Source organism: Kitasatospora sp. NPDC057542 (assembly GCF_042801945.1).
Classification (GTDB): Bacteria; Actinomycetota; Actinomycetes; order Streptomycetales; family Streptomycetaceae; genus Kitasatospora.
This window is the reverse complement of record NZ_JBHVFE010000021.1, coordinates 1-40,602: the sequence shown is the minus strand read 5'-3', so window position 1 is coordinate 40,602 and position 40,602 is coordinate 1. Positions and strand designations below refer to the sequence as shown.

Annotated in this window: 22 protein-coding genes; 10 read left to right on the top strand and 12 right to left on the bottom strand. The window is 73.2% G+C overall.

Translation table 11 applies throughout. The features are described 5' to 3' along the window. From ACFU7Y_RS05150 to ACFU7Y_RS05135, 4 genes are all read right to left on the bottom strand, one after another. Positions 1–14,643 (bottom strand): amino acid adenylation domain-containing protein (locus ACFU7Y_RS05150; RefSeq protein ID WP_380766517.1); only part of this gene is annotated, 14,643 nt, incomplete at its 3' end. Between the two features lie 103 nt (positions 14,644–14,746). Next, complete coding sequence (locus ACFU7Y_RS05145) at positions 14,747–16,993, bottom strand: ATP-binding cassette domain-containing protein (protein ID WP_380766516.1); 2,247 nt, start codon at positions 16,991–16,993, stop codon at positions 14,747–14,749. A gap of 244 nt (positions 16,994–17,237) precedes the next feature. Beyond that, positions 17,238–17,573, bottom strand: coding sequence for a DUF5132 domain-containing protein (locus ACFU7Y_RS05140; protein ID WP_224284646.1), 336 nt, complete (start codon positions 17,571–17,573; stop codon positions 17,238–17,240). Between the two features lie 323 nt (positions 17,574–17,896). Then, positions 17,897–19,585, bottom strand: a complete 1,689-nt coding sequence (locus tag ACFU7Y_RS05135) for a DUF885 domain-containing protein (RefSeq protein ID WP_380766515.1) — start codon at positions 19,583–19,585, stop codon at positions 17,897–17,899. A gap of 219 nt (positions 19,586–19,804) precedes the next feature. Here ACFU7Y_RS05135 and ACFU7Y_RS05130 point away from each other — a divergent pair, with 219 nt between their 5' ends. The 5 genes from ACFU7Y_RS05130 to ACFU7Y_RS05110 are packed head-to-tail and all read left to right on the top strand — an operon-like array spanning position 19,805 to position 26,316. After that, positions 19,805–21,388 (top strand): ABC transporter substrate-binding protein, encoded by a 1,584-nt coding sequence (locus ACFU7Y_RS05130; protein WP_380766514.1) that lies wholly within the window; start codon positions 19,805–19,807, stop codon positions 21,386–21,388. Positions 21,389–21,399: 11 nt separating this feature from the next. Next, positions 21,400–22,368: an ABC transporter permease gene (locus ACFU7Y_RS05125; RefSeq protein ID WP_380766513.1), complete on the top strand. Its 969-nt coding sequence runs from the start codon at positions 21,400–21,402 to the stop codon at positions 22,366–22,368. A gap of 35 nt (positions 22,369–22,403) precedes the next feature. Then, a complete protein-coding gene (locus ACFU7Y_RS05120; RefSeq protein ID WP_380766518.1) occupies positions 22,404–24,227 on the top strand; it encodes a dipeptide/oligopeptide/nickel ABC transporter permease/ATP-binding protein in 1,824 nt (607 codons plus the stop codon). Further along, positions 24,224–25,015: an ABC transporter ATP-binding protein gene (locus ACFU7Y_RS05115; protein ID WP_224282821.1), complete on the top strand. Its 792-nt coding sequence runs from the start codon at positions 24,224–24,226 to the stop codon at positions 25,013–25,015. Before ACFU7Y_RS05120 ends, ACFU7Y_RS05115 begins: the two co-directional genes overlap by 4 nt. Continuing rightward, entirely contained in the window at positions 25,012–26,316 is a 1,305-nt protein-coding gene (locus ACFU7Y_RS05110) for an FAD-binding oxidoreductase (protein ID WP_224282822.1), read from the top strand. The genes ACFU7Y_RS05115 and ACFU7Y_RS05110 overlap by 4 nt, the downstream gene beginning before the upstream one ends. On the opposite strand, the gene ACFU7Y_RS05105 is transcribed toward ACFU7Y_RS05110, so the two are convergent. Next, positions 26,306–27,370: an alpha/beta fold hydrolase gene (locus ACFU7Y_RS05105; RefSeq protein ID WP_224282823.1), complete on the bottom strand. Its 1,065-nt coding sequence runs from the start codon at positions 27,368–27,370 to the stop codon at positions 26,306–26,308. The two genes, ACFU7Y_RS05110 and ACFU7Y_RS05105, sit on opposite strands and share 11 nt — an antisense overlap. Before the next feature lie 266 nt (positions 27,371–27,636). Here ACFU7Y_RS05105 and ACFU7Y_RS05100 point away from each other — a divergent pair, with 266 nt between their 5' ends. Beyond that, positions 27,637–28,977, top strand: a complete 1,341-nt coding sequence (locus tag ACFU7Y_RS05100; RefSeq protein ID WP_224282824.1) for a glutamine synthetase family protein — start codon at positions 27,637–27,639, stop codon at positions 28,975–28,977. A gap of 144 nt (positions 28,978–29,121) precedes the next feature. Here the strand turns inward: ACFU7Y_RS05100 and ACFU7Y_RS05095 are convergent, their stop codons facing one another. The 3 genes from ACFU7Y_RS05095 to ACFU7Y_RS05085 all read right to left on the bottom strand — a co-directional run bounded on the left by ACFU7Y_RS05095 (position 29,122) and on the right by ACFU7Y_RS05085 (position 31,350). Next, the gene (locus ACFU7Y_RS05095) at positions 29,122–29,679 is read right to left on the bottom strand and encodes a GNAT family N-acetyltransferase (protein WP_224282825.1); all 558 of its coding nucleotides are present in this window, start codon (positions 29,677–29,679) and stop codon (positions 29,122–29,124) included. Beyond that, on the bottom strand, positions 29,676–30,971 hold the full coding sequence (locus ACFU7Y_RS05090) for a type III PLP-dependent enzyme (protein ID WP_380766512.1): 1,296 nt from the start codon (positions 30,969–30,971) through the stop codon (positions 29,676–29,678). The genes ACFU7Y_RS05095 and ACFU7Y_RS05090 overlap by 4 nt, the downstream gene beginning before the upstream one ends. 178 nt (positions 30,972–31,149) lie before the next feature. Next, positions 31,150–31,350, bottom strand: a complete 201-nt coding sequence (locus ACFU7Y_RS05085) for a hypothetical protein (protein WP_380766511.1) — start codon at positions 31,348–31,350, stop codon at positions 31,150–31,152. A 162-nt stretch (positions 31,351–31,512) separates the two neighbouring features. On the opposite strand from ACFU7Y_RS05085, the gene ACFU7Y_RS05080 reads away from it, so the two are divergent. Beyond that, complete coding sequence (locus tag ACFU7Y_RS05080) at positions 31,513–32,796, top strand: amidohydrolase family protein (protein ID WP_224283038.1); 1,284 nt, start codon at positions 31,513–31,515, stop codon at positions 32,794–32,796. 195 nt (positions 32,797–32,991) lie between these two features. Here ACFU7Y_RS05080 and ACFU7Y_RS05075 read toward each other — a convergent pair whose 3' ends face one another. From ACFU7Y_RS05075 to ACFU7Y_RS05065, 3 genes are all read right to left on the bottom strand, one after another. Then, positions 32,992–34,134, bottom strand: a complete 1,143-nt coding sequence (locus tag ACFU7Y_RS05075; RefSeq protein ID WP_380766510.1) for a catalase family protein — start codon at positions 34,132–34,134, stop codon at positions 32,992–32,994. 57 nt (positions 34,135–34,191) lie between these two features. Continuing rightward, positions 34,192–35,511, bottom strand: a complete 1,320-nt coding sequence (locus ACFU7Y_RS05070) for a Dyp-type peroxidase (RefSeq protein WP_224283036.1) — start codon at positions 35,509–35,511, stop codon at positions 34,192–34,194. 148 nt (positions 35,512–35,659) lie between these two features. Beyond that, the gene (locus ACFU7Y_RS05065) at positions 35,660–36,250 is read right to left on the bottom strand and encodes a hypothetical protein (RefSeq protein ID WP_224283035.1); all 591 of its coding nucleotides are present in this window, start codon (positions 36,248–36,250) and stop codon (positions 35,660–35,662) included. Between the two features lie 426 nt (positions 36,251–36,676). Here ACFU7Y_RS05065 and ACFU7Y_RS05060 point away from each other — a divergent pair, with 426 nt between their 5' ends. Continuing rightward, entirely contained in the window at positions 36,677–37,354 is a 678-nt protein-coding gene (locus ACFU7Y_RS05060) for a GAP family protein (RefSeq protein WP_224283034.1), read from the top strand. A 209-nt stretch (positions 37,355–37,563) separates the two neighbouring features. Continuing rightward, positions 37,564–38,688 (top strand): site-2 protease family protein, encoded by a 1,125-nt coding sequence (locus ACFU7Y_RS05055; protein WP_380766509.1) that lies wholly within the window; start codon positions 37,564–37,566, stop codon positions 38,686–38,688. Between the two features lie 52 nt (positions 38,689–38,740). Here ACFU7Y_RS05055 and ACFU7Y_RS05050 read toward each other — a convergent pair whose 3' ends face one another. After that, positions 38,741–39,724: a CapA family protein gene (locus ACFU7Y_RS05050; protein WP_224283797.1), complete on the bottom strand. Its 984-nt coding sequence runs from the start codon at positions 39,722–39,724 to the stop codon at positions 38,741–38,743. 271 nt (positions 39,725–39,995) lie between these two features. Here ACFU7Y_RS05050 and ACFU7Y_RS05045 point away from each other — a divergent pair, with 271 nt between their 5' ends. Further along, on the top strand, positions 39,996–40,490 hold the full coding sequence (locus tag ACFU7Y_RS05045) for a universal stress protein (RefSeq protein ID WP_224283798.1): 495 nt from the start codon (positions 39,996–39,998) through the stop codon (positions 40,488–40,490). Positions 40,491–40,602 lie beyond the last annotated feature (112 nt).

The following is a 40,602-nucleotide window of genomic DNA, read 5'->3' as shown; positions in this document are numbered from 1 at the left end:
GAGCAGGGCAGCGCACAGGTCCCAGAACGACGCGTCGAAACTGGGCGAGGCGAACTGGAGCACCCGGCTGCCCGGCACCACGCCGAGCCGCTCGATCTGCGCTCCCACCAGGCCCGACACGCCGGAGTGGCTGACCACGACACCCTTGGGCAGGCCTGTCGAGCCCGAGGTGTAGATCACGTAGGCCGGATGCCGGGCGTCGAGCGCGAGCTCGGGATCCGTGTCCGGCCAGTGTCCGTCGCCCACCATCGCCGGGTCGTCGACCACCAGCACCGGCTGGGCATCCTCCAGCATGAACGCGATCCGCGCCTGCGGGTACGCCGGATCCAACGGAAGGTACGCGGCCCCGGCCTTCAGCACACCCAGGACCGCCACCACCGACTCCACCGACCGCGGCAACGCCACCGCCACGACCCGCTCCGGCCCCACACCCCGCGCGATCAACGCATGCGCGAACCGGTTCGCCCGGGCATTCAACTGCCCGTACGTCAATGCGACATCGCCGCACACCAACGCGACCGCGTCCGGCGTCGCCGCCACCTGCGCCGCCAGTAGCTCCGGCAGGCTCACCCCGGCCGCCCCGCCCTCGACGGCGGGCAGCAGCTCGCAGCGCTCCTCGGCGGACAGCAGGTCGATCCCGCCGATCGGCCGGTCGGGCGCGGCGGCGACCGCCGCCAGCAGCCTGGTCCACCGGGCGGCCAGGGCCTCGACCGTCGAGCGGTCGAACAGGTCGGTGTTGTACTCGACCGCACCGCTGAGCCCGGACGGCGCGCCGTCGGGCCCGTGCTCCTCCGCGAACCCGAAGGTCAGGTCGAGCCGTGCAGTGCCGGTGAGCACGGTCACCCCGGAGACCTGGAGACCCGGCAGCTCGAAGTCACCACCCGGCGCGTTCTGCACGACCAGCCCGGTCTGGAACAGCGGGTGGTGGGACAGCGAGCGGGACGGGTTCAGCGCCTCCACCAGGTGCTCGAACGGCACGTCCTGGTGCGCGTACGCCGACAGAGCCGTCTCCCGCACCCGCCCCAACAACTCGGCGAAACTCGGATCACCGCTCGTGTCGGTGCGCAGTACCAGCGTGTTGACGAAGAACCCGACCAGATCGTCCAGCGCCTCGTCGGTACGACCCGCGATCGGACTCCCGATCGCGATGTCCGTGCCCGCCCCCAACCGCGTGTACAGCGCCGCCAGGCCAGCCTGCAGCACCATGAACAGGCTCGCACCCGAGCGTCGCGCCAACTCCACCAGCGCCGCGTGCAGTTCGGCGTCGATCCGGAGCTCCAGCAGGTCGCCGCTGTACGACACGGTGGCCGGGCGCGGCCGGTCGGCAGGCAGCTGCAGCTGCTCGGGCAGTCCGGCCAGCGCCTCGGTCCAGTAGGCGACCTGACGGGCGAACACGCTGTCGGCGTCGCGCTCGTCGCCCAGGATCTCGTGCTGCCACAGGGTGTAGTCGCCGTACGTCACCGGCAGCGGCGGCCAGGCCGGCGCGCCGCCACCCTGCCGGGCGGTGTAGGCGGTGGCCAGGTCACGGGCCAGCGGGCCCATGGACCAGCCGTCCCCGACGATGTGGTGCATGACCAGCAGCAGCACGTGCTCGCCCGGTGCGACCGCGAACAGCTCCGCCCGCAGCGGTACTTCCGAGGTCAGGTCGAAGCCACGCACTGCCGCCTCGCGCAGCAGGGCCGGCAGCTGCGCCTCGCCGGCCGCGCGCACCGTCAGCGGGACGGCGACCTCGGTGGTGTCCAGCACCCGCTGGTACGGCACTCCGGCGATGTGCGGGAAGACCGTGCGCAGGCTCTCGTGCCGGGCCACCACGTCCGCCAGCGCGGCGCTCAGCGCGGCCCGGTCGAGGTCGCCGGACAGCCGCAGGGCCAGCGGCATGTGGTAGGTGGCGCTCGGCGCCCCGAACTGCTGGAGGAACCAGAGCCGGCGCTGGGCGAACGACAGCGGCATCGGTTCGCGGCGGGGCCGGGGTACCAGGGCCTGCCGCGCGGTGCCGGCGTCGTGCAGCCCGGCCGCCAGTCCGGCGGGTGTCGGGCTCCGGAACAGGCTGCGCAGCTCCAGTTCGACCCCGAGGGTCGCCCGGACCCGCGAGACCAGCCGGGTGGCGAGCAGGGAGTGCCCGCCGAGGTCGAAGAAGTCCTCCTCGACGCCGACCCGGGCCCGGCCCAGCACCTCGGCGAACAGCTCGCACAGGATCTGCTCCTGCGGCGTGCGCGGCGCCCGGCCCGCCTCCCTGGTCGTGGCCTCGGGCGCGGGCAACGCCGCCCGGTCCAGCTTCCCGTTCGGCGTCAGCGGCAGCGCGTCGAGCAGCACGAACGCCGACGGCACCAGGTACTCCGGCACCCGGTCGCGCAGGTACGCCGCCAGCGCCGCCGCGGTCGTCCCGGTCCCGGTCAGCGGGACGACGTACGCGACGATCCGGTCCTCCCGGGCGAGCACCGCGATCTGGGCGACGCCCGGGTGCGCGGTCAGCTCGGCCTCGATCTCGCCCGGCTCGATCCGGAACCCGCGCACCTTCACCTGGTGGTCGACCCGACCGGCGAACTCCAGCTCGCCGTCGGCGCGCCAGCAGACCAGGTCGCCGGTGCGGTACATCCGCGAACCGGCCGGTCCGTACGGGTCGGCGACGAAGCGTCCGGCGCTGAGCCCGGGCCGGTTCAGGTAGCCGCGGGCCAGCCCCGTCCCGGCGAGGTACAGCTCCCCCAGCACACCGGGGGCGACCGGCCGCAGGCCAGAATCCAGCACGTAGGCCCGGCAGTTGGCAATCGGTCGGCCGATCGGTACCGGCAGCGGGCAGTCGGCCGGGTCGGTCGGCAGCGGGTAGGCGGTGATCACATGGGTCTCGGCGGGCCCGTAGTGGTTGTGCAGCACCCGGCCCGGCCGGCGGGCCTGGAAACGGCGCACCGCACCGCTCAGGCGCATCGCCTCGCCGGCCTGCGCGACCAGCCGGAGGGCCGGCAGGTCCAGCCCGGCCTCCTCGGCGGCCTCGGCGAGTGCCTCGACCACCAGGTTCGGTGCGAACAGCTCGGCCACCTCGTGCCGGTCCAGCCAGTGGGCGAACAGCTCCGCGCTGCGGCGCTGCTCCTCGGTCGGCACCACCAGGGTCTTGCCGTACAGCAGCGCGGACAGCACCTCCTGCACCGAGACGTCGAAGCTGATCGCGGTGAACTGCGCGGTGCGCGTGCCGGGTTCGCCGCCGACGGCCCGGTGGTGCCACGCCAGCAGGTTCAGCAGTCCGGCGGCTGGCATCACCACGGCCTTGGGATGCCCGGTGGAGCCGGAGGTGTAGATGACGTAGGCCGGGTGCCGGGCGTCCACGGGGACGGCCGGATCGTGCTCCGGCTGCTCGTCGGGCGGTGTGACGGCCGCGAGGTCGTCGAGCACCACGGCCGGGCGCGCGTCCTCCAGCATGTACGCGATGCGGGCGGCCGGGTAGTCCGGGTCGATCGGCAGGTACGCGGCGCCGGTCTTGAGCACCGCGAGGACGGCGACCACCAGATCGGCGGAGCGCGGCAGCCGCAGGGCGACGGTCTGCTCCGGCCCGACCCCGCGCGCGATCAGCGCGTGGGCCAGGCGGTTGGCCCGGCGGTTCAGCTCGCGGTAGGTCAGCTCGGTGTCCTCGAACACCACGGCCGGGGCCTCCGGGGTGGCCCGGACCTGGGCCTCGAACAGGGCGGGCAGGCCGGCGTCGGGCACCGGACGGGCGGTGTCGTTGCGCGCGACCAGCAGCTCGTACCGTTCCTCGGCGGTGAGGACGTCGATCCGGCTCAGCGGCCGCTCCGGCTCGGCGACCACCGCCGCCAGCAGTCGCAGCCACCGGGCGACCAGCGCCTCCACCGTGGCCCGGTCGAACAGGTCGGTGCTGTACTCGACCCGCCCGACGATGCCCTCGGCCGGCTCGCCGGTGCCGCCGCGCTCCAACAGGTGGAAGCCGAGGTCGAACATCGCGGTGGGTGTCCGTACCAGGAGGATCTCGGAGCGGAGCCCGTCCAGCGCGAATTCGGTGCGGGGCACGTTCTGCAGCGCGAGCAGCACCTGGAACAGCGGCTGACGGGCGAGCGACCGGGCCGGGTTGAGGGCCTCGACGACGTGCTCGAACGGCAGGTCCTGGTGCGCGTACGCGGCCAGCGCGCCCTCCCGGACCCGGGCCAGCAGCTCCGTGAAGGTCGGGTCGCCCGAGGTGTCGGTGCGCAGCACCAGGGTGTTGACGAAGAAGCCGACGAGCTCGTCCAGCGCCTGGTCCGTCCGGCCGGCGATCAGGCTGCCGACCGGGATGTCCGTGCCCGCGCCGAGCTTGTCCAGCAGCGATGCCAGGGCGGCCTGCAGCACCATGTACACGCTGGCGCCGTGCTCCCGGCCCAGCCGGACCAGTCCGGCGTGCAGTTCGGCGTCCAGTTCGATCGCGAGGTGTCCTCCGGCGTAGGAGGGGGTCGCGGGGCGGTGGCGGTCGGCAGGGAGCCGGATCTGCTCCGGCAGGTCGGCCAGCGTCCGCATCCAGTGGGACGCCTGGCGGGCGAACAGGCTGTCCGGGTCGGCCGCGTCGCCGAGCAACCGGTTCTGCCACAGGCTGTAGTCGGCGTACTGCACGGGCAGCGGCGCCCACTGCGGCTCCTCGCCCCGGCGGCGTGCCGCGTACGCGGTGGCCAGGTCGGCGGACAACGGGCCCAGCGACCAGCCGTCACCGGCGATGTGATGCATCACCACCAGCAGCACGTGCTCGTCCGGTGCCGCCTCGAACAGCTCGGCGCGCAGCGGCGGTTCGGTCGCGAGGTCGAATCCGCGCGTCACCGCTGCCGCCAGCAGCCCCGGCAGGTCCGCCTCGCCCGCCCGGGTGACGGCCAGCTGAGGCGGGGCCGTCCCGGCGTCCAGCACCGCCTGGTGGGGCACCCCGTCGACCTGGGGGTAGATCGTGCGCAGGCTCTCGTGCCGGACGACGACGTCGCCGAGCGCCGCCTGCAGGGCGGCCCGGTCGAGTTCGCCGGTCAGCCGCCACGCCAACGGCATGTTGTAGACCGAGCCGGCGCCCTCCAGCTGGTGCAGGAACCACAGCCGTCGCTGCGCGAACGACAGCGGCACCGGGTCGGGCCGCTCCGCGCGGCGCAGCGCGAGCCGCGCCCGCCCGGCCCCGCCGAGCCCGGCGGCCAGCCCGGCCACCGTCGGCGTCTCGAAGAGGGCGCGCAGCTCCAGTTCCACTCCGAGGGCCGCGCGTGCCCGGGCGACCAGCCGGGTGGCGAGCAGGGAGTGCCCGCCGAGGTCGAAGAAGTCGTCGTCGGCCCCGACCTCGGCCACGCCCAGCACCTCGCCGAACAGCTCCGCGAGGACCTGCTCCTGCGGGGTGCGCGGGGCCCGGCCGGTCCGCTCCGCGGTGTGGACGGGCACGGGCAGCGCGCGTCGGTCCAGCTTGCCGCTGGCCGTCAGCGGCAGGCTCTCCAGGGGCACGAAGGCGGCCGGGACCATGTAGTCCGGCAGTCGCTCGCGCAGGTGTGCCCGCAGCTCGTCCGGATGGAGCTCCGCCCCGGTGGCGGGCACCGGGTAGGCGACCAGGCGCGTGTCGTCCGCCCGGTCCTCCCGGACGGTCACCGCGACCTGGGCGACCTGCGGGTGTTCCGCCAGCGCCGCCTCGATCTCGCCGAGCTCGATCCGGAAGCCGCGCACCTTGACCTGGTCGTCGGTCCGGCCGAGGAACTCCAGATTCTCGTCCGCACCCCACCGCACCAGGTCACCGGTGCGGTACATCCGTGATCCACGCGGCCCGAACGGGTCCGCCACGAACCGTCCTGCGGTCAGCCCCGGCCGGTTCAGGTAGCCACGCGCCAGCCCCGCACCGGCGATGTACAGCTCACCCGGCACGCCCGCGGGCACCGGCTGCAACGCGGCATCGAGCACGTACAGCCGGACACCGCCGAGCGGCCGGCCGATCACCTGGCGCGGGCTCGACTCCAGCGACGCGACGACCGAGTCCACCGTGCACTCGGACGGCCCGTAGTAGTTCAGGGAGAACACCCCGTCGGCCGCCCGCAACCGCTCCCACAGCTGCTCCGGAACGGCCTCCCCGCCCAGCCCGACCATCGAAGGACGCCACCGCGGGTGGTCCAACAGGCCGTGTTCGACGAGGACTTGCATGTAGGACGGGGTTACGCCGACAGTGTCCAGCCCGGCCCGCACGGCGTAGTCGAGGTAGGCGTCCGGGTCGGTCCAGGTCGCCTCGTCCAGGACGTGCAGCTCGTGGCCGGCGTACAGGGCGAGCAGTTGGTCACAGGAGGCGTCGAACGACACGGACGTGGTCAGCCCGACCCGCATCCGCTCCTTGAGCCGGAAGACCAGCGAACGCTGGCTGGCGAACAGGTTGAGCAGGCCGCCGTGCGTCGCCACCACGCCCTTGGGCTTGCCGGTGGAACCGGAGGTGTAGATGACGTAGGCCGGATGCCCCGGATCGATGGCCACCGCGGGGTCCGTCGCCGGGCAACCCGCCAACGACCCGGCCGTCTCCGGGTCGTCGACCACCAACCATCCGGCCGGACCGTCCGGCAGCCGGCCCCGGGTGCGGGCGTCGGTCACCACCAGGACCGGCCGGGCGTCGTCGAGCATGTACCCGATCCGCGCGGCCGGGTACTCCGGATCGAGCGGGAGGTACGCCGCGCCGGTCTTCAGCACCGCGAGGATCGCCACCACCAGTTCGGCCGACCTCGGCAGCGAAACTGCCACCAGCCGCTCCGGCCCCACACCCCGCGCGATCAGCGCATGGGCCAACCGGTTCGCCCGCGCGTCCAGCTCCGCATACGTCAACGTCGCGTCCGGCCCCACCACCGCGAGGGCGTCCGGAATCGCCCGCACCTGAGCCCGGAACAGCTCCGGCAGGCTCTCGGTGAAGGCCTGGGCCTCCGGGCCGGTACCCAGCGCCGCCAGCTCGGCGCGCTCCTCGGCGGCGAGCAGGCCGAACCGGCTGAGCCGCCGCTGCGGGTCGGCGACCGCGGCGCGGAGCAGCCGCTCCCACCGCCCGATCATCGTCTCGACGGTGGCCGGGTCGTACAGGTCACTGGCGTACTCGACGAAGCAGTCGATCCCCTCCGGGGTGGGGGCACCTCCCGGGCCGCCAGGCCCAGGGGGACCGTCCTGCGCCTGCCGCTCGGACATGGTGAAGATCAGGTCGAGCTTGGCTGTGGTCGACGTCAACGGCATGCCGTCGACGCGCAGCCCGGGCGGCGCGAAGTCGGCCCGGGGCGCGTTCTGCAGCACCAGCATGACCTGGAACAGCGGGTGGTGCGCCAGCGAGCGCACCGGGTTGAGGGCCTCGACGAGGTACTCGAACGGCAGGTCCTGGTGGGCGTACCCGGCCAGCGAGGTGTCCCGGACCCGGCCCAGCAGCTCGCCGAAGGTCGGATCGCCCGAAGTGTCGGTACGGAACACCAGGGTGTTGACGAAGTAACCGACCAGCTCGTCCTGCGCCTGGTCGGTCCGGCCCGCGACCGGGCTGCCGACCGGGATGTCATCGCCCGCGCCGAGCTTGCTCAACAGCGCCGCCAGCCCTGCCTGGAGCACCATGAACAGACTCGTCCCGTGCGCGCGGGCGAGCTCGCGCAGACCGCGGTGCAGCTCGGCGTCCAGCTCGGCGTGCACGGAACCGCCCCGGTGCGAGGCGATCGCCGGGCGGGACCGGTCGGTGGGCAGCTGGATCCGCTCCGGCAGACCGGCCAGCTGCCGGGTCCAGTAGGCCGCCTGGCCGGCGAACAGGCTGTCCGGGGCGGTGGATTCGCCGAGCAGTTCGTGCTGCCACAGGGTGTAGTCGGCGTACTGGACCGGCAGCTCCTCCCACTGCGGCTCCTCGCCACGGCAGCGCGCCGCGTAGGCGGCGGTCAGGCCCTGCGCGAGCGGGCCCAGCGACCAGCCGTCACCCGCGATGTGGTGGAGCACCAGCTGGAACACGTGCTCGTCCGGCGCCAGCTCGAACAGCTCGACCCGCAGCGGCACGTCGACCGCCAGGTCGAACCGCCGGGCCTTCGCCTCCGCCATGGCGGCCGACAGCTCGGCCTCGGTGGTCCGGCTCACGCCCAGCCGCGGGCGGGCTGCCACGACGTCCAGCACCTGCTGGTACGGCACGCCGTCGACCGCCGGGAAGACGGTGCGCAGGCTCTCGTGCCGGGCCACCACGTCCGCCACGGCGGCCTCCAGGGCCGGCCGGTCCAGATCCCCGGACAGCCGCCAGGCCAAGGAGATGTGGTAGTTCGCGCTGGCACCCTCCAGCTGGTGCAGGAACCACAGCCGCCGCTGCGCGAACGACAGCGGGATCACCTCGGGGCGCTCACGCCGTGCCAGGGCGGCCTGCGCCGGTCCGGCCGCCACGAGGGCGGTGGCCAGGCCGGCCGGGGTCGGAGCCCCGAACAGCGTGCGCAGCGGCATTTCCACGCCGAGCGTCGCACGGATCCGGGCGGCCAGGCGGGTGGCCAACAGCGAGTGCCCGCCCAGGTCGAAGAAGCCGTCCTCGACGCCGACCGACGCCACGCCCAGGACCTCCGCGAACAGCTCGCAGAGGATCTGCTCCTGCGGGGTGCGCGGCGCGCGACCGATGCTCACCGGGGCGAGGTCGGGTGCCGGCAGCGCACGGTGGTCCAGCTTGCCGTTGGCGGTCAGCGGCAGGCTCCCCAGGGTGACGAACGCCGCCGGCACCATGTGCTCCGGCAGCCGCTCACGCAGGTGCTCGCGCAGCTCGGCCGCGCGCGGGACGGCACCCGGGGCCGGTACCAGGTACGCGACCAGCCGGGTGTCGTCGGTGCGGTCCTGCCGGGCCAGCACGGCCGCCTGCGCGACGCCCGGGTGGGCGGCCAGCGCCGCCTCGATCTCGCCGAGCTCGATCCGGAAGCCGCGCACCTTCACCTGCTGGTCGGCCCGGCCCACGTAGCGCAGACTCCCGTCCGCGGCCCGGCGCACCACGTCGCCGCTGCGGTACATCCGGGAGCCGGCCGGTCCGAAGGGGTCGGCGACGAACCGCCCGGCGGTCAGGCCCGGCCGGTTCAGGTAGCCGCGCGCCAGTCCGGCACCCGCGACGTACAGCTCGCCCGCGACACCCGGGGCCACCGGGCGCAGGCCGTCGTCGAGCACGTACGTCCGCAGGTCCGGGAGGGCCGTGCCGATCTGGCCGGCGGTGGTGCCGGAGCGGTCGAGCGCCGCGTACGTGACGTGCACCGTGGTCTCGGTGATGCCGTACATGTTGACCAGCCGCGGCGCGTCCTCCGGGTGCCGCTCGAACCAGCTCGCCAACCGGGCGTGCTCCAGCGCCTCGCCGCCGAACACCACGGTGCGCAGGGCGAGTCGGCGGCCGGTCTCCGGGGCCTCCGCGTCCGCCTGCATCAGCTGGTAGAAGGCGGACGGCGTCTGGTTGAGCACGGTCACCCGCTCGCGGGCGAGGAGTTCCAGGAAACGGTGGGGCGAGCGGCTGGTCTCGTGGTCCACGACCACCAGTCGGCCACCGTGCAGCAGCGCGCCCCACAGTTCCCAGACCGAGAAGTCGAAGGCGTAGGAGTGGAAGAGCGTCCAGACGTCCTCGGCGGTGAAGCCGAAGAGCGCCCGGGTGGTGCCGAACAGTCGCACCACGTTCCGGTGCGGGACCACCACGCCCTTGGGGTTGCCGGTGGAGCCGGAGGTGTGGATGACGTAGGCCGCATGACCGGGCTCGACCGAGACCTGCGGGTCGGTGTCCGGCCGTCCGCCCAGGTCGAGCGCGTCCAGCAGCAGCCGGTCCACCGGCTCCGCACCCGGCAGCTCACCGATCCCGCTCGTCGTCAGCAGCAGCGACGGCCGGGTGTCCCGGAGCAGGTAGGCGATCCGGGCCGCCGGGTACCGCGGGTCCACCGGCACGTACGCGGCGCCGGCCTTGAGCACCGCGAGCACCGCCACCACCAGGTCCGCCGAGCGCGGCAGGGCCAGCGCCACCAGCCGCTCCGGCCCCACGCCCCGGTCGATCAGCGCGTGTGCCAGCCGGTTCGCCCGGGCGTTCAACTCACCGTAGGTCAGGGCGGCTTCGCCGTCCGTCAGGGCGACGGCGGCCGGGTCCGCCCGAACCTGTCGCTCGAAGAGCGCGGTCAGGCTGCTCTCCGGCGGATCCTCGCCCCGGTCGGTACGAGCCGGGAGCAGCGCGCGGAGCTCCTCGGCGGAGAGCACGTCCACCCGGCCGATCCGCCGGCCGGGGTCGGCGGCCACGGCGCGCAGCAGCCGCAGCCACCGGTCGACGATCCCCGTCACGGTGGCCTCGTCGAACAGGTCGGTGCTGTACTCCACCACGCCCGACAGCCCTTCCCCTCCGGGCTGTTCGGCCAGGATGAAGGTCAGGTCGCACTTGGCCGTCCCGGTGTGGACCAGGTCGGTCTCCACCCGCAGCCGCGGCAGGTCGAACGTGCCGAGCGGCGCGTTCTGCAGGGCGAGCATGGTCTGGAACAGGGGGTGGTGCGCCAGCGTCCGGGTCGGGTTCAGCGCCTCCACGAGGTGCTCGAACGGCACGTCCTGGTGCGCGTACGCGGCCAGCGCGTCGGAGCGCACCCGGCCCAGCAGTTCGGTGAACGACGGGTCGCCGGACAGGTCGGTGCGCAGCACCAGGGTGTTGACGAAGAAGCCGACCAGGTCGTCCAGGGCCTCGTCGGTGCGTCCGGCGATCGGCGTGCCGATCGGGACGTCGGTGCCGGCGCCGAGCTTGCCGAGCAGGGCGGCCAGGGCGGCCTGGAGCACCATGAAGAGGCTGGCGCCGCCGTCGCGGGCAAGCGCGCGCAGGCCCTGGTGCAGCTCGGCGTCGATCCGCACCGGCAGGTGGGCGCCCCGGTAGGACATCACCGCCGGGCGGGGCCGGTCGAAGGGCAGCTCCACCTGCTCGGGAAGGTCCGCCAACTTCTCCCGCCAGTAGGCCAGTTGCCCGCTCAGCAGGCTGTCCGGGTCGGCACCGTCACCGAGCAGCTCCCGCTGCCAGAGGGCGTAGTCGGCGTACTGGACAGGCAGCGGCGACCACTCGGGCTTCGCCCCCTCGCAGCGGGCCGCGTAGGCCGCCGTCAGGTCACGCGAGAGCGGCCCCGTCGACCAGCCGTCACCGGCGATGTGGTGCACCACCAGCAGCAGTACGTGTTCCTCCCTCCCGAGCCGGAACAGCTCGGCGTGCAGCGGCGGCTCCTGCGCCAACTCGAAGCCGTACCGCGCCGCCTCCGCCAGCCGGTCCGGCAGGTCGCGCTCGCCGGCCTCGGTCACCCGCAGCCGCGGCCGTGCCGCGTCGAGGTCCAGCACGTGCTGGCACGGCACGCCGTCGACCACGGGGAAGGTGGTGCGCAGGCTCTCGTGCCGCCCGACCACGTCCGCCAGGGCAGCCTCCAGGGCCCGCTGGTCGAGGTATCCGGACAGCCTCAGCGTCAGCGGGATGTTGTAGGTGGCGCTGGGGCCCTCCATGCGGTGCAGGAACCACAGCCGGCGCTGGGCGAAGGACAGCGGGACCGTCCCGGGCCGTTCACGCGCCGCGAGCGCGGGCCGGGCCCGGCCCGCGGCGTCCACCGCCGCCGCCAGTTCCGCCACCGTCGGCGCGTCGAACAGGTCACGCAGCCTCAGTTCCACGCCCAGCACCGACCGTGCCCGGGCAACCAGCCGGGTGGCCAGCAGGGAGTGCCCGCCGAAGTCGAAGAAGTCGTCGTCGGCGCCGACCTCCGGGACCCCGAGCACCTCGGCGAACAGCCCGGCCAGCAGATGCTCGGTCGCCGTGCGCGGAGCGCGGCCGGGGTCTGCCGACTGCCGGTCGGGTGCCGGGAGAGCCTGCCGGTCGAGCTTGCCGTTCGGGGTCAGCGGCAGCGCGTCCAGCACCACGTAGGCGGCCGGCACCATGTGCGTGGGCAGCCGCTCCCGCAGGTGTTCGCGCAGGGCGGTGTCGGTCACCGCGGTGCCGGGCTCGGGGACGGCGTACGCGACCAGCCGGGGTTCCTCCTCGGTGCGCACCACGACGGCGGCCCGGGCGACCTGCGGGTGTTCGGCGAGGACGGCCTCGATCTCGCCGAGTTCCACCCGGAAGCCACGGATCTTGACCTGGTCGTCGGTGCGGCCGAGGAACTCCAGGTTCCCGTCCGCGTCCCAGCGCACCAGGTCGCCGGTGCGGTACATCCTGGCGCCCGAGGAGCCGAACGGGCAGGCCACGAACCGCCCCGCGGTCAGCCCCGGCCGGTTCAGGTAGCCACGGGCCAGACCCGCGCCCGCGATGTACAGTTCGCCCACCACGCCGGTCGGCAGCGGCCGCAGGGCTCCGTCGAGCACGTACACCCGGGCGTTGGTGACGGGCCGGCCGATGACCGGGCGCCGGCTCGAACCCACGGGTGCGACCACCGAGTTGACCGTGCACTCGGACGGTCCGTAGAGGTTCAGGCAGGACACCCCGTCCGCCGCCCGCAACTGCTCCCACAGCCGCTCCGGAACAGCCTCGCCGCCCGCGGCGACCACCGCCGGGCGGCGCTGCGGATCGCTCAACAGCCCGTGCGCGACAAGCACCCGAAGGTAGGACGGGGTGGCTTCGACGAAGTCCAGTCCGCACCGCGCGGCGTAGTCGACGAAGGCGTCCGGGTCGGTCCAGGTCGCGTGCTCCGGGACGTGCAGCTCGTGGCCCCCGAACAGGGCGAGCAGCTGGTTCCAGGAGGCGTCGAAGGACACCGAGGTGGTCAGCCCCACCCGCAGCCGCTTCCCTTCCTTCAACAGCTGCGCGAAGTGCACCTGCCGGTGATCGGTGAGGAGGTTGAGCAGGCCGCCATGGGTCGGTACCACGCCCTTGGGCCGTCCGGTGGAACCGGAGGTGTAGATGACGTACGCCGGATGGCCCGGATCGACGGCCACCGCCGGGTCCGCCGCCGGGAGCCCTGCCACCAGGTCAGCCGTCTGCGGGTCGTCGAGGAGCAGCCGGGCGGCCGCGCCCGCCTCGGGCAGCCGGTCCTCGCTGCGGGTGTCGGTCACCACCAGGGCCGGGCGGGCGTCGTCGAGCATGTGCCCGATCCGGGCCGCCGGGTACTCGGGATCGACCGGGACGTACGCCGCCCCGGTCTTCAGCACCGCGAGGATCGCCACCACCAGCTCGGCCGACCTCGGCAGCGCCACCGCCACCAGCCGCTCCGGCCCCGCACCCCGAGCGATCAGGGCATGCGCCAGCCGGTTCGCGCGCTCGTCCAGTTCCGCGTACGTCAGCGAGACGTCCCCGCACACCAGTGCGACGAGGTCCGGCGTCGCGCGCACGTGCTTCCGGAACAGCTCCGGCAGGCTCTCGGCCGGGAGCTCCGCCGCCGGCCCGGTGCCGAGGGCCGCCACCTCGCGGTGCTCCTCGGCCGCGAGCAGGCCGATCCGGCCCACCGCCTCGTCCGGGTCCCAGTCGGCGACGGCGTCGAGCAGGGCGATCAGCCGCTGCCGGTGGGCGGCGAGGTCGGCGTCGCCGTACGCCTCGGGCGAGCCGTGGAGCCTGAGCAACGGAGGGTTCCCGTCGCGGTAGTCGAACACCCAGACGGCGAGGTCGGTGGTCGACCCCGACACGAAGTGGTGCACGGAGGCGGGGTGCCCGGCGAAGCTCGGCCTGGAGTTGAAGGCCATGATGTTGACGATCAGCGGGAACGCCGTCCCGATGCTGCCGGGCGCACCGAGGTCCCGCAGCAGGTCCTCGCTCCGGTACCGCTCGTGCGCGACGGCCGCCTCGACCTCCCGGGCCACCTGGGCGACGAGGTCCCGCCACCGCGTGTCCGGTCGTACCGCCAGCCGCAGGGGCACCACGTTGGACATCGTGCCCGGCACCGACATCAGGTCGCGGTCGGCGGACCGACGGGCCGTGACGGGGAGGGCGAGCACCACGTCCTGCGTGCCGGTCAGCCGGTGCGCGTAGAGCGCCGCCGCCGCGATCACCAGACGCGACCACCGGACACCGGTCCTCCCCGCCGCGTCCCGCAGCGCGTCCGGGCGCCGCAGTTCCCGCTCCTCGGCCAGGCGGAGCGCGCGGTTCGGGTCGGTCGCGGCCGTGTCGGTGAGCCGCGTCGGTGCCGGCCGGTCCGCGAAGCGTTCCGTCCAGTAGTCGCGGTCGGCGGTGAAGTCCGCCGACGCGCGGTAGGCGGCGTCGCTGTCGACCAGGTCCCGCAGCGAGCCGAACGGCGACGGCGGCACCGGACCGCCCTCGGCCAGGGCCGAGTACACGTCGGCGACCCGCTGCCTGACCAGGGCGCTGCTGATCGCGTCCAGCACCACGTGGTGGTAGTTCAGGTACCAGAGGAACTCCGTCGGCGACAGCCGGATCAGCGCGTGTCCGAACAGCGGGTCGCGCGCGAGGTCCAGCGGGCGCATCAGGTCCCGCTCCATCCACTCCATGGCCGCCGCACGGGGTGCGGTTTCCCCGCTGAGGTCCAGGTGCGCCGGTGCCCAGTCCCAGGTCGCGCGGAGGACCTGGCGCGGGCCTTCGCCGTCGTCGACGAAGGTCACGTGCAGGGCGTCGACCTCGTCGACCACCCGGCGCAGCGCGGCCTCGAACAGCGCCGGCTCGACCGGCCCGTGGATCTCCAGGCACTCACCGACGCGGTAACCCGGGATCGGTGTCCGGGAGCGCTGCTCCGCGAGCCAGATCTCACGCTGGGCCGCGGTCAGGGGAAGGACGTCGCCGTCGCGACGGGACATGGGGGTACCTCCAGAAGTGTGGGCGGGCATACGCGCACGGCACGCCGGGCCACGCCGACCGCGGTGGCGTCACGCGGTCGGCGGGCGGGGCGGCTCGCGGCGGTCAGGCGGCGAGTTCGCCGGCCTGGAGCTGCCAGAGGGATGCGTAGAGTCCGTGCTGGGCGAGGAGTTCGTCGTGGGTGCCCTGTTCGGCGACGACGCCGCCCTTGTCCATGACGTAGATCCGGTCCGCGTGGCGCACGGTGGAGAGCCGGTGGGCGATGATGACCATCGTCCGGTCGGCCGCGAAACCGCGGAGCGTGCGCTGGATGGCGGCCTCGGTCTCGTTGTCCACGGCGGAGGTGGCCTCGTCGAGGATGACGACCGGTGCGTCCTTGAGGATCGCCCGCGCCAGGGCGATCCGCTGCCGCTGGCCGCCCGAGAGGGCGGCGCCGCGCTCGCCGATCACCGTGTCGTAGCCGTCCGGCAGTGTCGCGATGAAGGTGTGTGCCTCGGCCATCGTGGCCGCCTTCACCACGGCCTCGTCCGAGGCCTCGAAGCTGCCGTAGCGGATGTTGTCGGCGATGCTGCCGTCGAAGAGGAACGGATCCTGGGCGACGAACCCGATCGCGTGGCGCAGGTCCCGGCGCGGCAGGTCGGTCACGTCCCGGCCGTCGAGCAGCACGCTGCCGGACGCCGCGTCCTGGAAGCGCAGCAGCAGCTTGGCGACCGTCGTCTTGCCGGATCCGGTTGCGCCGACGAGGGCGGTGACCTGCCCGGCGGGGATGGTCAGCGAGAGGTCCTCCAGTACCGGCGGCCGACCGGGGTAGGCGAAGGTGACGTCGTCGAGCACGATCTCGCCCTGCACCTTGTCGGCGTCGAGCGGCCCGCCGGTGCCCTCGGTCTCCACGGGCAGCGCGCGCAGCCGGCGGACCCGGTCGTGGGCGGCGAGCGTGCGCTGGTACTGGTCGACGATGCCGCCGAGCCGGTTCATCCGCATCATCACCATCTGGGGCAGCCCGATCAGCGGGCTGAACACCTCGAACCGCAGGGTGCCGTTGAGGACCGAGCGGCCGCCGATCAGCAGGGTGCCGGCCATCGAACTGGTCGTGCAGACCCGGACGATCTCGGCGTGGCGGATCGCGCTCCGGTCGGTCTGCCGGTTGCTCTCCTGGGCCGCCTCGCTCAACTCGTCGATCCGCCCGGCCTCGTAGTCCTCGGTGCAGAAGCTCTTGACGGTGGCGCCGGCCTCCAGGCTGTTCACCAGCTGGCTGTGCAGCCTGGCCCGGCGCTCGCCGGAGACGGCGTAGTCGGCCGCGGCCTTGTCCTGGTAGTGGAGCGACAGCCAGGCGATGACCGGGATGGGCAGGAACGCGATCCAGGCGATCTGCGGGGCCAGCAACAGGAACGCCGGCACCAACAGGGCCAGGCTGGTGCCCAGTTGCAGCACATCGTTGGCCGAGGAGGCGAAGAAGTTGCCCAGCTGCCGGACGTCGTCGGTGAGTACGCCGGCGATCCGGCTGGTCCGTTCGCCTTCCAGGTGCCGAAGTTCGAGGTGCTGCACGTGGGCGTACGTGCCGCTGCGCCAGTCGTGCTCGATGTCCTGGCCGAGCCCGCGCCACTGGAGGTTCGAGGAGTACGAGAGGCCCGCCACGGCGGCGCAGGCGACGGCCACCAGTCCTGCCAGGCCCAAGAGTTGGGAGGTCGCGGTGGTCAGACCGATGCGGACCAGCGGCGCGGCCTCGCCCTTGATGAGGACCAGGGCGGTCCAGCCGAGGAAGGTTCCGAGTGCCATCTCCGAGACCTGGCAGGCCACCGACAGCGCGGAGGCGCGGTAGAGGCGCCGCCGGTGCGGCCCGACGATCTCCAGCAGGGGGTGTCGTTCGGCTCCGTCTCCGGACAGCTCCCGGCTCACGTCGGCCGTCCGCCGCCAGGCCTTCCGGAGGACTGTCGCGGTCGCCGCCGCCACGCCGCCCAGCGCGACCAGCTGCCTGCTGAGCGCCGAGCCGCGGATCAGCGCGATGCCGGCGGCCACCCCGCCCCCGACGGCGAGGACGGGACGCACGACGAGGCCGCGGTCCGCCCGCGGCGCCGGCCCGGAGGCGGATCGCGGCGGTGCGGGGCGGGCGGCTGGGGCCGGGCCCGCCACGACCAGGGTGACGGCTCGGCGCACGATCCGGCCGACGTCCGTGGCGCTCACGCGCGCGTCGTGCCGGACGAGGACCCTGCCGGTGACCGGGTTGGCCTGCGCCTCGGTGATCCCGGGGATGCGCCGCAGGGCTGCGGCGAGGATTTCGGCCGTCCGGGGCCGATCGAGAACCGGCCTGACGTCCCAGCGCTGGCGGCCCGGAATGACCGAGCGAGGGCGCACGTCCAAATCCACGGAGCGATATCCGGCTTCGGCACCCAGTAGAGACGGCATGTGTACGATCACCTGTTTGCGGAGGTCGCGGGAATCCGTCATCGGCACGACGGAACACTGCGAAGGAGTGGGAGGTTCTGAAGGGGGAAGCGATGTGGCCGGCGGTCCCGCGGCCGACCGCCGCATGGGCGCATCATTCCGGCATTCGTCGGAACGCGCGCCCAGGCGACGGGTGGGGCCGCCGGACCGACCGTCAGTTCGGCTTGCCGGCTCCGGCGGTCGCGCGGATCTTCGGGGTCCTCGCCTCGCCCTCGCCCCGGTCGGAGACCTCGTCCTTTCCTCCGCTCGGGACGGCACCGTCGGCCGCACGCTGGCCGTCGCCGGAGGCGACCTGCGCGGCCACCATGTCGGCGGCCACTTCGGCCGCGAGGTCGTGGATGTTCTCCCCGGCCTCATGGGCCGCCTTCTTCACCTCCAGGACAATGCCGACGGACGTCTTGACGACGCCACGCACCAGCGGCTTGAGCAGACGCTTGGCCAGTGGGGCGACGATGAGACCGACCAGGAACGGCGGGACTACGGGTGGCATGATGCTCCATCCTCTCTACGCAGACGTATGACGGGGACCCCGGTCACTGCGAACACCGGAGCGGCGCACAGCTGGGCGGACGGACACGCCCGCCTCCGGAATCCGCCAGTCATTCCGTCGGATTATTCCGTCGGATCGAATTCCTTGATTCACGGGTTCGCCGTCCACAACCTTCGACACCGTAGTCGAGCCGGATGCATCGAGACCAAACGGCATCGGCGGGTTTCACTCGTGCGAGTGTTCTTGACCTTCCCGAGTAGCGCGAATTGCCGTACGCACATTCACCGAATCAACCGCTCATCACATCTATTAACCCGGGAGGATCAATTGCCGAGTTCCCGTGCCACCCTCCGCCGCAGGGCGGGGAACGGCAGAGCGCCACCGCCCAGCACCGCCTCGTGGAAGGCCCGCACGTCGAACCCGGCGCCCAGATCCCTCTCGACCCCCACCCGAAGCCGGGCGAACTCCAGATAGCCCGCGCGGTACGAGAGCGCCTGACCGGGCAGGTCCGTCGAGTAGCGCAACAGGTCCGAGGCGATCTGGGCCTCCGCCTCGGTGGAGTTGGCGCGCATGAAGTCATGCGCCTGCACCAGGCTCATGGTCCCGAGGTTGAGCCCGGTGTCGACCACGAGGCGCTGGGCGGTGAACCGCTCCTGCGCGAGCCGCCCGTACGCGTCCCACGGGTCGTCGTAGAGGCCCATCTCCCAGCCGAGACCGGCCGCGTACTCGGCCCATCCCTCATTGAACGCGCCGAACTCGGCCACTTCACGGCGCAGTTGCGGCAGCGACCGGCTCTCCGCCTGCCGGGCGAGGTGGAAGTGGTGGCCCGGCGCCAGCTCGTGGTAGATCAGGGAGGCCGCTCCCAGCAGCGACCGCCGGTCCAGGTCCGAGCCGTTGTAGCGGTAGCGTCCGACCGGGCTCGCCGCGGTGGGCTGCTCGTAGTACCCGAAGGTCATCCCCGCCTCCAGCGCCGGGTCCAGCCGGGCCAGCCCGTACGGCGCGGCCGGCAGGGCGGCGAACCATCGCGGCAGCATCGGAGCCAGCCGGTCGAGGTGGCCATGGAACCGCGCCTCGACCTCCTCGGGCGTCCGGGCGTAGAACCGGGGCTCCGTCCCGAGCCGCTCGTGGAACTCGGCCTCGGACCCGTGGAAGCCCAGGGCCGCGCGCACCTCCCGCATCCGCTCGGCCAGCTCACGGCACTGGTCGCGGCCGAGCTCGTGGAGCCGCTCGGGCTCGGTGTCGCCCCCGGCGTGGGTCCGGACGAAGTCCCGGTACGCCTCCTCGCCGTCCTCGTAGCGCGCCCACCCGACCTCCTGCGGAGCATCCCCCGGCTGGGCCGGGTCGTCGACGGACGCGAGCAGCCGGTCGAAGGCCGGAGCCAACTCGGCCTCCACCAGCCTCCGTACACCGTCCCGAAGGCGTCCGCGCCCAGCCGGCCCCAACCCGCCGAGCCGGTCGTCCGCCACCGTGACCCGGTGCGCAGCGGAGGACCGCAGGCCCTCGATGACGGCCCGCGCTCCGGCCAGGGCCGGTGCCGGCACCCGGAAGCCGCGCGAGGCCTGCCCGACCACCTTGTCGCCGATCGAGCCGACCACTCGCGCGAGGTCGCGCACCAGCGTCAAGTACCGGTCGGCGTCGGCCCGTTCGGCGAAATGGAAGGGGCGCAGGACCGCGTCGACGTACAGCGACAGCGGGAAGAGCCGGTACGGCGTGGCGGCGGGCGTCAGCCAGTACCACCGGCGGGCCCGCAGCTCCTGTTCGGCCAGCGCCACGAGGACGGCCACGGTGTCGGCGTCCGCACCGGGCAGTTCCGCGTCGTCGAGCGCCCGGACCCGGTCCAGAACTCCCGCCGCGAACCGGGCCCGCTGCTCGGCCTCGCCGAGCGACGCCTCCGGCAGCGTCTCGACCGGGAGCCCCTGGCGGACTCGCAGCAACGGGTCCCGCTCCAGCAGGAACTCCCAGTATCGGTCCGCCAGGTGACCGACCTCGCGATCCGGTGCGTTCGTCGTCATGCCGACATACTGACGATGCCGGACCGTCAGGTCCCCCGGTCGGCGACACCCGGGCCGCGGCGCCCCTCGAAAGAGTGAATCGGGGATCGCCACACCCGCCGCCCCGCGTCGACGCCCACCTTTCCCAGCAAGGCGAGAGGCGGCCCCATCCATTCGAACAGGCCTTTCCCTCAGCCGAGTTGAATCGCCGCCGCCAATGCCCGGTGGCACCATGACGCCATGCCCCGTCGCCCACCTCTGGTCGCCCTGGCGGCCGCCATGACCGCCGCTGCCGTCGCGCTGAGCGGCTGCGGCGGCACCACCAGGTCCTCGACGACCACCCCCCTCGTGGACCACGGGACCGTCCGGATCGCGGCGGCCAGTGAGACCCCGAGCTTCAACCCGTACTCGGCCTTCGGCGCCTCCCAGTCCCGCTACGCCTACGACTCACTGGTCAGCCTCGCCCCCGACGGCACCGTGGTCTCCGGCCTGGCCTCCTCCTGGCAGGCCACCACCACCACGGCCACCTTCACCCTCCGCCCGGGAATCACCTGCGCCGACGGCACCCCCCTGACCGCCTCCGCGGTGGCCCGGGCGCTCACCTACGCGGGCGACCCGGCCAACCAGCTCGCCGGCGCCCGGACCGTGCTGCCCAACGTCCCCTTCACCGCGAGCGCCGACGACCGGACCGGCACCGTGTCGGCGACCAGCGCCGCCCCCTTCCCGTTCCTCACCCGCACCCTCGGCCTGCTGCCGATCGTCTGCCCCGCCGGCCTCGACCGGCCCCAGTCGCTGGACCGCGCCACCCAGGGCACCGGCCCCTACGTACTGACCCGCTACACCCCCGGCGGACCGTACGAGTTCACCGTCCGCGACGGCTACACGTGGGGCCCCTCCGGGGCGACGACCGCAGAGCCCGGCCTCCCCGCACGCATCGTCATCCCGGTGGTGCCCCAGGCCTCCACCGCGGCGAACCTCCTGCTCAGCGGGGGCGTCGAGATCGCGAACGTGAACGGGCCGGACCGCGCCCGGCTCACCGGCCACGGCCTGGCCGCCACCGACGTGGCGACCGTGGTCGGGCTGACCTTCTTCAACCAGCGCCCCGGCCGGCCCCTTGCCGACCCGGCGCTGCGCCGCGCCCTGGTCTCCGCCCTCGACCGTCAGGGTCTCGCCAACGTCGCCGTCGGCGGCACCGGCCGGCCCGCCACCGACTTCGGCGCCGAGGGCGCCGTCTGCCACGCCGACCTCGCCGCCGCCAACCTGCCCGCGCAGGACGCCGCCGAGGGGCTGCGCGCCGCCGGCTGGACCCGCTCCACCGACGGCCGGCTGACCAAGGACGGCCGGGCGCTCCGGCTCCGTCTGATCACCAGCCCCGACGTCGGTCCCACCCTGCCCTCCGTCGCCGAGCTCATGGCCCGGGACTGGACGGCGCTCGGCGCGAAGGTCGACCTGGTCACCGAGAGCCTGCCCGCCCTCGTCAACGCCATGTACCGGAGCGGTGACTTCGACGTGGTGGTCGGCACCTCGCCGGGCTTCGCCCTGCCGGTCGGCTTCATCCCGTTCTTCTCCGGCCCCACCCCCGCCCAGGGCCTCAACTTCGCGGGTGTGACCAACCCCGAGTACGACGCGCTGGTCGCCCAGGCCCTCGGGGAGACCGACACCGCGGGCTGCGGCACCTGGAACCGGGCCGCCGCCGCGCTCTTCCGCTCGGCCGACGCGCTACCGATCGCCGACGGCCGGAGCACCGTGTACGGCTACCGCACCACCTTCGCCACCACCTTCGGCGGCCAGCTCATCCCCACCAGCATCCGCCTCCACCAGTGACGGGTCCCACGATGTCCGTACCCCCGCTGCTGCGGCACCCCTGGACGGTGTTCCTCGGCCGCCGCACCGTCCGGCTGATCCTCTCCCTCGGGGTCGTGCTCACCGCGTCGTTCACGATGATCCGCCTCGTCCCCGGCGACCCGGTCCGCGCCGCCCTCGGCGTCGACGCCGCCCCGTCCCTGGTGGCCGCCCGCAGGCACGACCTCGGGCTCGACACACCCTTCCTGTCCCAGTACCAGCACTACCTCGGCGGCCTCCTGCACGGCGACCTCGGTACCTCGCTGGTCACCGGGGCACCCGTCGCGGAGCTGGTCCGGACCCGGCTGCCGGCCACCCTGGAAATCGCCGGCCTCGCCTTCCTGGTCACCCTCGCCGTCGCCCTGCCCGCCGGCCTGCTGGCCGCCGTCCGCACCCGCGACGGCCGGCATCCGCGCACCGAGCTGGCATTCACCGCGGTCACCGCCGGTCTGGCCGGGGTGCCGGACTTCGTCCTGGCCGCCGGGCTCACCGCGCTGCTGGCCGTCGGCCTCCAGCTGCTCCCGGTGGCCGGCGCGGCAGGCGTCGAATCATTCGTCCTGCCGGTCCTCGCGCTCTCCCTCGCACCCACCGCCGTCCTGGTGCGCATCGTCCGGGTGGAGGTGTTGAAGGTGCTCGACGAGGACTACATGCGCACCGCGCGGAGCAAACGGCTGTCCCCCGCACGCCGCTACCTGCGGCACGCGGTGCCGAACACGGCGACCGCCACACTCACCGTCGCCGGGGTCCTGCTGCCCGCCCTGATCGCCGGCACCGTGCTGGTGGAGAAGGTCTTCGACTGGCCCGGCATCGGTTCGGCCATGGCGCAGTCCGTGGTCGCGCAGGACTACCCGGTGGTCCAGGCGATGGTGCTGGTGCTGGGCACCACCGTGCTGCTCGCCGGCCTCCTGGTCGACGTGGTGCTGGCCGTGCTCGACCCCCGCTCGGCGATCCGGGAGACCTGACCATGCCCCTTCCACTCGGACGCCCGCGCTCGCCCATGGCCTGGGTCACGGCGGCCATGCTGACGTCGCTGGTCGTGCTCGCACTGGTCGGCCCGCTCGTCTGGGGCGCGTCTGCCGACCGCCCGGACCCCTCGGCGGTGCTCCAGGGCCCGTCCGCGGCGCACCCGTTCGGCACCGACAACCTCGGTCGGGACCTGCTCGCCCGGGTCCTGACGGCCACCCGGTCGTCCCTGTTCCTCGCACTCGCGGCGGTCCTGCTCGGCGCGACCGGGGGCGTTCTCCTCGGGGCGTCCACCGCCGTCGTCGGCCTGCGCGCCCGTCGGCTGCTCTCCGGGCTGATCAACCTCCTGCTCGCCTTCCCCGCGCTCCTGGTCGCGATGTTCCTCGCGGTCGTGTTCGGCGCGGGCGCCGGCGGGGCGGTGCTCGCCCTCGCGGTCGCGGGCGTCCCCGGATTCGCCCGACTCGCCCAGACCCTCGCCGCCGGCGTGGCGGGCACCGACCACCTGGCCGCCGGCCGGGTGCTCGGCCTGCGCCGCCACCGGCTGCTGTGGCGGCACGTCCTGCCCAACATCGCCGAGCCCCTGCTGCTGAGCACCACCACCGCGGCAGGCACCGCCCTCGTCGCACTCTCCGGGCTGAGCTTCCTCGGCCTGGGCGTCCAACCGCCCGGGTACGACTGGGGGCAGCTGCTCAACCAGGGACTCACCCGCATCTACGCCGACCCCCTACCGGCTCTCGCTCCGGGCCTGGCCATCGTCTACGCGGCCCTGACCTTCCAGCTGCTCGGCGAGGTCCTGGCCGGCAGCGTCGCCCGCCGCGGCCCGGCGACGCGCACGCCCGCACCGACGCTCGCCCCGAGTGGCCCCGCCGAGGACGGCCTGGTGCTCCAGGTCGAGGACCTCCACGTCGAACTCCCCACTCCTGACGGCACGATCCGGCCGGTGCGCGGTGTGAGCCTCGCACTGCGGCCGGGCGAGATCGTCGGGCTCGTCGGCGAGTCGGGCTCCGGCAAGTCGCTCACCGCGTTCGCCATCGCCGACCTGCTCCCGCCCGGGGCCCGGGTGTCCCGGCGCACCCTGCGCCTGCTCGGTGTCGACCTCGCCGCCCTGACACCCAAGGAACGGGACCACCACCTCGCGACGGGCCTGGCGGTGATCTTCCAGAACCCGGCCTCGGCACTCAACCCGTCCCTGAGGGTCGCCACCCAGCTCACCGAGACCGCCCGGGCCCACCGCGGCGCGAGCCGCGCGCTGGCCGCTTCGGAGGCCTCCGACGCCCTGCGCCGGGTCGCACTGCCTCCGGCACTGCTGCGCTCACGCCCTCACCAGCTCTCCGGGGGCCAGCGCCAGCGCGTGATGATCGCCTCCGGGCTGATGGTGCGGCCGGGCCTGATCATCGCCGACGAGCCGACCACCGCGCTCGACGTCACCGTGCAGCGGCGGATCACCCGGCTGCTGTCCGACATCCGGCGGGACACCTCCGCCGCGATCCTGTTCATCAGCCACGACGTCGCGCTCGTGGGCGAGTTCTGCGAACGGGTCCTGGTGATGTACGCGGGCACCATCGTCGAGGCCCTGCCCGCCGACCGTCTCACGGCCGGCACCCGGCACCCCTACACCCGCGCACTGGTCGAATCGGTACCGGACCTCACCGCGGACCGCGGCCGGCCGCTGCCGACCGTGCCGGGAACGCCGCCCGACCTGCTCTCTCCCGCCCCGGGCTGTCCGTTCGCGCCCCGCTGCCCGCGCCGCCAGGACCGCTGCGCCGAGGAGGCCCCGCCGCTGGAGGACCTCGACGCGGTCCACCGGGTGGCCTGCTGGAATCCGGTACCGGTGGCGGCGGAGGTGGTCGCGCTGTGACCACCCTTCAGGTCTCCGACCTCACTGTCCGCCACCACGGCCCGCACGGCCTTGTCGCCGCCGTCGACGGGGTGTCCCTGGAGGTCCCGTCCGGCACCACGCTCGGGCTCGTGGGCGAGTCCGGCTCCGGCAAGTCGAGCCTGGCCCGCGCGGTCGTCGGCCTCACTCCCGTGCACGGTGGCCGGGTCCTGCTCGACGGCCGGGAGGTCCGCGCCCGCACCGTCCGCGACCGGCGTCGGCTCGGCCGCCTGGTCCAGGTCGTCCTCCAGGACCCGGACACCGCGCTCGACCCGCGGATGACGGTCCGTCAGGCGCTCGTCGAAGCGGCCACCGTCTTCCGCCGACTCGACCGGCCCAGCCGTGCCGAGCGCGTCACCGAGCTGCTCGGCCTTGTCGGCCTGGACCCCCGGCTCGCCGACCGCCTGCCGCGTCAACTGTCCGGCGGGCAGCGCCAGCGAGTCGCCATCGCCCGCTCCCTGGCCGTCGAACCCGGCCTGCTGATCGCCGACGAGATCACCTCGGCGCTCGACGTCTCGGTGCAGGCCGCCGTACTCAACACGATCCGCGAACTCCAGCGACGGCTCGGGCTGTCCATGCTCTTCATCGGCCACAACCTGCCGGCGGTCTGCCACGTCTCCGACACGGTGGCGGTCATGCGGCACGGCCGGATCGTCGAGACCGCCCCCACCGAGGCCATCCTGCGCACCCCGCAGCACCCGTACACCCGGACACTGCTCGCCTCCGTGCCGTCCCTGCGCACACCCCCACCCGAGGAGAGGCCGTCATGACCGTCATGCACCCGGACGCGGTGGTCGTCGGAGCCGGGGTGATCGGCGCGGCCGTCGCCCTCGAACTCGCGCGCACCGGGCGGCAGGTGGTCGTCGTGGACAAGGCGGGTGCCGTCGGCCACGGCTCCACCAGCGCCTCCAGCGCGATCATCCGGTTCAACTTCTCCACCTTCGACGGCGTCGCCACGGCCTGGGAGGCTCAGCACCTCTGGACGTCCTGGCCCGACCACCTGCGGCTCGCCGGCCGCCGCCCGCTCGCCGTCTTCCACCGCACCGGCGCCGTGCTGCTCGACTCCCCCGCGGTCGTACCGTCCGAGGTCACCGCCCTGTTCGACCGCGCCGGCGTCCCGTACGAGCGCTGGGACACCCCGACGCTGCGCGGGAGCCTTCCCGGGATCGATCCCGGGCGGTACTGGCCTCCGAAGCCGGTGGACGACGACGCCTTCTTCGCCGGCCCGGCCGGTGAGCTCGGCGCCCTGTTCACCCCGGACGCCGGGTACGTCGACGACCCGCAGCTCGCCGCCCAGAACCTCGCGGACGCGGCGAGCGAGCTGGGCTCCCGCTTCCTCCTCCATCACACCGTGGTGGCCGTCGACCGGCACGCGGACCGGGTGACGGGCATCGGCCTGGCCGACGGGACGCGGATCACCGCCGCGGTCGTGGTCAACGCCGCCGGACCGTGGTCGGGGGGCCTCAACCGGCTGGCGGGGGTCGGGGGCGACTTCACGATCGGCGTGCGCCCGCTACGCGAGGAGGTCCACCAGGTCGTCGCGCCGGACGGCCACGCCGCCGGCCCCGGCCCCGTGGTCGCCGACCTCGACCTCGGCACCTACCTCAGACCCGCCCCCGGCAGGCACCTCCTGGTCGGCGGGACGGAGCCGGACTGCGACCCGCACGAGTGGATCGACGATCCGGACAATGCCGACCCCCGCCCCACCGCACACCGCTTCCGCACCCAGGTGACCCGGGCAGCCCGCCGCTTCCCGGCGATCGGCGTCCCCAGCCGGCCGCTCGGAGTCGCGGGGGTGTACGACGTCGCCGACGACTGGACCCCGATCTACGACCGAACCGCCCTCGACGGCTACTACGTCGCCATGGGCACCAGCGGCAACCAGTTCAAGAACGCTCCGCTGGTGGGCCGCTTCCTCGCGGCCCTGATCGAATCGGTCGAATCCGGCCACGACCACGACGGTGACCCGGTCCGCTACCGCTGCGAACACACCGGCAACGTCGTGGACCTGGGCGCCTTCTCCCGTCGACGCCCGGTCCGGGCAGGCTCGGCGCGGACGGTCATGGGGTGATCACACGCAGCTCCCGCACCAGGTCCCCGACCACGCCGACCACGAACTCGGGCGCCTCGTGCGGGAAGTCGTGGCCGGTGCCGTCCGGAGTGTGCACCAGTCGGGACGCCGTCGACGCCGCCAGGTACCGCACCCTGCTGCGGAGGTAGAAGCGACTGATCCGCTCGGCCTCGGCGGCGTTTCCGGCGGCGGCCAGCACCGCCTCGCCGCCGGTGAGGTCCCGGGGTATCACCAGCACCAGCGGCAGGTCGCCGAGATCCCCGTCGTACACCACGGTCTCCCAGCCCACCCTCGCCAACCCGGACGGCGACAGCTCGGCGAAGATCGACGCGGCGGCGCAGCCCTGCCCGACCCGGCCGCCTGGGCCGCGGTGCGCGCCGAACAGGTGCCGCACCGCCGTCAGCAGGAAGCCGCGGCGCATCGCCGCGAACTGCCGGTTGGGCGGCGCGAAGGCGATGACCTCCAGGGGCGTCGGATCCAGCAGCACGAGCCCCGCCACCAGATCCGGCCGGCGCCTGGCCACGTTCGCGACCAGCAACCCGCCGAAGGAATGACCGACGAACACGAAAGGGGCCCGCTCCCCCGCCCCCTCCAGCGCTGCCGGCAGCTCCTCCGCCTCGGCCGCCGTCGTCCGGGGGAAGGGCCCGACGTCGCTCCAGCCCGTCCCCAGGCGGTCGACCAGCACTGACCGGCCCCGGGCCGACAGCATCGTGTGCAGCTCCCGGAACTCCTCACCAGGGGCGTGCCCGCCGGGCATCCAGACCACCGTCGGCCCGCCCCCGGCCTCCCCCTCGGCGAGGACGTGCATCCGGTGACCACCCACATCGACCAGGCGCCCCGGCGGCGGATTCTCCCGCCCCTCGCGGGCCACCAGCACCAGATGACGAACGGCTCCCGCCGCCAGCAGCACACCGACAGCCATCGCCAGGCCACCGAGCGCCACCGCCCAGGCCGCCCCCACTCCGACAAGGCCGCCGCCCACCCCCGCCACCACCAGCGCGACCGGCACCCCCAGCCAGTCCCGGCTCAGCAGCGCGAGCAGGGAGTTCGCCATCCGTCCGTCCCGTCGCATCGGTCCTCCGCAACGGCGCTCGAAAACCGATTCCTCCCATTCTTCTTCCCCCATCCGTCCGCCCCGACGCCACGTTCTCCTCCCCGCCATCGCCCGAGAACGCACCGCGCGAGATCAGAGGCCGGGCGTCACCCGAAGCTCCCCGCGCGCCTGTCCTGTGTCACGTCGCAGATCCGGCCGTTCACGGACGAGTGAACTCCCGGCTGATCTCTCACGCACCGGCTGCTGCCGGCGCCAGCATGGGCGGCATGACCACCACGTACCCCCGAGCCGAGCGGGCCGCCCAGGCCCGGGCGGCCGAAGCCCAGCTCGCCGCCGACGGAATCGACGGGGTGGTGTTCGGCTGGGTCGACAACGCCGGACTCACCCGGGTGAAGTCCGTCCCGCTCACCCGGCTCGAACACGCCGCCGAGTACGGTGTCGGCGCCGTTCCCTGCTTCGACGTCGCCCTGGTGGACGACTCCTTCGCCACTTCGCCATCGAGTACCGGCCCGGTGGGCGACCTGCGGCTCGTCCCCGACCTCGACCGGCTCACCCCGCTCGCCGCCCAACCCGGCTGGGCCTGGGCGCCGGCGGACCGCTACACCCAGGACGGCACCCCGCATCCCGGCTGCCAGCGCCAGTTCGCCCGCCGGGCCACCGAGGCCGTGGAGCGGCGCGGGTTCTCGGTGCAGGCCGGGATCGAGATCGAGTGGGTGGTGGCCGACGCCACCGGGGCCCCCGCCACGACCGGGCCCGCGTACGGGATGACCCGCTTCATCGAGCGTTCCGACTACCTGCGGGAGGTGCTGCGCACCCTCACCGCCCAGGGGGTGGCCGTACTCCAGGTCCACCCCGAGTACGGCGCCGGGCAGTTCGAGGTCTCGGTCGCCGCCGAGGGGCCGGTCGAGGCGGCCGACACCACGATGCTGGTGCGCCACACCATCCGGGCCGTCTCCGCCCGGCACGGCCTGCGGGTCTCGTACGCGCCCCTCTTCACCGAGGGCGCCATCGGCAACGGCGGCCACCTGCACCTCAGCCTCTGGCGCCAGGGCCGGAACCTCGGGCACGGCGGCCCCGGCCGCCACGGGCTGCATCCCGAGGCCGAGCAGTTCCTCGCGGGCGTCCTGGCCGAGCTTCCCGCTCTGCTCGCCCTCGGCGCGCCCAGCGTCGCCTCCTACCTGCGGCTGGTCCCCTCCCACTTCGCCGGGGCCTACCGCTGCTGGGGCCTGGAGAACCGTGAGGCGGCACTGCGCCTGATCGCCGGCTCCGCCGCCGGGCAGGCCAACGCCGAGGTCAAGTGCTTCGACGCAGCCGCCAACCCGTACCTGGCGGTCGGCGGCGTGCTGGCCGCCGGGCTCGCCGGCCTGGACGCCGGCCTGCCCCTCCCGCCCGAGACCACGAGCGACCCCGCCGCCCTCGGCGACGCCGAGCGCCTCCCGGCGAGCCTGCCGGAGGCGATCGACGCGTACGAGAAGTCTGCACTGCTCCGGCAGGCGCTCGGCCCAGAGCTGTACGAGACCGTGCTGGCCGTCCGGCGGGCGGAGGCGGAGCTGTTCGCGATGCACACGGATGCGGACGTCATCGAGGCCGTCCGCTGGCGCTACTGACGAGCATCGGTTCCGCGCCGTCGGCTCCCCGGCGATGAGCAGGTCGAGAACCTGCTCATCGCCGGGGAGCGTGAGGCGCCAGGAGCGGGCCGCAGGTGGCCGGTTGGGAGCGGCGGAACTCGTCGGGTACGGGGGACGTCTGCATCAGCCCACTTCGGCTCTGGGTGAGGACCCGAGAGTCGGATCGGTGACAGCGGGTTCCAGCGGCTTCGCCATGTAGACCGCCTCGGCGCCGTAGCTCGCGGGCAGCCCGATCTCGGGCCGGGCATGGTAGCCCAGGGGGGCCCACACGGCCTGTGCACCGAGGACGGCGACCAGCGAGACCGTCCGGTAGCCGGCCGCCGGCGCGGTGCCGTGCAGGTGACGCATCATCCGCGGGGCGAGGCCCCGGCCGCGCAACTTCTCGGTGATCACCACGTCGTGGGTGTGCAGGTTGCTCCCCCGGTGGCTCTCCCCTACCGCGCCGTCCTCGGCCAGGCTCAGATCCGGGCAGCGGAAGAGCGGGTACGGCAGGGCGAGCAGGTATCCACCCAGGCTGCCCGCGTACTCCAGCACGAAGCAGGTCGAAGGCGAGGCGCGGTGTCGGGAACGCAGGGCCTCGCGGCCCTCGGACAGGCCGCTCGCGGCGTAGGCGCGTTCCTCCAGCGCGACCACCTCGTCCCAGTCCTCCTCCCGGAGCAGTCGGATGCGGTACTCGCTCATGCGTTTCCTCCGTTGCGGTGCCCACCGATGCAGGTGTGCGGCAGCGGCGCGAAGCCGTTGAACCCACGGGTGGCGTAGGCGGTGGCGTACGCGCCGCAGGAGTGGATCCACACCGGGTCGCCGGAACCGATCGCGTGCGGGACGCGGACCAGGCCGTCGTCCTGCGCGTACGCGTCGTCGCTGTCGCAGGTCGGGCCGGCCACCACGGCGTTGACGAACTGGCCGCCCGGGTGGGTGGGGAACTCCAGCCGGTACTGCAACTGGTCCATCTCGTACAGGCCGTTGAACTTGCCGCAGCTGAGGTAGAGCCAGTCCTCCCGGGTGCCGTCGAGGCGACGGCGGGAGGTGAGCCGGGCGGCGTGCGCACGGATCGCACCGTGGTCGGCGACCAGGTGGCGCCCGGGCTCCAGCAGGAACTCCAGCGGCGCGGCGCTGACGGCGCGCAGCCGTTCCATGCCCTCGCGGATCACCGCGAACATCTTGTCCAGCGGCGGTTCGAGCGGGCGCCCCCGCCGGTCGAGGACGCCGAGGGCGGGCAGGCCGCCGCCGAGGTTGATCCGGGTCGGGGTGATGCCGCGCCAGTTGAGCGCCTCCAGCACGGCGGCCAGCGAGTCGATCGCCGTCCCCCACGCCTCGGCGGTCATCTGCTGCGAGCCGACGTGCACCGACAGGCCTGACGGCACCAGCCCGGCGGCGCGGGCTTCGCCGAGCACCCGCAGGGCGTCCTCGGGCGAGCAGCCGAACTTGTGACTCAGGCCCCACAGCGCGCCCTCGCCGGTGGTCGCGATCCGGCAGAACACCCGTGCGCCGGAGGCGTGTTCGGCGATCGCCGCGACGTCCTCCAGGCTGTCGGTGGCGAAGTCCCGCACGCCCAACCGGTGGGCCTCGGCGATGTTGCGGTCGGACTTGACGGTGTTGCCGTAGTGGATCAGCTCGGGCGGCACACCGGTGCGCAGGGCCTGGGCGATCTCCTGCGGGCCGGCCGCGTCGAAGCCGGAGCCGAGCGCGGCAAGGTGGCCGAGCACCTCGTCCACCGGGCAGGCCTTCATCGCGAACCGGACGGCCACACCCGGCAGTTCGGCGAGAAGTGCGGCGTACTGGCCGCCGATGCCGTCCAGGTCGTAGATGATGGCGTCCTCGATGGCGCCGGCAAGCGCGGCGCGCAGGGCACTGTGGTCGTGCTGGTCGGGGAGGGGCGCAGTGGATGCGTGCACGGTGGCCGGCGCGGTCGGGGCGCGGTGGCCGGTTCTGCCGTGGGCGGCCGTCCGGCGCGGTTCGGCGGTCTGGCGCATGTCGGTGGTCTGAGGCCTCACGTGTGAACTTCCGGTCCGACTGGATGATTGATGCCGAGGGCTTGCTGGCACGCATGAGATGAAGCGAGGGAGTCCGAAGGTCGGTTGTGACGCCTGACCCGGGCTCCCTCTCCGCACGCACTCTACGTACTTCCGGGGCCTGCACCTGCCGCGCGCCCTACGCCGCCTGACCGGCGCGAAGGCCGACGAGCGCGAGACCCTGCTCGGCATGCTCCGCGCCGAACCCCACCTCTCCGCGCCCCGCCCCGGGCCACCGCTCGACATACGGAACCACCCGAACGGCGTCGGTGTGAGCCTCCACGGCCTTGACGATCAGGTCCCACCGGACGCTGTCGGGGATCCGGATGCCCGGAATCACGCACGGCGGCGCCCTGTGCGGAGGGGGAAGACGGGCGAGACGGTGGTGGCCGTCCGGGACGCACGCGAGGCTGGGCCGGTCGGCTGACGACCGGGCACGGTCGGACCGGCAGATCGGTCCGTCGCTCTGGTCCCGGCTCCGTGACCGGCCGAAGATGGCGGCATGGGTGTCGACGACTCGGGTACCGGGCTGCTGGTGACGAACGTGCGCGTCTTCGACGGGATCGGCGAGGAGTCGGTACCGGGGCACGTCCGGGTCGAACGGGACAGGATCGCAGAGGTGGTGCTGGGCCGCCCCCTCCCGCGCCGTGCACCCCACGGGGCGACGGTGCTCGACGGCGGCGGCCGTACCCTCCTCCCGGGCCTCACCGACGCGCACGTCCACCTGTTCGCGATCGGCGGCACCATGGCGGAGCTGCAGCTCGCGCCGACCGGCACCGTCTACTACCAGGCCCTGGCCGCGGCCCGCGACATGCTGATGCGCGGCTTCACCACGGTGCGGGACATGGCCGGCGACACCGAGCCGCTGCGACGGGTGCTGGACCGCGGGCTGTTCCCGGGCCCACGGATCTACCCGAGCCAGGCCGCCATCTCCCAAACCGCCGGCCACGGCGACTTCGGGACGGTCTACGACGCCCCGACCGCTCTGGGCGGGCCGCAGGCCCGAACCGAACAGATCGGGTTCACGCGGGTGGCCGACGGTCCGGAGCGGGTGCTCGCGGCGGTGCGCGAGCAGCTGAGGAAGGGCGCCACGCAGATCAAGCTGATGGCCGGCGGCGGCGTCGTCTCCGAGTTCGACCCGCTCGACGTGCTGCAGTTCACCACGGCGGAACTGGAGGCCGCCGTCGACGCGGCCTCCGACTGGGGCACCTACGTGACCGTGCACGTCTACACCTCCGAAGGCATCCGCCGCGCGGTGGAGGCCGGGGTGCGCTGCATCGAGCACGGGCACCTCGCCGACGAGGACACCATCCGCTACCTCGCGGAGAAGGACGTGTGGCTCAGCACCCAGCCGTTCGAGGTCGACGACCACCACTACGCATCCGCGGACAGCGACCGCAAGAACCGCGAGGTCTGCGAAGGCGTCGCCCGCACCATCGGCTGGGCGGTGAACCACGGCGTGCGGCTCGCCTTCGGCACCGACCTGGTACTCGCCCCGGGGAAGGCCCACCGGCAGAACGAGATGCTCGTCCGCCTCGCCACCTACCTCAGCCCGGTCGAGGTCCTGAAGACGGCCACCTCCGGCAACGCCGAACTCTTCCGCCTGTCCGGCCATCGCGACCCCTACCGTGCGGCGCCGCTGGGGGTCGTCGCGCCGGGAGCCTGGGCCGACCTCCTCGTCGTCGACGGCGACCCGACCACCGACCTGTCCGTCCTCGCCGATCCCGAACGCAACCTGCGACTCATCGTCAAGGACGGCGTCGTCCACAAGAACGAGCTCGGCTGACCCGAGCCGGCCTCCTGCTCGGCTGCGACCCCTTCTGTCACGACGGCGGCCGATCTCCACGGCCAGACCGGTGCCGGGCGAGGAAACCGCCCACGAGACCGGAGCCCAGGGCTGGGCCGGCGCCGTCCCCGCGGCCGCTCGGTGACCCGGCACGGGCCCCTGCGCGACCAGCCCGATGCGCTGACCGACGCAATGTCACCTGTACGGGTGGCCGGCCGGGCCGAGTACCTCGTCCGCACTTCGGGGCTCCGTGCGCGGCTGCCGGTTGAGTCTGTGGCGCGCGATGGAGGAGTGCCGGTAGACCTCTTTGCGGGCCCGCATGATGTTGCCCAGGGGGGCGTGCTCGGCGGTGACCCGCCAAGGCGTGAAGGACAGTGAGTCCATCTTCTCCAGGTTCTCCGGGCCGGAGATGTCCTGCTGCGGCAGTCGCAGCCTGGCCACGGTGACGGACGGCGAGAGCTTCTCGGGCCACTCCACGGTGGTGTCCTCCACCGGCATGCGCTCAAGGTCGGTGCAGAGCTGGACCTGGATGTCGAAGGCGTAGGGCCGCTCCTGCAGTTCGGCCTGTAGGGCCGGCCGGAAGACCTCCGCCGCCGAGGTCGGGTCGATGTCGCGCCGTACCACCGCGGCGGCGGCGGACGGGTCGGGGGTGATGCGCACCTTGGCGACGTAGTCCCCGTGCCGGACCGCGCCCATCGTCCAGTAGCTCGACAGCAGGACGTTCGCCGGAGGGATCCTGGACAGACGCAGGAAGGCCAGGAACTCGTCCCACGCCCAGTCGTCCTGGTTCAGTGTCCCCTTTCCGGTCACGAACTCGGTGAAGAAACGATGTGCTCCGGGTCGGCCCTGGGAGAAGTAGGCCGGCGCGTCCAGGAACAGTTCCTGGATGAACAGGTAGTGCTCGACGGTGTTGCAGAAGAAGATCGGTCCGTTGATGTTGGCGTAGTCGAAGGTGCCCGTGTCCGGTTCGTCCTCCAGCAGAGTCGGGCCCGGGATGTCGAACATCTTCAGCGCCAGTCCGGTGGCGGCGCCCAGTCGTGCGTCGGCTCCGGCGTGGGGCGAGCCGTTGGAGAAACGGATGAGCGCATCGTGGGTTCCCGGGGTCGCGTAGATCCCCTGGGCGTACTCGGGGGGCAGCCCGTCCAGGATCTCCACTTCCCCTCGGACCAGCCCGTACCCCTTGGCATGGGCATCGCGCAGGGCCCGGCCGGTGCCGCCGGCCTCGACCGACCCGGCGATGTAGTTCTCGGTCCTTTCGATCACCGTCTGCAGGTTCTCGTCGAAGTGCGGATCGTCGTCTTCGATGCCCGGTGTGTAGCGGACGAACTGTGCTGCCATGACTTCGACTTCTCCTCTCGGAGACCCTGATTGCACCTCGGGAGCCTGGAATCGCCCTCAGTCCTCCAGTTCGGCGAGCCAGCGCATGGCGCGCAGTCCCGGCACGAAGCAGTACTCACCTCCGCGGGTGACCACGAAGCTGGGCAGGTTCCGCAGGCGACGCCGTACCGGCTTCTCCGGGATGGTGACGCTGCCGGTTCCGCCGTGGTGCCCGGCCACCGGATCCTTCTCGCCGGGGTAGCCGATGAAGTTGCCGTCGTTGAGCCATTCGGCCTTGATGAACTCGAACTGCCTTTCCAGATGGGCCCCGAGGAAGACTCCGACCAGGCCGCGGTCGGCGCCGTCGTCCTCCAGCGCGCCCTCCGGGAGCGGCGGGCCGTAGGTGGTGCCGCGGCGGATGAGACGGTGCATCCGCGCGTCGCCGATGATGGTGGAATCACGGGGGTTGGTGCGCCGGATGTGCGCACCGGCGGGACACCGGTACCCCCGGTCGTCGTTCTCCCGGTACAGGAAGTTGTTGACGCGGTGCGGATCGGCCGCCAGCTCCGGATCGTCGTGCTCCGGCGTCAGCGTCAGCGGCGCCCCGCTGGGCCAGCGCCCGACCATCTTCGCCGCCAGGAGGGCCTCTTCCTCGGCGCTGGAGCTGTTCGCGCGGAGGTACCGGCGCCAGGCCGCCACGTTGGTGTGGACCTTGCGCACGGCCGCGTAGGTGCCGTTGCGCCCCAGCACGTCGGGGCTGGGCATGGGTGGCAGGCTGCCGGTTTCGTCCGGGTAGCCGAGGATGAACTCGCCGGCCTTGATCGGGACTTCCTGCGGGTTGGAGCCGGGCAGTCCGACACCCTCGATGTTCGGATGGCTGATGCCGTCACGGAACCCGAAGGTGGTGCGGCCGGTCGGGAGCTGGCGGACCTCCTGCTGCCAGATCACCCGGACACCGGGCGTGTCCTCGTAGGCGGCACGGGCCCGCTCCAACTCCTCGTCCAGCTGCGCCGCTTCGGAGGAGAGGGCACTCAACGCGATGTGGACGTCGCCCGTTCCGAACGGCGCCTCCCAGTGGGCCGGCGCGCTGTCGCCCACGTCGCCGATCAGCTCTGCCCGAGCGGCCATGCCCTCGCGGAACGCCTGCGGAAAGCTGTCCAGCGACTCCTGTGGCACCCCCAGGGCCCTCAGCCCCTGGTAGGTGAACGCCACAGCGACCCAGGCGTCCCGGCTCTGTTCCGCGCTGGGCAGGCCGGCCGAGGTCACCGGGAGCAGCCGCCGCAGCAGGGCGCGTCCGGCATGGCGGTCGTCGACGCGCAGGAAGACGTACTTTCCCTGATACGGCACGGGGCGTGGACGCAGGGCCCCGCTCTGGACGTCGTCGATCTCGACGCTCATACCGGCCGCGCTGCTGCTGTCCGCCGAATTCATGTTTGCCTGTGCCTCCGCATCGGTCTCTGTCCGGGCATCCCCGCACTGGCGACTCTCACCGGCCGACGCGGTCCACCGGCGGCGGGTCGGCTCTGAGGGTGGCTGCGCCCGGGCTCTAGGCCGAGGCTTCCTCCAACAGCTTCCGGAAGGCGGGCGTGGCCACCAGCTCCGCGTTGGCCGGATTCTCCAGCGCCGCCCGGAACTCGGGGGTGTCCAGCACCTCCTGGAACGCTTCGTCCACACGCTGGTCCTTGTAGATCTGCTGAACGGTCAGGTCGGGATAGGCGCTGACGAACACCCCGGCGGGCTCCTGGTGGGCGAGGAACCAGTCCTTCGCCCCGGGATCCTTGACGCCGGGGAACCCTTCGCTGTGCGAGAAGACCTTGTCGAAGCGCTCCCCGACCACCGTCTTGGCGAAGTCGTCGATGTAGGTGTCCCAGGAGCCGTCGAAGACGCTGGCGAACATGAACCGGGTGTCGTTGTCGAAGATCACATGTCGCGCGTCGTGCAGGGTGCCGATCTGGCGCACCGCCGCGTGCGTCCTCTCGGCAGCCGCCGTGTCGGCCATCGCGGCGAGATCCTCCCGCAACGCATCCGCATGGCCCGGCTTGATCTCGGTGAAGACGGTGAACTCGCTGCAGACCCCATCCGACCTGCCCGGCCGCTCGGGGTGCGCAGACTGGGCTGCATCTCTCGTCGCAGTCATCGTGAAACTCTCCTGCCACGGATCGGAGCGAGGGCCGCCGAGCACCCGGACGTGAGGCGCCCTCGCCCTCGCATGTCAATCCTCATCGCGGATGCGCTGCCTCGCACCTTCAACCCTGATCGACGCCTTCACCGGATTCCCGGGAACCTCCGGCCCTGGCGAGTGTCCATCCGGTCACTTCACGTTGCCTCCACCAGGGCGATGCCGTTCCGAGAAGCTCCCGAGGACAGATCCGGCCAGGCGCAGGACGATGGAAGCGGTGGGACGTGCCGAGTATGCCGCCGTCGCCATTCCGGGCAGCCGCTTCCGCACAGCCGTGAAGACAACGGCGCAGCCGATCACGGAACAACCCGTTGCATCGTACGGACGGTCGGATCACCCGCTTCCCCCGAGCCCGTTCCACCGGATCGCCATCCGGAGGCAACCATGGGCGCAGTTCTCGGTGACGTGCTGGGTTTCGCGGCGGCCGTCGCAATCAGCCCGCTCCCGATCATCGCCGTCATCCTCATACTCGCCACGCCCCGAGGACGTCTCAACGGTGTCCTCTTCACCGTCGGCTGGATCCTGGGACTCACGGCGCTGGGCGCGGTGATGCTGGCGATCGCTTCCCCGGCAGGCGCCTCCGCCCACGAGCACCCGGCTACCTGGGTGGGAGCGCTCAAGCTCGCTCTGGGCGTGTTCCTCGTCCTCTTCGGTGCCCAGCACTGGCGTCGACGCCCGAGGGATCCCTCGCAGGCCCAGCTGCCGAAGTGGATGGGCGCGATCGACCGCCTCGCGCCGGTCAAGGTATTCGCACTCGGGCTGGCCTTCTCCGCGCTCAACGCCAAGAACGCACCGCTGACCATCGCCGCGGGCGCCACGATCGGCTCAGCAGGACTGCCGGTCGGGCAGCAGATCGCATCGCTGGCGATCTTCGTCGTGATCGCCACCCTCGGCCTGCTGGCCCCGCTGGCGGTCTTTCTTCTCGGCGGAGAGCGGGCCAAGACCGTGCTCGGCGGCTGGAAGGAGTGGGCAGCCCAGCACAACGTCGCCGTGATGGCCGTCCTGTTCTTCGTTCTCGGGCTGAAGCTGCTCGGAGACGGCATCGCCGTCCTCGTCTCCTGACAGGCTCGGTTTCATCGCGGGCGCGGAGTGGGCCCATCGGACCGTGACGGACGGTCCCTCCGAGCGCACGATGGAAGCAGCGACCGGCACCTCGATGACGACGAGGACCGCGGAGTCCCCGTCGCCGCACCCGGGACGAGGCGGCTCCGGCCCGGCCGCGCGGGCAGAGCACGGGACCCGGCCGGCAGCGACCCGGAGGAGGTGTCGGGATGCGCGGGTCCGCATCGCTGGGGAGGATCCTCGGCATACCGCTGCGGATCCACTGGAGCGCACCCGTCCTGGTCCTCTTCTTCGGTGTCAGTCTCGCCGGGCAGACCCTCCCCGCGTTGGTTCCCGGCCGCTCCGGCACCGCCTACGGCTTCGCCGGCCTGGTCGGGGCGCTGCTGCTCACCGTGAGCCTGCTCCTGCACGAGACGGCCCACGCCGTCACCGCGCGGCGGGCCGGGATCCGGGTGGACGACATGACGGTCTTCGCGTTGGGCGGCGTCACCCGGATGGGCCGGGCTCCGAGCCCCGGCCGCCAGTTCGCCGTCGCCGGGATCGGGCCGCTCACCAGCCTGGTCCTCGGCGGCGTCTTCCTGGGCGCCGGACTCGGCGTCGAGCGCGCCCTCCACTGGGAGCTGCCGGCCGCGGTGCTGCTGTGGACCGCCTGGGCCAACCTGCTGCTCGGGGTGTTCAACCTGCTGCCCGCCGCTCCCCTGGACGGCGGGCGGCTCCTGCAATCGGTGGTCTGGTGGCGCCGGGGTGACCAGGAACAGGCCGAACGCGTCGCCGGACGGGCCGGCCAGGCGGGCGGCCTGCTGCTCTGCGCCGTCGGCTGGTTCGAGTTCCTCCGGGGCGGCGGAGCCGGGATCTGGCTCCTGCTCGTCGGGTTCTTCATCTGGTCGTCCGCCCAGGCAGAGGTCCGCCGCGCCGTGCTGGTGGGCGCCCTGCGCGGTACCCGGATCGGCCAGGTCATGACGGCGCCGGTCACCACCGGGCCCGACTGGTTCACCCTGGACCGCTTCCTCGCCGAACCCGCCGCCCGTGCCGGGCTCCCGGTGGTCCCCCTGGTCGACGTCGCCGGCCGTCCGAGCGGCCTGCTCGACCTGCGCCGGCTCGCGGCCGTCCCGCCCGCGCGCCGGGCCCAGCTGCGGGCCCGCGACCTGGCCACCCCGCTGTCGGCGTGCCTGGTCGCCGCGCCCGGGGACGACCTCGTCGAGGTTCTGGACCGCGCGAGCGCCCCGCCACCGATCCTCGTCCTGGACGACGGCCGGGTCGTCGGCGTGGTCACCACGGAGGATCTCGACCGGATCGCCCGCGCCCGGCAGCCGAGGGCCACGCGCGGACGCTGAACCCGACCACACCGCCCGGCCGGCCGAACGGGCCCGACCGCCACCGCCGCCCTCAGCTCCAGTCGACCGTCAGCCGCCCGTCCCGTTCGCCCACCTCGGTGCCGAAGTCGGCACAAGCGGTGGCGAACCGTTCGCGGATCCACTCCCACTCCTCGCCACGAGCAGAGCGGGTGTGGCAGAACTCCAGGGCCAGCGGCAGTGCCTCCAGCCGGACCGGCGCCAGGTCCGCACCGTCCGGCCCGTCCAGCGTCACCAGGAAGAGCAGCCCGAGGTCGTTGCGCAGCACCGGGTCGACCGCGTAGTCGTCGACGAAGTCGCCCAGGTCGTACAGGACGCGGTCGGCGACGCCGTGGAAGACGTGGGCGGAGTGTCCGGCGACCAGCGTCGCCCCGGCGGCCAGCAGCCGTGGGGCCGCCGCGCGCACGTGCGACGGCGGCCCGGGCGTCATGTTGGGGCCCCAGTGCGGGGTGACCAGCACCGCGTCGGCCTCCCGCGCGGCCCGGGCCACCAGGACGGTCAGCCAGTCGGGCACGCCCGTCCACAGGTCGGCCCAGGCCACTCCGGGACGCCCCGCCCCGGCCGCGTATTCCTTCGGATGGTCGGTGACCCCGACCACCGCCAGCCTCGCCCCGCAGGCCTCCAGCACGGCGAAGTCCCGCGCGGCCGACACGTCCCGCCCCGCGCCGACCGTGCGGACGCCGGCTTGCTCCAGCAGGTCGCAGGAATCGGCGAGGGCCTCGAAGCCGTAGTCCAGGGCGTGGTTGTTGGCCAGTGTCACGCAGTCCACCCCCAGTTCCGCGAGGACGGCGGCGGCCGACGGCGGGGCGCGGAAGAAGAACGGCTTGTCCGGATCCGGCCACCGCTCCCCGCGGCCGGAGACGCAGCACTCCAGGTTGAGCACGACGAGGTCGGCCGCCGCCAGTGCCTTCCGCACCTCCGGGGAGAACAGCGTCCCCGGTGTCGGCGAGCGCCGCAGTTCCTCGGCGACTCCACGCCCGAGCATCGTGTCGCCGGCCAGCGCCACCGTGAGCGTCATCGTCCGCGGCCTCCTCGATTCGTGAGTCCCCGCGTGTAACGCGCCTCGCTCCTCCAGACTCGGCCCGTACTCCGTCGCGGGCAACCTCCTTCCCGGGATGCAACCGTGTGCGGCCGTTCACGGGGCGAGGACGGACATGCCGCCGCGCCGTCGCCGGAGGATCATGAATGCAGCGGACGCACCGGTATCCGCGCCTCCCCGGGTCCGCGGAATCCGCCGGATCCGCTGAGCCTGGCAGCCCGCTGCCGGGCCTCACCTCCTGGAGGTCCCCGTGAACCACTCTCCCGCGTCAGGTCCCGCCGGTCCGATCGTCGTCGGTACGGACGGCTCGGAGCCCGCCCGCAGGGCCGTGCTCTTCGCTCTTCGCGAGGCACAGCTGCGAGGGGTCGGCGTGCGGGCCGTCTGTGCCTTCGGCGGCCGACACGCCGATCCGCCGGACAGGGCCATGACGGGCTGGAACCGCCCGAGCGGCGGGCCGGCGCCGCACCTGCACGACGCCGTCGCCCGCGAGGTGGCGGACTTGGTCGAGGAACTGCGACAGCAGGTCGGCGAGCCGTACGTGGAGGTCGAGGTGCGCTGTGAGCACGGCCGACCCGCCCAGGTCCTACTGGAAGAGAGCGAGGACGCCTGTCTGCTCGTGGTGGGCACCCGTGGCGCCAGCCGCTGGGGCCGACTCGCACTCGGCTCCACCAGCACCGAGATCGTCCACCACGCCCACCTCCCCGTCGTCGTCGTACCGCCCGAGCCCGGGGCCGCAACCAGGTGAACCGTGCGGGGGAAGCGCACAGGAACGCACCACGGACGCGGGGAAGACGTGGAGGCAGGTTCGCCCGGCCCCGCGAACAGCGGGTGGCCCGGGAACGAAGCCGTTCCCGGGC

Coding starts and splice junctions, on each gene's coding strand:
- ACFU7Y_RS05060 (WP_224283034.1), top strand. CDS start 36,677: ATGGGCGCAGTTCTCGGTGACGTGCTGGGTTTCGCGGCGGCCGTCGCA.
- ACFU7Y_RS05140 (WP_224284646.1), bottom strand. CDS start 17,573: ATGCCACCCGTAGTCCCGCCGTTCCTGGTCGGTCTCATCGTCGCCCCA.
- ACFU7Y_RS05065 (WP_224283035.1), bottom strand. CDS start 36,250: ATGACTGCGACGAGAGATGCAGCCCAGTCTGCGCACCCCGAGCGGCCG.
- ACFU7Y_RS05095 (WP_224282825.1), bottom strand. CDS start 29,679: ATGAGCGAGTACCGCATCCGACTGCTCCGGGAGGAGGACTGGGACGAG.
- ACFU7Y_RS05125 (WP_380766513.1), top strand. CDS start 21,400: ATGTCCGTACCCCCGCTGCTGCGGCACCCCTGGACGGTGTTCCTCGGC.
- ACFU7Y_RS05130 (WP_380766514.1), top strand. CDS start 19,805: ATGCCCCGTCGCCCACCTCTGGTCGCCCTGGCGGCCGCCATGACCGCC.
- ACFU7Y_RS05080 (WP_224283038.1), top strand. CDS start 31,513: ATGGGTGTCGACGACTCGGGTACCGGGCTGCTGGTGACGAACGTGCGC.
- ACFU7Y_RS05135 (WP_380766515.1), bottom strand. CDS start 19,585: ATGACGACGAACGCACCGGATCGCGAGGTCGGTCACCTGGCGGACCGA.
- ACFU7Y_RS05110 (WP_224282822.1), top strand. CDS start 25,012: ATGACCGTCATGCACCCGGACGCGGTGGTCGTCGGAGCCGGGGTGATC.
- ACFU7Y_RS05100 (WP_224282824.1), top strand. CDS start 27,637: ATGACCACCACGTACCCCCGAGCCGAGCGGGCCGCCCAGGCCCGGGCG.
- ACFU7Y_RS05075 (WP_380766510.1), bottom strand. CDS start 34,134: ATGGCAGCACAGTTCGTCCGCTACACACCGGGCATCGAAGACGACGAT.
- ACFU7Y_RS05105 (WP_224282823.1), bottom strand. CDS start 27,370: ATGGCGAACTCCCTGCTCGCGCTGCTGAGCCGGGACTGGCTGGGGGTG.
- ACFU7Y_RS05090 (WP_380766512.1), bottom strand. CDS start 30,971: ATGCGCCAGACCGCCGAACCGCGCCGGACGGCCGCCCACGGCAGAACC.
- ACFU7Y_RS05070 (WP_224283036.1), bottom strand. CDS start 35,511: ATGAGCGTCGAGATCGACGACGTCCAGAGCGGGGCCCTGCGTCCACGC.
- ACFU7Y_RS05055 (WP_380766509.1), top strand. CDS start 37,564: ATGCGCGGGTCCGCATCGCTGGGGAGGATCCTCGGCATACCGCTGCGG.
- ACFU7Y_RS05050 (WP_224283797.1), bottom strand. CDS start 39,724: ATGACGCTCACGGTGGCGCTGGCCGGCGACACGATGCTCGGGCGTGGA.
- ACFU7Y_RS05120 (WP_380766518.1), top strand. CDS start 22,404: ATGGCCTGGGTCACGGCGGCCATGCTGACGTCGCTGGTCGTGCTCGCA.